Genomic DNA, 55,687 nt, shown 5'->3' on the forward strand with positions numbered 1-55,687 from the left:
TAGTCTCCATGGAGAAACTCCACCCCTGTCATCCAACAGGAAAGGACTCGCAGAACCGGAAAATCACAGGAAGGTGGGGACAGAACACCGTTTACATTCCTCGAAGCGCTTGGGGTTGTCGAGGATGAGCGCGATGCGGCCCGCGCAGAGGCTGAGGCAGCCCAGGCCAAGGTGACCGAACTCGCCCAGGCGCTTGCCGCGTCCGAAAAGGCCCTCCATGAGGCGAATGCCAGGCTGGGCGAGCGCGACGAAATCGTGAAACTCTTGTCGGCTGCATCCAGGACATCCAGCAAGGCCCGCAGCTCGAAAACGACAGGCAGGTCGAAGGGCGACGGCGAGCAGGATGAGGGCAGCGAGGGGAATGAACCCCCGCTGCCGCTGTAGGCTTAACGTGTACGGACCCGATCGCGGACCTTTCGTTTCACCTGGATCGGTTCTGAATCGCTGTCGGTATGGAGCATTGCGCGATCCGGTGCCTTGGCGCGCTCTGTCTGGTGGCGGCCGGTCTCCAGGTCCAGCCCGCGCTGCTCGGCTTCGAACGCACAGACCTGCTCTCCACGCCGGAAACAGGCCCGAAGATCAGGATCATCCTCGCAGAGCAGGGTGGCATCGCGGCTGGCCGCGAAGGTACGCTTAGGGGGCAAGCACTGTGTGAGTTGATTGGACCTTGCACGCTGCTTCAAGCTCTCGAACATAGAATGAGATCGCTGTCACTCCGTTCTGAAACAAGGGTACCCGTGACCGAGGCCGCGGGATAAGTGTGTCCTGAGAAAGGGGGAGCTTGGCCATCAGCTGATTTGTACAACAGGGCCCTGCTCATGTGACAAGGCTGAACAAAAAATTTTTCTATCAGCCTGTTGGGTGTGCCCAATCCTGACGGCTCTTGCACAATGCAAGTGCGATGGAGACCAGCTTTCTGGCGACGGCGGTTACGAACTCAGGCATTTTGACGACCGGTATTCTATTTTCGAGCGGGCCGATCCCCTGATAGAAAAGAGAATTGCGGTGCTCTCTGGCAGGTGACCCGGACAGCGGCGGTGTTTTCCGCGCAAAGGACTGCCAGAGCACCACGGTCGCCCCGAACTCAAGGCATTCGGCCGTATGACGGCACTCTGCTAGATAGATGGCACCGCAAGCCAGCGAGACCCGCTGCTTCGTCTTGGTTGTCTTGGGCGCCCACACCAGACTTTCTACCGGCCACCTTGCGCGGGTGTTCGGGATCGAGACTGTGCTTCACTGGCGACTCGACGTCTCGTTTCAAAAGGACGCCGCCAGCAACCGAATGGATAACGGCCCCGCATCTGGGCGGGGCCGCCGCTTGCCGCGATGGGCAGTCCGACTGATTACGGCTTGACCGCAAAGAACATCGTCTCGCCCGAGTGGTCGTCCACACCATCATTGTCGGTGGAAACCCACATCGTGCCGTCCTCGGCGATGGCCAGGCCCTCGACCTTGTCCAGCACATAGCCGCCGGTGGCGGTCAGGTCGGACAACAGGTCGCGGACCAGTTCCTTGGAGACCACCGGCAGGTCACCGCCCAAGGGCGCGGGCTGCATCTGGGCCAGCGGGATGCGGTAGATCTTCTTGGTCACCGCGCGGAAATCGTGCTGGTTGTCACGTTCCACCACATAGACGTAATCGCCATGGGCGGTGATTTCAGACAGACCGACCCAGCCTTTTTCCGGCTGCGCCTTTTCATAACGCACCGCGCCCCATTCGCCGGTCTCGATATTGTAGGCGACGAGTTTGACGTGGTTCTTCGGGTCGTCCTTCCACTCGCGTTGAACGGCCATCCACAGGGTGTCGCCCACCTTGGTGATGCCCTCGAAGCCAAAGCGCTTTTCCACGGCCATCAGGTCGGCGGGCAGGCCGATCTCTTTCTTTATCTCGCCGCTGGCGTTGACGTGATAGAGCGCATGGGGAACCACACGGTCGGTGCGGCCTTCCGAGGCCACCCAGAACCCGCCCTGGCCGTCCAGCGTGATCCCTTCGAGGTCCAGCTTCTGCGCCGGACGACCGGCACGGGTGATGCGGATCGCATCGACGATCTGCGCGGGCGTCTGGGTGGTGTCGATCTTGAAGATCGTCGGCTGGTAGCCGTAAAAGCTGTCGTTCACGGCCCAGACGATACCGCCCTCATCCGCGACCATCCCAGAAATCGCACCCCAGCCGGTCAGTTCGTCCATCCCGGCGCTGGTCAGGTGCGGGTAGACCGCCGGGGCATCCTGATATTCGAAGATCATCACATGGGCGCGCACGCCGCCATCTTCGATCAGGTCGGCCTCGTTGGCGGAAATCAGCAGGTTGCGTTCGGGGATCACGACATAGCCTTCCGGCCCGACGCCCGAGGGCAGCAACTGGGTCAGTTCGGGGTTGGCCGGGTCGGTCACGTCATAGACGCCCACGACCGACGCACGCTCGGCGCCCACGAAGACCATCGGCGTGCCGCCGAAGGTGCCGAAGGTCACCGATTCCGGCTCCACGCCCTTCGCATCCGAGCGCTTGTCCGGGTAGTGGCCGATCTGCACGATGGCATGTTCGAAGCTGGTGCCGCTTTCATAGACCACGTCACCGTTCTGGCTGAAGATGGTCCAGCCGCGCGAGCCGCCTTCGTAATCGCCTTCGTTGGCGGTGGCGAAATGGCTGTCGTCGATCCAGGTCACGGCGTCGGGCTCGCGCTTGCGGCCCTGCTGGGACTCGGTGAAGATCAGCGCGCCGCGCTCGTCGGTGGCGTCGATGCCCTCCAGGTCGACCGCGCCGGCAGAGAAGTGCGACAGCACCTCGCCGTTCTTCGACACGACCACAAGGTGGTTGTTTTCCTGCAGGGTGACGACAACCTCGCCCTCGGCATTGATCGAGACATATTCGGGCTCCGGATCGCTGGGTGCGACCTCGGCCAGGCCGGTCAGGTCCACGGTCTTGATGCCGCCGCAATCCAGGTTGCCGCGTTTCACCGGCACCAGTTGCAGCGACCCGGCGGGCATCTGCGGGATGATGCCGTCGTTCAGATCCTCGTCGCGTTCGTTCTCGATTGCCACGGCAAGAAAGCTTCCATCGGGGGATTTTGCAACGCTGTCGGGCTGGCCGGCCAGAGCGCATTCGCCGATCACATCGCCGCTGGCGGTGTCGATGGCGACCATCTTGCCCGAGGGATCGGTATAGCTGTCCGAGGTGTTCACCCCGGCAAAGGCGACGGTGCCGATCACGGCCACGCTGGTGGGTTCGCCATCCAGCGCGATGTTGCCCTTGGGGGCGGGGTTGGCCGGGTCGGTGATATCGATCATGCCCAGCACGCCCAGCGGGCTGTCGGTGTAGACCAGCGTCATGCCGTCCGCGGTGGTGTCGATGATCTCGGCCGAGCTTTCGCGGGTAATGTCCTCGCCGGCGGCCATGTTTTCCACCACCGGGAAAGAGGCGATGCGGTTGAAGTTCATTTCGGCGTTCGCAGTACCAGCGGCCAGCGCCAGAACCGATGTCAGGCCCAGAAGGCGTGCGGTCATGGGAATCCTCGTCGATAAATGACTATCCCTGCGTGATGGGGCTTGGGCGTAACAGGTGAGTGTCGGAAACATGTCGCTTTCGCGAAAGCGCAGGGACGGCCGTGTTGCTGGCCGATCTGTCAGCCCACCCGGAGCGGGTGCAGACGCCCCGGCATCGGGGTCCGGTCCGTCATCCCCGCGTTACGCCCGTATGCTCATTTGAGCATGAGAGGTGCGCTTATGGACAGACGATCAGCGATTCTCGCCGCGGCACAGCGGCAAGGGCGGGTCATGGTGGAGAGCCTGGCGATAGAATTGGGCGTGTCCGCCCACACGATCCGTCGCGACTTGAACGCCTTGTGCGAGGAATCGAAGCTGCGCCGCCTGCATGGCGGGGCAGAATTCATAGACGGCAGCGCCAACATGTCCTACGCCGCCCGCGCCGTCCTGCACCTAGAGGCCAAGCAGGCCATCGGGCGGGTGGTGGCAGGGTTGGTGCCGGATGGCGCGACGGTCTTCATCTCTATCGGGACGACACCGGCCATCGTCGCCCAGGCCCTGACTGGCAAAGAGGCGTTGACAGTCGTCACCAACAACCTGAACGCCGCGATGGCGTTGTCTGAGAATACCACGAACCGGATCGTCCTGCCCGGCGGCGAGATGCGGTTGCCCGACCGCGATTTCCTGGATGCAGCGGCGATCGGGGTCTTTTCGGCCTATCGGGCCGATATCGGGATCTACGGGGTGGGCGGCATCGACAGCGACGGCAGCCTGCTGGATTTCCACGAACCCGAGGTGCGCGCGCGCGAACGGATCCGGGCGAACAGCCGGCGCTCTATCCTGGTGGCCGACAGCACCAAGTTCGGCCGCCGCGCCGCCGCCGTGGGCGGGCGGTTGGCCGATCAGGACCTGGTCGTGCTGGACCGCCGTCCGCAGGATGCCTTTGGCGCGCTGGTCGATCCGCTGGGCAACCGGCTGATCGTGGCCGCCGAAGCGGAGGCCCCCGCATGAGTGACCCCGCCTATGTCGCGCTTGACGGCGTCACCCGGCAATGGGGCGGACGGGGCGGCGTTGCCGATGTCTCGCTCGACGTGGCAGAGGGCAGCTTCGTTTCGGTCCTTGGTCCCTCCGGGTGCGGGAAATCCACGCTCTTGCGCCTGATCTCGGGGCTTGAAACGCCAGAGGCCGGCAGCATCCACATAAATGGCCGGGAGGTAACGCATCTTCAGGCCTCAGGGCGGGGACTGTCGATGGTGTTTCAGTCCTATGCACTGTTTCCCCATCTCAGCGTGCGCGAGAATATCCTGTTCGGCATGCGTGTGCGCCGCGTGCCACGCAACGCGCGGGACGAAAAGCTGGCCGAGGCGGTGGCGATGCTGGGGCTCGAAGGGCTTGAGGGGCGCAAGCCCGCCGCCCTGTCGGGCGGCCAGCGCCAGCGCGTGGCACTGGCCCGTGCCGTGGTCTCGGGCCATCCGCTGTGTCTGATGGACGAGCCGCTGTCGAACCTCGACGCCAAGCTGCGCCATTCGGTGCGCCGTGATATCAAGGGGTTGCAACGGCGGCTGGGCCTGACAGTGATCTACGTCACCCACGACCAGACCGAGGCGATGTCGCTGTCCGACCAGGTCGTCCTGATGCGCGACGGCCGGGTCGAGCAGGTGGGCAGCCCGCGTGCGCTTTACGCCGATCCCGTCAGCACTTTCGCGGCTGAATTTATCGGCGACCCGCCGATGGCCATTATCGAGGGCGCAGCGTTGGGCGTGTCCGGCGCGCTGATCGGGTTGCGGCCCGAGCATCTGGCACTGGCGCCCTCTGGACAGGGCGACCTGACCGGGGTTGTGCGCGAGGTCGAGTACATGGGCGCCGAGACGCATCTGATCGTCGACCACCCGGCCGCCCGGGGGCTGATCCTGTCGGTGCCGGGCCATGCCGCGTGGCAGCCGGGCCAGGAGATCAGCCTGACGCTGCCGAAGGAACACCGGGTCCTTTTCGACGCCCAGACGGGCAAAGCCAAAAAGGACCCGCAGCAGGATTACGGGGGCGACCGTCGCCAAACAGCACCCCGTGATAGCCGAAAGGCACTTCAATCCCACCCGTCAACCGACTGAAGAGGAAGACCCATGCTTCGCCATGCACCTGCCGCCCTCATGCTTGCCGCGGGCACCGCGCTTGTCAATCCGGCCCAGGCCCAGACCGAACTGACCATGTATTACCCCATCGCCGTGGGTGGCCCGTTGACCCAGGTGGTCGACGGCATCGTGGCCGAGTTCGAAGAGGCCAACCCGGATATCAAGGTCAATGCGATCTATGCCGGCAACTACGACGACACCCGCATCAAGGCGCTGTCGGCGCTGAATTCGGGCGAACCGGCGCAGCTGGCCGTGATGTTCTCGATCGACGCCTACGATCTGATCGAGCAGGATCTGATCGTGCCCTTCGACGACGTGACCGACGACGCCGCGTGGCTGGACAGCTTTTACCCCGCGCTGATGGCCAACGGCCAGATCGAGGGCAAGACCTGGGGAGTGCCTTTCCAGCGTTCGACCATCGTGGCCTATTACAACAAGGACATGTTCCGCGCGGCGGGTCTGGACCCGGAAAAGGCGCCCACCACCTGGGACGAGATGGTCGAGATGGGCAAGGCGCTGACCACTGACGACCACTATGGCCTGATGATTCCCTCTACCGGCTATCCCTACTGGATGTTCCAGGCCCTTGCGATCCAGAACGGTAAGGAACTGATGTCGAACGACGGGCTGACCACCTATTTCGACGATCCGGCCGTGGTGGAAACGCTGGAGTTCTGGAAATCGCTGTCGGTCGAGCATGGCATCATGCCCGAGGGCACCGTGGAATGGGGCACCCTGCGCCAGGCCTTCCTTGAGGGCAAGACCGCGATGATGTGGCACTCCACCGGCAACCTGACCGCGGTCAAGAACAACGCCAGCTTCGATTTCGGCGTCGCCATGCTGCCCGCGAACGAGCGTCTGGGCTCGCCCACCGGCGGCGGCAATTTCTACCTTTTCAAGGACTCCACCGACGAAGAGAAAGCCGCCGCGCTGAAGCTGATCCAGTTCATGACTTCGCCGGAAAAGGCCGCCGAATGGTCGATCGCCACGGGTTACATGGGCGTCTCGCCTGCGGCCTATGAAACCGACGCGCTGAAAGCCTACACCGCCGAGTTCCCGCCGGCGCTGGTCGCTCGCGACCAGCTGGAACATGCGGTGGCCGAGTTCTCGACCTTTGAAACCGCGCGCGTGCGCGAAGGTCTGAACAACGCGATCCAGGCCGCCCTGACCGGCACCAAGTCGCCGGCCGAGGCCTTGGCCGAGGCGCAGGCCGCCGCCGAGCGTCTGCTGTCGGCCTATCGGTAAGACCCACCTCCGGCGCCGGGTCCGCCCGGCGCCGGTCCTTCAAGGTTGCACATGCCCGATCTTGCCGCCCTTCGCCGCCGCCGTCAGGCCATCCACGGATGGCTGCTCTTGACGCCTACGCTGGTGATGCTGACGACCTTTGCCTTTTACCCTACGGTGGCGACGGTCTGGACCAGCCTGTTTTCGCGGGGCACCCGGCGGCGGCCCACCGAGTTCGTAGGGTTGGAGAATTACCAGCGGCTCATCGACGACCCGACCTTCTGGCTGGTGGCCAAGAACAACCTGATCTACGCCGGCGTCACGATCCCGATTTCCATCGTGCTGGCGCTGGCCATGGCGCTGTGGGCCAATTCGAAGATCCCCGCCCGCAGCTTCGTGCGCACCGCCTATTTCACCCCCACGGTGCTGCCGATGATTGCGGCGGGCAACCTGTGGCTGTTCTTCTACACGCCCGGTTTCGGCGTGCTGGATCAGATCGGCGCGCTGTTCGGTGCGCCCTCCGTCAACTGGCTGGGCCAGCCCGAAACCGCGCTCTGGGCCGTCTGCGCGGTGACGATCTGGAAGGAAGCGGGGTTCTTCATGATCTTCTACCTCGCCGCGCTGCAAACCATCCCGCCCGACCTGAAAGAGGCCGCCCAGATCGAGGGCGCGTCGCGCTGGGCCTATACCCGCCGGATCGTGCTGCCGCTCTTGATGCCGACGACGCTGTTCATCCTGGTCAACGCGATGATCAACTCGGTGAAACTGATCGACCACCTGTTCATCCTGACCAAGGGCGGGCCGTCGGATGCCTCGAAACTGATCCTCTATTACATCTGGGAAAACGCCTTTGCCTTCTTCGACGCGCCCGCCGCGGCGGCGATGACCGTGCTGGTGCTGGGCGTTCTGGGGGCGCTGGCGGCCTTCCAGTTCTTCGTGATCGACCGCAGGACCCATTACCGATGAACGTGCTGCACCGCATCGAGCCCTTTCTGGCGCTGCTGCTGGCGGTGATCTGGATCTCGCCGCTGCTCTTCGCGTTCTGGGCGGCCTTTCACGCCAGCACGGATGCGGTGAACTTCAACCTGGCCGCGCCCTGGACGCTGGAGAATTTCCGCACCGCCTGGGACGGGGCACCCTGGCTGCGGTATTTCCTGAACTCGTTCCTTCTGGTCACCAGTGTTCTGATCGGACAATTCCTGCTGACGACCTTGGCCGGTTTCGGCTTTGCGCAGGTCGATTTCCGGGGCAAGGACGTTCTTTTCGTGCTGGTCCTGTTGCAGCTTTTCATCCTGCCCGAGGTGCTGATCGTCGAGAATTACAAGGTCGCCACACGACTGGGCCTGCTGGATACGATCCTGGGGATCGGGGCGCCTTACATGGCCTCGGCGTTCGGCATCTTCCTGATGCGGCAGGCATTCAAATCGGTGCCCAAGGAGTTGGACGAGGCCGCGCGGATCGAGGGCTGTTCGTTGTTGGGCGTACTCTGGCGCGTCTATGTGCCGGCGGCCCGGCCCACTTACCTAGCCTATGCGCTGGTCTCTATCTCGACCCACTGGAACAATTTTCTCTGGCCGCTGGTGGTCACCAACAACGAATCCAGCCGCCCGCTGACCGTGGGCCTGTCCATCTTCGGTGCGCCGGAAAACGGGGTTGATATCTCGGTGATCTCGGCGGCAACCGTCATGGTGATCGCGCCGCTTCTGGTGCTGTTCCTAGTGTTCCAGCGTCAGTTCGTGCAGGCGTTCCTGCGGGCGGGGATCAAGTAGCCGCCCGCAGGAATGTTCAGCCCCGCCGGATCGGGTTGGACCAGGCCCGCCGTCCGGCCCGGTCGATCAGCGTGACGCGCAGCCACGGGCTGCGGGCCACCCGCCCCAGCGCGATCTCTGCCCGGGTCAGGCTTTCGCCATGCAGCGCCTGCGCGGCGGAACCCGCGCCTTGCACGATCACGCTGGCCACGGCCGAGCTTTCGACCTGGATGGTGTCGCCCACAATCCGCAGGTCGTGGAAGGCCGGTCCCTGGGTGGCGTAGAACGCGCCGTCCTTCAGCGCCGCCAGCAACGCCTCGGGCGTGTTTTCGGCGGCCTTGACCATGACCCAGCCGCCGAAGAAATCCGGCTCGGTGAAATGGGCGTCATCGGTGGCCACCAGCGTCAGGTCGCGCCCCTCGGACAGCAGCAGGTCCAGCGTATGGAACCCGTCCGCGCGGTCCGCTCCGGTGGCGCAGCCGTGGTTGTAGACCTCGACCGCGTGGGCGGCCTGCAGGCTGCGCGCATCGGCCAGCGTCAGGCCGGACCATTGCGGATGGGCGATGGCGACAAAGGCCCCGGCCGCGCGCGCCCGTGCCGCGATCTCGGGGCCGGTTTCCTGCCCCTCGACAGGGTGAAAGCCCGGCGCATTGGCCGGGGCGAAATCGGCGGGCAGACCGACGGCCAGGATGTGCCACAGCTCGCCATTCTCCATCGCGCCGGAATGCAACTCGGCCCCGAGGATCGTGGTGAAGCCGTCACCGCGATAAGGCAGGGTATCGGCAATGGGATAGCCGTATTCGCCGACGAAATGATCCGTCAGCGCGATGAAGTCATAACCTTCCGCGCGATAGCGGCGGCAGACCTCGGCCGGGTCCAGCGCGCCGTCGGACAGGGTGGAATGGGTGTGCAGATTGCCCCGGAAGAACCGGCCGGGGCGGGCAAAGGCGGTGGGCTGCATCTGTTTCTCCGTGAGGTTATTCGGCGTCCAGCCGGTCGATCAGGGCGGGCAGGTCAGCCACCGTGTCGATCACATGGTCGGCGCCCGCGGCGCGCAGGATTTCCGTGGCCTTTGCCCGCAGCGCGTCGACCTCTTCCGCGGACATCGCCGCCAGCTCCTGTGGCGTCTTGCCGACCGCGTTGCCCGACAGCGCAACGCCCACGGTGACGCAGCCCGCCGCCACACCCTCGGCAATGCCGGGCGCGGTGTCGTCGACCTTCAGCACCGCGTGCGGCGGGTAGGCCACCAGATCGACGAAACACTGATACATGCCCAGCGGCCCCGGCCGCCCCTCGGGCAGGTCGTCGGCGCAGACCAGGTTATCGGGCGCATAGCCCTGTTCGGCGGCCCTGGGCAGCACGCGTTCCATGATCGAGCGGGTATAGCCGGTGGTCGAGCCGATCTTCATCCCCCGGGCGCGAAGGTTCTCCACCATCTCGACCGTGCCGGGGACCAGCTTGGCGTAATCGGCCACGACCTCTTCGTTCATCGGCACGAAGACCTTGTAGACCTTGTCGACATCGGCATCGGTAGGCGCGGCGCCGTATTTCGCCGCCCATTGCGCGGCAATCGCGGGCATGTCCATCATCGCCCGAATATGGTCCCATTTCGCGCTGCCCATGGGGGCGCGGGCCTGGGCGATCGTGGCCTCGATCCCGAATTCCGCAAAGGCCTTCACGAACACGCCCATGGGCGCGAAAGAGCCAAAGTCAATCGTCGTGCCTGCCCAGTCAAAGACAGCGGCCTTGAATTTGCTCATTTTCCTGTTCCTCAACTTGCCAGTTTCGAACGTTCGTCCAATGCCGCCTGGGGCGGTGCCGCGCTTGTTACGCCCATTTCCGCCAGAACCTCCCCGGCGGCGGCCACCACGCGGCGCATCACATGCTCGTCCAGCTGGCCGATGCAGCCGATGCGGAAACTGTCCACCACCGTCAGCTTGCCGGGGTAAAGGACGAAGCCCCGCGCCTTCATCGCGTCATAGAAGGTCGGGAAGTCGAAGGCCGGATCGGCAGGGCAAAAGAAGGTGATGATGATCGGCGACAGCCAGCGGTCTGCCAGCAGCGTCTCGAAGCCGAGGTCGCGCATCCCCTGGACCAGCACGTCGCGATTGCGCACGTAGCGCGCGCCGCGCCCCGCGACGCCGCCCTCTTCGGCATGGGCGCGCAGGGCCTCGACAAAGGCGGCGACCACATGGGTGGGCGGCGTGAACCGCCACTGTCCGGTCTTTTCCATGTGCGCCCATTGCGCATGCACATCCAGCGAGAGCGAGGCGCTGTTGCCCCTGGCCGCCGCCAGCGCGGTCTTTTTCGCAAGCACGAAGCCGAAGCCCGGCACGCCCTCGATGCACTTGTTGGCGGAGGACACCATCGCATCGAACTGCAGGCGGGCGGGTTCCAGCGGGACCGCGCCAAAGGCCGACATGGAATCGATCAGCAACACCCGGCCCGCGGCGGCGACAGCGTCGGAAATCTCCTCGATCGGGTTCAGGATGCCCGAGGAAGTTTCGCAATGGACCGCCACCACATGGGTGATCGCGGGGTCGCCCGCCAGGATCTGCGCCACCTCGGCCCCGCGTGGCGGCAGGTAATCGCCCTTGTCCAGAACCACGTGATCGCGCCCCAGATAGCGTAGGGTTTCGGCCGCGCGCAGCCCGTAGGCGCCATTGGCCAGCACCAGCGCCTTGCCATCGCGCGGGATGAAGCTGCCCAGCATCGCCTCGACCGCGAAGCTGCCCGAGCCCTGCATCGGGACGCAGTCATAGGCCTCATGCCCCGCGCCCAGCAGCCCCACCAGCCGGGTGCGCATCTCGGCGGTCAGGGCGCGGAAATCGTCGTCCCAACTGCCCCAGTCGCGCAGCATCGCCTGTTTCACCTCATAGGCGGTGGTCAGCGGGCCGGGGGTCAACAGGTAGGGTTCGCCCAGCCGCGGGCCGGGCAGCGGATCGTGCGGTGCCATCTTTCTTCCTTCTATTCGGCGGCCTTGGCCTGCGCGCGGGTGAAGTCGAACGCTTCGGCGAAATGGCAGGCGACGTAATGGTCCGGCGCGATCTCGCGCCAGTCCGGTTCGCGCGCGGCGCATTCGGGCCGTGCATGGGGGCAGCGGGTGCGGAACCGGCACCCCGAGGGCGCGTCCAGCGGGTTGGGGATTTCCCCCTCCAGCTTGATCGGGTCGAAGGCCGCGTCCGGGTCGGCCTGCGGGATCGCGGATAACAGCGCGTGGGTGTAGGGGTGGCGCGGGGTGAAGAACAGCCGGTCGGTGGGGGCGTATTCCACGAACTTGCCGACATACATCACCGCGACCCGGTGGCTCATCTGCGCGACCACGCTCAGATCATGGGCGATGAACAGGAAGGCCACGCCCATCTCGTCCTGCAGATCCTTCAGCAGGTTCACGATTTCCGCCTGGATCGACACGTCCAGCGCGGAAACGCTTTCGTCGCAGACCACGAAATCGGGGCGCGAGACCAGCGCGCGGGCGATGCAGATCCGCTGCCGCTGGCCACCGGAAAAGGCATGGGGGAACCGGCGCAGATGTTCGAGGTTCAGCTTGCAGCGCGCCGCGATCTCGCGAACCCTGGCGTCGATCTCGGCGCGGTTCTTCATCATGCCCGAGGCCACCAGCGGCTCGGCGATGATGTCGCGCACGGTCATGCGGGGGTTCAGGCTGGAATAGGGGTCCTGGAACACCAGGCTCATGCGCGACCGGAACAGCCGCAGTCGGTCCTGCGCCATGGAAGAAAGCTGCACCGGCCCCTCGGCGAAAATCATGTTCATATGGGTGCGAAAGCGGCGCAAATCCTCGCCCTCGGCATGGGCCACGTCCACGTCGCGGGTATGGGTGTGAAAGATCACCTCGCCGTCCGAGGGGTCGATTGCCCGCAGGATCGCGCGGCCCACTGTTGTCTTGCCCGAGCCGGATTCGCCCACCAGCCCGACGGTCTCGCCGCGCTTGATGTCGAAGCTGACATCGTCCACAGCGGCGAGTTCCCGTACCTCGGTGCGGAACAGCTTGCGGGTCGTCACGGGGAAGCGGACAGAAAGATTCCGGACTTCGATCAGCGTGTCGGTCATGCCGCGCTCCTTCCCGCCTCGTCATGCAGCCAGCAGCGGACCGCGCGGCCCGGTTCAGGTGCGATTTCGCGCGGGGTGCGCGCGCTGCAAAGCCCGGCGATGGCATGCACGCAGCGCGTGTGAAACGGGCAGCCGGTGGGCCGCTCGGTCGGGCTGGGAATGTCGCCCGGCACCGGGGTCATCCGCGCGTTCAGCCGGTCGAGGCTGGGGATCGCAGCCAGCAGCCCCTGGGTATAGGGGTGCTTGGGGTCGCGGATGACCTCGGCCGTGGGGCCGCGTTCGACGATGGTGCCCAGATACATCACGGCCACGTCCTGCGCGATCTGCGCGATCACGCCCAGATCGTGGGTGATGAAGATCATCCCCATCCCCAGGTCACGCTGCAATTCGCGCATCAGGTCCAGCACCTGCGCCTGGATCGTCACGTCCAGCGCGGTGGTGGGTTCGTCCGCGATCAGCAGCGCGGGGCCGGCCGACAGGGCCAGCGCGATCATCGCGCGCTGGCGCATCCCGCCCGACATTTCGTGCGGATACTGGTCGATGCGGGTGGCGGGGTCCGACAGACCCACACGCTCCAGCATCGCGATGGCGATCTCGCGGGCCTGTCGCTTGTTGGGTTCCCGGTGCAGCCGGATCGCCTCGATCATCTGGTTGCCGATCGTGTAGACCGGGCTGAAACTGGCCATCGGTTCCTGGAAGATCATGCCGATCTCGCCCCCGCGCAGGCGGCGGATGGCGCGCGAGCGCGGGTCGAGCTTCTCGACCTCGACCCGCTGGCCGTCCTTGGCGGTGTAGTGCATCCGCGTGTCCGGTGCGATCACCGCGCTGCCGGGCAGAAGCCGCATCACCGCCTTGGTGGACACCGACTTGCCCGAGCCGGATTCGCCCACCAAGCCCAGTGTCCGGCCCTTCTGGACCGAGAAACTGACATCCTGCACCGGGGTGATCAGCCCCTCGTCGGTGCGAAAGGAAATCGTCAGGTTTTCGACGGTCAGCAGATCGCCCATCACCGCGCCTCCGAATAGGGGTCGGCCGCGTCGCGCAGCCCGTCGCCGATCACCGTAAAGGCCAGCACCGCCACCACCACGAAGCCCGCGGGGATGAACAGCCACGGCGTCTGCTCGATCACCCGCACCGATTGCGCCTGTTGCAGCATCACGCCCCAGGAGACCGAGGGCGGGCGCAGGCCCAGCCCGACAAAGGACAGCGCGGTTTCGGACAGGATCATGTAGGGAAATGAGATCACCAGATCGACGATGATGAAGCTGGTAAAGCTGGGCAGCATGTGCTGGCCGATGATCCGCGAGGGCCGCGCCCCGGCCAGGCGGGCGGCGACCACGTAATCCTCGTTCCGGATGGACAACAGCTGGCTGCGGATGCGGCGGGCCAGCGTCGGCCAGCCGAACAGGCCCAGGATCAGGGTCATCGCGAAATAGACCTGCGTGGTGGACCATTCGGGTGGCATCGCGGCCGCGAGCCCCATGTAAAGCGGGATGATCGGCACGACGCGGACAACCTCTGTCACGCGCTGGATACCTCCGTCCACCCGGCCGCCCGCATAGCCCGCCGTGCCCCCGATGATCAGCGCCAGCACGAAAGAGATCAGCACCCCCATCACCCCGATGGAAAGCGAGGTGCGCGTGGCGTAGATCGTGCGCGAGAACACGTCGCGCCCCAGGTCGTCGGTGCCCCAGAGATGCAGCCGCGCCTTGTCGTGGTCGAGGCCGAAGAGGTGGATGTCGGTCGGGATCACGCCGAACAGCCGAACCTGTTCGCCGCGCGCCAGAAAGCTGACATAGACCCGCGTTTCGGGGTCGGGCACGGAAATGGCGCGCAGGGTGATCGGATCGCGTTCCGTCTTGATGCCGTGGACGAAGGGGCGGATCGAACAGCCCTGCCGGTCGCAGAACATCGGCAGTTGCGGCGGCCCGTCAAGATAGGAGGCGTTGCGCGAGGTCGGCCCATAGGGCGCGACGACCTCGGCAAAGACGCCCATCAGGGCCATGATCCCCAGGATGGTGGCCGCGACCATGGCCGCACGGTGACGGCGGAAGCGCCACCAGATCAGCGTCCATTGCGAGGCCGAGTAATAGCGCAGGCGCTGCGCCTCGTCGCGGTCGGGTTTCGCGGTGTCGGTCATCGCGTCAGCCCCCCAGCTTGATGCGCGGGTCCAGCCACGCCAGCAGGATGTCGGAGATGAAATTCATGAAGACGATCATGAAGGTGAGCAGCAGCAGGATCGCGCCGGCCACATACATGTCGAGGTCCAGATAGGCCCGCAGCAGCAGCTCGCCCAGCTCGGTCAGGCCCAGGACCACAGCCACGATGGGCAGTTCGGAAAAGATGCGGTTCACGTCGAACCCGATGGTGGAGACCACCGGGTTGATCGCGAGGCGTGCCGGATACTTGATCAGGAGCTTTGTCTCCGGCACGCCCCGCGCCCGGGCCGCCGTGACCGAGAGCTTGTTCAACTCATCGGACATGGTGGCGCGAACCGTTTGCAACTGGTAGGCGACCGCCGACCACGCCAGGACGATGGCGGGCAGCCAGAGATGCGCGATCAGGTCGCCGGCCTTGGCCAGCGACCAGGGCGCGTCCTTCATCTCGGCCGAGAACAGCCCGCCGATATCGGCGTTGAACCAGCGGTTGGCGAAATAGAGCAGGATCAGCGCCAGCAGGAAGTTGGGCAGCGCAAGGCCGAGATAGGAAAAGGTGGTCAGCCCGTAATCGGCGAAAGAGGCCCGTTTTACGGCCGCGTAGATGCCGATGGGGATCGACACCAGATAGGTGATGATCAGCGTGCCGAACAGGATCGCCGTGGTCAGCAGCGCCTTGTCCCCGATCACCTTGGTCACCGAGGTTTCAAACGCAAACGCCTGTCCGAAATCGCCATGCAGGACGATGTTCCCGATCCAGTCGAAATACCGCAGCAGCATCGGCTTATCGAGGCCCAGCTCGACCCGGATCGCCTGGATGTCGGCCTCTGTCACCGACACGCCGGTGCCGGAATACTTGCGGAAGGCGTAGCGGTCGGCATAGTCGCCGGGTGGCAGTTCCATGATGATGAAGACCATCAGCGACACCAGAAGCATCGTGACGATCATTCCGACGAAGCGTTCGGCGGTGAACCGCAGCATGGGCCTTGTCCTTGCACGATCGCATGGGGTGGGGTGTGGCCCGGGCGCGCGAGCGCCCGGAGCCTTGCGTCAGATACGCGGGGGTGCGCTTACTGCTCCAGCCACCACTGCTGCGGGCGGTAGGGGTAGGTCCAGTAGTAGTCGTAGGCCTTGGCCGTCAGCGCCGGCACGTTCTTCAGCGCGTTGGCATAGACATACGGTTCGGGGATCTCGGACACGACGCCGATCTTGATCATGTTGTCGAGATGGATCTTCATCATCTCGGCACCCAGGGCGTTGCTTTCGTCGGTGCCCAGCGGATGCTTGATGAAAGCGCCCGCCACCTCGAAGAGGCGCTTGATATAGGCCGGGGGTTCCATGCCTTCGGCGCCGTCGGTCTCGATCCAGGTCGCCCAGTCGGCATGGCCCTTGGGGTTGAACGGATCGCCCGGGAACAGCGCGTCGGTCACGTCCTGGCTGATGTTCGGGCCGGACACGCCGTCGTTCTTCCAGGTCAGCACGTCGACCTCGTTGGCATTGGCGGCGGCGCGATACTCGTCCGAGGTGACCTCGCGTACGTCGACCTGAATACCCAGATCCGACCAGTAGCCTGCGGCCAATTCATGCAATTGGGACGCGGTGCCCTGGCTGGCAAAGGTGATGCGGATCGACAGCGGCTTGCCGTCGGGGCGGCGGCGGACGCCGTCACTGCCGCGGGCAAGACCCATCTCGTCCAGCAGGGCGTTGGCCCGCGCAGGATCGTATTCGGTGAAGTCGGTCAAATCCTCGGCCGACAGGAACGGTACCGTGACGTGTTCCGCCGCGGCCGTCTGCATCGGCTTGCCCTGGCCGAGATAGACGATCTCGTTGATCTCGTTACGATCCAGGCCCAGCGACAGCGCCTGGCTGAACCGCACATCCGAGAAGATCTCGCGCAGGACCGGGTCCTTGTGGGTCCGGTTGAAGCTGTAATAGGGCGACTGGCCCAGCGTCGGCGCCAACGCGACGGTGTAATCGCCCTTGCCCTCATTTTCCTTCAACAGGGGGAAGTCGTTCAGCTGCATCGCCTGCTGCTTCCAGGTGACCTCGCCATTCATGATGCGCAGGTTCACGACCTCACGCTCGGGCACGTATTCCTCGTTGATCTCGGAAATGTAGGGCAGCTGGTTGCCGGCCGTGTCCACCATGTGGAAATACGGGTTGGCGACCAGGTGGCGGCCCTCGGTATTCTCTTCGACGACGATATGCGATTCCAGCGTCGGCATGACCGCGGTGCCGATGGCGGCGACCTTGTCGGCATCCTTCATCAGCGGCGAGGGCACGTCCTTCCAGTCGGAATTGCCGTAGAAGAAGTTGACCGCCTCGGCCTCGTCGGCAAAGCCGTGCGCGGCGCGCAGCGCGGCGGCATCGGCGTTGTACTTGTCCAGGTAGCGGCCCAGGAAATGCTTGGGCAGGAAGGTCTGGCCATAGTCGATGGCCCAGCGGTTCAGCAGGTTCGGCTGCGCGACCGGGAGGGTGAAGGTGACGGTGGTCTCGTCGATGGCCTCGACGGTGGCGGGCTGGCCGTCGAACAGCCAGCGGCCCGGCGCCTTTTCGATGACGGCGGGGTTCATCAGCACGTCATTGTACCAGAACGCCACATCCTCGGCGGTGAAGGGTGCACCGTCCGACCACTTGTGCCCCTGGCGCAGGGTGAAGGTCAGCTTGGTGAAATCGTCGTTCCATTCCCACGACCGGGCGACGTTCGGAACGATGGTCTGCAGGTCGTCGGAGTAGCGCACCAGGTTGACGTGGCGCACCGACAGCAGGTCCGAGGTGCCCGACTCGGTGCCGCGTGACAGGCCGGTCAGGGTGCCACCATAGCTGCCGATGGCCGCATAGGGCGCCACGACCAGCGGCTCTTGCGGCAGGCGCTCGGACACGGGCGGCAATGCGCCATTGCCCAGGATCTCGCCGTTCAGCGCCGCGATCTCGGGGTTCTCGGCAAAGCCGAGGTCACAGGCGGCCTTGGCTTCGAACTCGGCCAGTTCGAATTGCTGCGGATAATCGGGGCTGAGACCCTGAAGATCGGCGACGGTCACTGCGGGGCAGTTGGCCAGCGCCGGAAGCGTCAGCGCCAGTACGGCACCGCCGGACAGGAGGAGGGCTTTGGTCATGGGGAAAGTCTCCGGTAAACGAAACGACCCCGGAGCTTTGGCGTGGCCATATGACGAACATGTAAAATGAGTGAGTATATAGCAAAACGCTATGAATTTGCGGGCTTCACAGAGCCGTCATACTGGGCCGACGCCAGCGAGACGAAGGCCTGAACCGCCGCAACATGGGCCATATCCTTTTGACAGATAATGAAATGTTGCGCAGTCAGGCGACCTTCGGAGATACGGACCGGGACCAGCCCGTCGCCCTTGGTCAGTTCCGCCGCCAGCGCCACCCCTAGCCCCAAACCTTCGCGTACCATCGCCACGATCGACCCCCAAGAGCCAAGCGCAAGCACCGTTTTCGGCGCGATTCGGGCAAGCTTCGCCGCCCCTTCGAACAGTTGCCGAGTGCCAGAGCCTTTCTCGCGCTGGATCAGCGAGAGTTCCGCGATCTCGGCCCAATCGGCCCAGCCCTTGTCCGCCAGCGGATGATCCGGCGGGGCGACCAGAACCACCGGCGTTTCGACAAGAGCCCAGCCCTGCATCCCGGCGGGCACTTCCCGCCCGGTGACAAAGCCGATATCGAGCCGCCCGGCCTCCACCCCCGCCAGAACGTCGGCAGAGGCCAGCGCGCGCGCCTCGATCTCGATACCGGGATGGGCCTGCATGAACCGCCCGATCACCGGCATTGCAATCTGGTAGGTGGAATAGCCGATCCGTAGCGCCCCCATCGCCAGATCGCGCGCCGCCACCAGATCCCGCTCCACATCGGCATAAAGCGCCAAGAGCGCGCGGATCCGGGGCAACAGCACCTCGAGCGCGGGGCCGGGCCGGATCGAATGACCCTGCCGGTTGAACAGCAGCGCCCGCGACAGCCTCTCTGCCGCGGCAATGTGGTTCGACACCGAGGGCTGGGAGACGTTCAATTCCTGCGCGGCTGCAGAGAAACTGCCCAGACGCGCCACGGCCTCTACCGCGCGTAGCTGGGCAACGGTCAAACCCTTGAAAGAGGCGGCTGTCATGGTCCGCTGTCCTGAATGTTTGGAATGGCTCGGTGTGGGCAATGCTGGCCGAATATCGCATGTGTCTCCTGGGAATGTCGACGCGGTGTTTCCCTTCCTGCTCTATTCCCACGCGTTGGTTCATGCGCACAGCCCCGTGAGAGACCCCGTAATACCGTGCGCGAGCGGGGCGCTGGTTGTCATGCCAGTGTAACATGCCCGACATCTGGCGTGGTTATGCTGCATCCGCGAAAACCGGGGGTTGCGGCATGGGCGGCATGTTTTCACTACGGGGTCAAACGGCTTTGGTTGTCGGTATTGCCAATGCGCAATCCATCGCCTGGGGCTGTGCGCAGGCATTGCGGGCGCAGGGCGCGAAACTGGCTGTCACCTGGCTAAACGACAAGGCCGAACCCCATGTCCGCCCCCTGGCCGAGGAACTGGAGGCCGACATCATGGCCCCGCTCGACGTGCGCAACGAGGCGCAGATGGACGCGCTTTTCGCCGAGATCACCGAACGCTGGGGCAAGCTTGACACGGTGCTGCACTCGATCGCCTTCTGCCCGCGGGACGATCTGCACGGTCGCGTCGTGGATTGCTCGGCCGAGGGGTTCGGCTTGGCGATGGATATCTCGGTGCATTCCTTCCTGCGGATGATCCGCCGGGCCGAGCCCCTGATGCCCGAGGGAGGAACCTGTATCACCGTGTCGTTCCAAGGCGCGAGCCGGGTGGTGGAGCATTACAACATCATGGGCCCGGTCAAGGCCGCGTTGGAATCGGTGGTGCGCTATGCCGCCGCCGAGCTGGGGCCGCGCGGCATCTCGGTCCATGCCCTCAGCCCCGGCCCGCTTGCCACGCGTGCGGCCTCGGGCATCGCGGAATTCGACGAGTTGCTGGACGCCGCCGCGCGCCGCGCCCCCACCCATCACCTTGCCACGATCCAGAATGTGGGGGCCTATTGCGCCTTTCTCGCTAGCCGCGAGGCGTCGAACGTGACCGGCGGTGTTCATCCCATTGACGGCGGCTATTCCATCACGGCCTGAACGGAGACAGCCTATGCATATCACGACCCCGCGCCCCTCGACCCTGGATGCTGCCGACATGATCGCCGCAACGCTGGGCGGTTTGGGACAGATGCCGCAAGACCGGTTTGCAGCAATGAGCGCCCAGATGGCCGAAGCGCTGGAGGGCACGCAACTGATGCGCGAGGTTGCCACGCGTCATGGCGGCGCGATCCTTGACGGCCATACCGCCCGGGCGCGGGCCACGCTTGGCGCGCTGAGCGGGCTGGCGGCCGATATCGCGCGCCCCGGCACCCAACCTATCGCGGCCTGGGGGGCCTGGCTGCGGGACGCGACCGAACGCTGGGTTCTGACGCTGGACGTGATGCGCGAACGTGGCGACAATTTTCGCGCCCATGAATCCGCGGGTTGCCCGCCGGTGCTGATCTACGATTACGAGGTAATCATGGATGGCGCCGACCTGCCGCACCCGTGCAATTATCAACTTTTGCGTATCCTGCCGCCCAAGGGTGTCACGGTGCATGATTTCAAGCGTCCCTACATTATCATCGACCCGCGCGCGGGCCATGGCGGCGGCATCGGTGGGTTCAAGCCCGACAGCCAGGTCGGCGTTGCGCTGCGCGATGGCCACCCGGTCTATTTCGTGGCCTTCGGGCGTGATCCGGTGCCGGGCCAGACGCTGGCCGATGTCACCCGCGCCGAGGCCGAATTCGTGCGCGAAGTCACCCGCCGCCACCCTGACGCGGCCAAGCCGGTCATCACCGGCAATTGCCAAGGCGGCTGGGCCACGCTCTTGCTGGCCGCGACCAACCCGGACCTGACCGGCCCGATCGTTCTGAACGGTGCGCCGGTCGCCACCTGGTCGGGCGAGGTGGGGCGCCACCCGATGCGTTATAACGGCGGGCTGTTGGGCGGGACGTGGCAGCCGATGATGTGGGCCGACCTGGGCGGCGGCGTGTTCGACGGCGCCAACCTGGTGATGAACTTCGAGATGCTGAACCCCGGCCGGACGTGGTTTCGCAAATATGCCGACATGATGGCGGATGTCGATGACCCGAGGGTCCGCGCGCGATTCCTGGAGTTCGAGCGCTGGTGGGGTGGCTTTTTCATGTTGAACGAGGCGGAAATCCGCTGGATCGTGGAACAATTGTTCATCGGCAACCGCCTGACCAAGAATACCGCGATGCTGGAACCGGGCCGGCTGGTCGATATAAAGCAGATCCGCGCGCCGATCATCGTCTTTGCCAGCCACGGCGACAACATCACCCCGCCGCAGCAGGCGCTGAACTGGATTCTCGACGCCTATGCCGATGTCGACGAAATCCGTATCCGCGGCCAGCGTATCGTCTACATGGTGCACGAAGAGGTCGGCCACCTGGGTATCTTCGTGTCATCCCGGATCGCCCTCAAGGAACATTCCGAGGTGTCCTCGACCCTCAAGACCATCGAGGCGCTTGCGCCCGGCCTTTACGAGATGCAGATCGACAAGATCGAGGGTGCGGGCGCGGACAAGCGGTTTCTCGTCAGTTTCGCCGAGCGCAGCTTTGCCGACCTTGAGGCCCTGGGCGGCAACCGCGAGGAAGAGGTCGCCTTTGCCGCGGTCGCGCGCGCCAGCCAGATGCAGGCCGATGCCTATGACACGCTGATCCGCCCCGCCATCCGCGCCATGGTCAGCCCGCGTGCCGCCGGTGCGGCCCGTGCCCTGCATCCGCTGCGTGCCCAGCGTGTGGCGCTATCTTCGCTCAACCCCGCGATGGCGACGGTGGCGACGGCGGCCGCGAAGATCCGCGAAACGCGCATCCCCGTCGATCCAGCCAACCCCTTCCTGGCGATGGAGCGTTTGGCAGTCGACCTGACCGAGCAATGGATCGATCTTGCGCGCGACATGCGCGACGCGGCCTACGAGATGAGTTTTTTCGCGCTGTGGAACACCCCCTGGGCGCGCGCCTTTGGTCAGCCGATGGCGTTGCGCCGCACCCGCAAGAGCGCCGATGAGTTGCGCGCGCTGCCCATGGTGCAAGGCACGCTGTCGCGCATCGCGCAGGGCGGGTTCATCGAGGCGGTGATCCGCATGCTGGTGCTTCTGGCTGAAAGCCGGGGCGCGGTGCGGCGCGACCGGCTGGAACGCTCGGCCCGGGTGCTGAACCGCGACGCGCCGTTCCGTGACCTGCCGACGGAGGTACGCGCCCATATCATCCACGAACAGACCCTGATCGCCACCTACGATCCCGAAGGCGCCATCGCGGCGCTGCCCAGCCTGTTGCACGAGGGGGCAGAGCGCGAGTTGGCCGCGCGTGTCGTGCAATATGTCCCCGGCCCGATCAACGAGATGGCCCCGCACACGCTTGAGATGCTCAACCGTTTCCGCGCGGTGCTGGGGCTTGGGCCGGTGACGCAGGATGTGCTGGACGATCCGCTGGCACCATCCATGGCGGCACCCGCATCGCCAGACGCGGCGGCCAGTTAAACGCCCCGGCGCAAACCGGCCCGCGCCCCGATCGGGCGGGGTGTGGGGCGCGCCTTATGAATCGCCCTGGAGAATGCCGAAAAGTTCCCGCGTATGCCGTTTCAAAAGCTGGTGCTGACGCAGGCGTTCTGACGTAACCGCCCGATTGCCACCGCCTGCCGTGAGGCGGCCTGATAGCCTAAGACACGTGCATAGCGACGTCGTTTGCGACGTCTCTTATGCGCGGAGGGATCATGCGGGGCGAAATTCTGGGGGTCGAGCGGCGCCGTTATTGGGGTGACGACGAGAAGCTGGCGATCGTGAGCGCGGTGGGTGTGGGCGGCGCTACGGTGACGCAGGTTGCGCAGCGCTACGAGGTGACACGGCAACAGATTTATGCGTGGCGCCATGAGCTGAAGCGAAAAGGCCTCTGTCACCGGATGCAGGGGCGCTGTTCCTGCCAGTTGGCGCGCCGTCCGTTCCGGATCTTCCCGCGGTGACCAATCCTGTGCCTGCTGTCTGGATTGAGCTTCGTCTGGCGAAGGGGCGCGTGCTGCGGTTCGAAAGCGATATTGCGGAGGCGGCGCTGACGCGTCTGATCCGCGCGGTGGATGGGGCATGATCGGGCCTGGCACCGGTGTTCGGGTCTATCTGGCTTGTGGCGCATCAGAACGCGCCGTTCAGCCTCTACGACCTGTGCTTTCTGGCCGGGGAGACATGGCAGGAGCAGGCTGAGCGGGCGTTTTGTCATGGTGCGTAGCACCCAGCGCAGTCTTCTCAATGCCGTGAACAACCTCGTTCTGAGCTGGTGACTGCTGCTGGAGGACAAGTCGCAACTGGATTGCCTTGAGGACACAAATGATGAACAATCAAGGGAGCCGCGTGCGCGGCGTTTGCTTCCTGCGAAATCTTGACGTAAACGCGTGACACGCTTCCAAACGGAAATCCGTCTGAGGGGGCCGTGATCTTCTATACTTTGGGCTGTCTGCTATGGACGATAGAAACATTCGCCTGCATTTTGAAGGCCCAAAGACAATAGGGCACACCGTACCAGCACAGGTTATGGTGCGCGCCTTGGAAAACATTCAGCAAATCGTTTATCTCTTGGCAAAGCAAGAACGTGGAAACGTTATGAAGCAGCGCGCAAGGGTTTCACGGGAGATTGAAAAGACTTTCGCGATAATCTGCCAAGTCCCCGAGAACGGTGGATATGCGCTGCCGCAGGAGATTGGCGATCCTTCCGACGATTTTTTTAACGAAGACGAAATAAAATCAGTCGCGCATAAATTCAGGGCTCTCAGCGAGGCGATTGAGGCAGAAGATTCCGCGAAGGTTAGCCAAATCGTCCCTGACCACATCTATCGGTCTGCAATCCTGAAACGATACAAGGCTGCTCAGCCGCCTAAGAGATCGGGGCTGGTGCTTTCCATTGAGGACTACAGGCACAAACGGCTTTTCGGCGGGAAGAACGCGCTTGATAAGATCGAACGAATTGAGTCATCGGGTAAGGTTCATGAGTTTGGAGAAACCCACGGTTACCTGACCGGGACGCTCGTGAAGATGGATTTTGTCCAAAGGTCACTATCTCTCAAACTATTGAGTGGAAATACGGTCCAAGCGGTTTACCAGGATGATTTCGAGCCGACGCTGCTGGAGAATGCCAGGGGCCTAATCCAGATTCATGGGAACATTCAGTATAATGAAAAGAATGATCCAACGCTGATTTCTGACGTTGACGACGTCACCGAACTCGACCTCTCTCCGATTGCGATCAAGCATTTTGAAGTCGCTGGAAGCGTCATCTCGGTCGTTCCTCCGCTAAACTTCGAGATCGAGCTCGATGAGGATAGCGGCATGCTTTCATCCTCGAGTGATTTCGAGATTTTGGTTTGTGCAGAAACAAGGCCTGCACTTGAAGACGAAATCGACGAAGCGCTTCGGATGCTTTGGCTTGAGTACGCCCAAGAGAATGACGATGCGCTGTCACCTAAGGCTATTGAGCTTGCAAATAATTTACGAGCGCGATTTTCAATGGACAGTGAGTAGTTGCCATGCAGAGAGATGACGTTGAATCGGCACTTCTGCGCAAGGGCTTCCAGAAGAACAATACCGATCACTCGTACTATCAATTCTTTGATAAGAACGGGAAGAAGACGATTGTAAATACCAAGACATCTTTTGGCTCAAAATATAAGATGTTAGGGTCGCCGCTTGTGGCTCAGATGGCGCGACAGTGCAAACTTACAAAGGCGCAGTTTCAGCAGCTGGTCGAATGCACGTTAAGCCACGAGAACTATGAGAAAATTCTAAACGACGGCGGTCACATTTAGAAGTTTGTGTCGATGCGTGGCTATCGATGCACTGGCCAATCCCTGATGTCTCGATCATCCGCTGTGTGCTTCAATGAAAACTCGCCTGAAAGGACGTCGCGGTCAGCGAGACATGCGCGTCCAGCGGCGGGTGCAGCTCGAACGCCTTCGGTTCGCGCGCGAAGTTCCAGAGCCGGAACAGGGACCATTCCGAGCGCCGTTCCTCGGCCACGGCCAGCTCGTTGCGGCTGATGTGGAAAGGGGTGCGTTCCCAGCCATTCGTCGTCTTCACCTCGATCAGGCGCGGACGGCCGTCCGGCGCGAAGCTGGAGATATCGTAGCCGGCACCATCGCCATCCTCCTCCGACACCCACCTGACCTTGCGCGCAAGATCGTCGCGGCCTGCTGATTTCAGGGCGGCACGTTCGTGCGCCAGCACACGTTCCTCACCGGCACGGCCGAGGGCGCGGTTTCGCTCGTCTCTCGCCGCGACATCGAATTTGCGGGCGATGTGCAGCATCTGCTCCAGCTCCTGCGGCGGCGGCTGGTTCGACAGCGTGGGCGGCGGCCCAATCCAGATCGGCCGCGCCTCCGCGAGGCCGGTCGTCGCTCTGGTACCCGAATGGCGGCCGAGCCATGCCGGGTTCAGCGCCAGCCAGCGCGCCACGGCATCCACCAGCGTCATCTGGAAATTGAAGGCGGGCTTGTAGCCGGGGATCCAGTCTTCACCCAGCCCCTTCAGCACGGCGCTGATGTTCTGGTGCTTGAACTCGACCGATCCCTCGGAGCGATCATTCAACAGGGGCAGAAGCCCGCGCCGGTGCTCGGCCTTGTTGTAGGGGCGACCAGAGACGTCGTACGCCAGCATCGCGAAGTAATCCGCGACGATCAGGTCGTTCTCTTGATCGGTCCAGGCCCCGTTTGACATCGCGCCAGGCTAAGGGCGGAAACTGCGTTTGTCATCAGAGACTTCGCGCAAAACTCCCAAGTCATACTAACGACCACGCCGCCCGTGTCGCGTCTCCGCCTGCTTTGAGACAAGCCGGAACCAGCGAAACGCGGGCGCAACGCGCGCCCGTCAGTTCATTGAAATGTATGGGGGTTTTGAATCCGTCTCGCCGGGAGCGAGGGGCGGCTGGAAAGAGACGGTGGGCGTTCGGAGACCGATCTCGCGCAGTCGGCCAGTCTCCGAAGGGCGGATGGTCCGTGCAAACCCCTTTGTCACATAAAGAAAAAGGCCCCGCGAGGGACCTGTTTTCGGGTTTGCAATGTGCAAGTGGCGGAGAGACAGGGATTCGAACCCTGGGAGCCCGTGAAGGCTCAACGGTTTTCGAGACCGCCCCGTTCGACCACTCCGGCACCTCTCCGCACGCCTGTGGCTCGTGGACCGCGGCATAGAGCGAAGAAGAGTCGGGTGCAACCCATTTTTGCGCATTGGGCCGGAGCCATGGTTGGAAAGGGGACATTCTGTTACTAGGTCCTTCGCAATTGCGGAAGGAGGCCGCCATGCGTCGTGTTCTGATTGCGTGTTTGATGGTTTTGGGCCTGGCCATGCCGGGTCCCGCCGGGGTTTCGGATGGGGCGGGCGGGCTTTTGGCGGCGTTGCGATTGGCCGACATGGTCGAGGTCATGCGCGCCGAGGGTTTGGCCCATGGTGCGAGGATGGAACAAGAGTTGTTCGTGGGTCGCGGGGGCGAACGCTGGGCCGTTGCCGTCAGTGACATTTATGACAGTGCCCGCATGCTTGCGACATTGACCGACACGCTGGAGCGCGACCTGGCGCGCGAGGATAAAGGTCCGCTCGCCACATTCCTTGCCTCTGGGCGCGGTTCTCGTGTCGTTGCGCGCGAGATCGAGGCACGGTGGGCACTGCTGGATCCCGATATCGAAGCGGCAAGCCTTGAACGGTTGCGGGACATGCGCGCCAATCGTGATCCGCGTCTTGATCTTCTGGGTCGCGTGATCGGTGTCAACGATCTGGTCGAACAGAATGTCGTGGGCGCAATGAATGCCAATTTCGCCTTCTACGCCGGGCTGGCAGAGGGCGGCGCCTTTGCCAGGCCGCCGACCGAGGATGAGATGTTGCGCGATGTCTGGGAGCAGGAGCCCGAGATTCGCGCCGAAACCGAGCAATGGCTATATTCCTATCTCGCGCTGGCCTATGCGCCGCTGTCTGACGCGGTGCTGGATGAGTACGTCGCGTTGTCGCGAAGCGCCGAAGGGCAGGCACTGAACGGTGCGCTTTTTGCCGGCTTCGACCGGGCCTTTTCTCGAATCTCACACGAGCTGGGGGTAGTGGCGGCCCGTTTCGTGGCGGGCGAGGATATCTGAGGCGGCTGGCTCGGGCGGGGCTTGACTTGCGCGGGAAAATGATCCAGTTAGCGCACTCGGCCCGGGGCTTCCCTCGGGCCATTCATGTTTGAACAATCGTCCCTCGCGGGGCGCGCTGTCCGAGGCGCCACAGGCAAGAACGCCGCCCAGCATGGGGCGGGGCCACAGGATGCGGCAAAGAAAAGGAAATGACCCATGTTCGCGGTCCTCAAGACCGGTGGCAAGCAATACAAGGTGCAGTCGGGTGACCTGCTGCGTGTCGAAAAGCTTGCCGCCTCTGCCGGTGAAACCGTGCAGTTCAACGACATTCTCATGGTTGGTGCCACCGTCGGCGCCCCGTTCGTGCAAGGTGCGGGTGTTCAGGCCCAGGTGATCGACCAGATCAAGGGTGACAAGGTCATCCATTACGTCAAGCGCCGCCGCAAGCACAGCTCGCAGCGCAGAAAAGGGCATCGCCAGCAATTGACCCTGCTGCGCGTGACCGAGATCCTAGAGGCTGGTGCCGAGGCGTCTGGCGTCAAGGCCGCGATCGGCGCAGGCAGTGTTTCGGCCCCGTCCGGCGCCGCGCCTGCCAATGCGGCCAAGGACAAAGTTTCCGCCGGTGGTGATGACCTGAAAAAACTGTCCGGCGTCGGCCCCGCGATGGAAAAGAAGTTCCACGAGGCCGGTATCACCCGATTTGCCCAGATCGCCGCCTGGACGAATGAGCAGGCCGCCGCGATGGACGCGCGGCTGGGCCTCAAGGGCAAGATCGAGAAAGAAGGCTGGATCGCACAGGCTGCGGACCTGGCCAAGGGCTAATCGAGAGGAGAAGACGACATGGCACACAAGAAAGCAGGCGGCTCCTCGCGCAACGGGCGCGACTCTGCCGGTCGCCGCCTCGGGGTTAAACTTTACGGCGGTCAGGCCGTCATTCCCGGCAATATCATCGTGCGTCAGCGCGGCACCAAGTTCTGGCCGGGTGAGGGCGTTGGCATGGGCCGGGATCATACGATCTTTGCCGTCGCCGAGGGCGCAGTGACCTTTCACAAGGGCCTGAAAGGGCGCACGTTCATTTCGGTTCTCCCGACGGCGGAGGCCGCGGAGTAAGCCGAGAGCCCGAGCGTTGACATCAGGGCGGGGGATCGGCGGCAGCCGGTCCCCCGTCTTTTTTCCGGGGGCAAATGCCCGAGGAGGTAAGCCATGAAGCATGACTCAATCGCCGCCCAACCCGTCATAAGGGCAGAGCGTTTCGTTTTGCGGCCGGTGCGTCAGTCGGATGCGGGTCTGCTGAACCTTTACGCCGGTGATCTGCGCGTGGCACGGTTCACCCGATCGTTGCCTCATCCGATGCCACCGGGAGCGACAGAGGCGTTTATCGCGCGGGCGCAAAATGGCGAGCGGTCCGAGGATGTCTGGGTAATGGATGGCGCCGAACGGGGCCTGTCAGAGGTTCTGGGGGTGATCGCTCTCAACCGGATGGATCGCAACCAGTCCGAGATCGGCTATTGGGTGGCCCCTGCCTTTTGGAATACCGGCATCGCCTCCGAGGCGGTCGGTGCGCTGATCGCGGCCAATCCCCAGAAGGCCGACACGATCTTTGCCGAGGTCTTTCAGGATAATCCGGGCTCGGCCCGGGTTCTGACCAATGCTGGGTTCGACTATATTGGCGATGCCGAGGCCTATTCGGTAGCGCGCGAGGCCAAAGTGGCGACCTGGACCTATCTCAAGCGGCTTGTCTGAGCCATGAACGCGGCGGACGATTTTCACATCGAGACGCCGCGCTTGACCCTGCGGCCTTTCGCCGGTGAAGATTTGCGTACGCTTGCCCGGATCGCAACCGATCCGCGCGTGGCGCCGATGATGGGAACGATTCCTGTCCCCTGGCCTGAACGAGAGATGCGGCTTTGGGTTGACAGGGCGCGTTTCCGGGGCACGGTGGGCTTTCGCCTGGCCATCGCCAAGCGGCAGGGTGGGGTGATCGGGACGATCGGGCTTGGCGGTGCACCGGCATCGCTGGCATACTTCCTTGATCCAGCGCACTGGGGGCGCGGCTATGCAACAGAGGCCGCTCGGGTTTTCCTAGCCGGGTGCTTCGCGCGCTTTCCCGGCCTCGACGTGGTCGGGGCGGATCATTACTTTGACAACCCCGCCTCTGGCCGTGTGCTGGAAAAACTGGGCTTTCGCCCAACGGGCCGAGGGATCGGCCATTCTCGCGCGCGGCTTGAGCCTGCGGCCAACATCCACTATCGCCTGTGGCGCTCTTCATTCGAGGCTCGACATGAAATTCCTTGACCTTGCACGGGTCCATATTCGTTCCGGTAGCGGCGGGAATGGCTGCGCCAGTTTCCGTCGTGAGAAATACATAGAATTCGGTGGTCCCGACGGCGGCGATGGCGGACGCGGCGGCGATGTCTGGGCCGAGGCGGTCGACGGGTTGAACACGCTGATCGATTTTCGGTACCAGCAGCACTTTTTTGCCCAGAACGGACGGCCCGGTCAGGGTCGTCAAAAGACCGGTGCCTCGGGCGATGACATCGTGTTGCGCGTGCCAGTGGGCACCGAGATCCTGGACGAGGACGAGGAAACCGTGATCGCCGACCTTACCGAGGTCGGCCAACGCGTCCTGCTGGCCCGCGGCGGCAATGGGGGATTTGGCAACCTGCATTTCAAGACCGCGACCAACCAGGCGCCGCGGCGGGCCAATTCCGGCCAGCCCGGGGTGGAGCGTACGATCTGGCTGCGTCTCAAGGTGATTGCCGATGCCGGGCTTTTGGGATTGCCCAATGCGGGCAAGTCGACTTTCCTGGCCGCGACCTCGAATGCGCGGCCCAAGATCGCGGACTATCCCTTTACCACGCTGCATCCAAACCTGGGCGTGGTGGGGATTGACGGCGTCGAATTCGTGATTGCGGACATTCCCGGCCTTATCGAGGGCGCACATGAGGGGCACGGGCTGGGCGATCGGTTCCTTGGCCATGTCGAACGTTGTGCGGTTCTGTTGCACCTGGTCGACGCGACCTCGGATGATGTCGCGGGCGATTGCCGCACCATCATCCACGAACTTGAGGCCTATGGCGGGCACCTCGCCGACAAGCCGCGCGTGACTGTTCTCAACAAGATCGATGCTTTGGACGAGGACGAGCGCCACGAGAAGAGGGCCGAGCTTGAGGCCGAAACGGGACAGCGCGTCCTGATGATGTCGGGCGTTTCGCGCGAGGGCGTCGCAGAGGTCTTGCGCGCGCTGCGGGCCGAGATTGACGAGGACCGACTGCGCCATGGTGATATGGACGAGGAGGACGCGCCGTGGCGTCCCTGAGTGATGCGAAACGCGTCGTAATCAAGATCGGATCGGCCCTGCTGGTCGATCGGACAAGGGGCAGCCTGCGCGATGACTGGTTGCGCGCGCTGGCCGAGGACGTGGCGATGCTCAAGGCGCGCGGCGTTGACGTGGTCCTGGTCTCGTCAGGCTCGATCGCGCTGGGTCGGGGGGCGCTGGGGCTGGGCTTTGGGGCGCTGGCGCTGGAAGAGTCACAGGCCGCTGCCGCCGTCGGTCAGATCCGTCTGGCGCGTGCCTATGAGGATTGTCTGGCCCCCCACGGCATCACCGCCGCGCAGGTATTGGTGACACTTGAGGATTCGGCCGATCGGCGGCGTTATCTCAACGCGCGGGCGACGCTGGAAACGCTTTTGTCTTATGGCGCTGTGCCGATCGTGAACGAAAACGATACGGTTGCCACCGATGAAATCCGTTTCGGCGATAATGACCGACTGGCGGCGCAGGTCGCCGTGACCGTCGGGGCCGATACAACGGTCCTTTTGTCCGACGTTGACGGATTCTACACCGCCAACCCTGCGCAAGACCCGGCTGCGCGCCGCTTTGACCTGATCGAGGACATCACCCCCGAGATAGAGGCGATGGCGGGCGATGCAGGCTCTGGGCTCAGCAAGGGCGGCATGAAGACCAAGCTCATGGCCGCCAAGACCGCGACCGGGGCGGGCTGTGCGCTGGTCATTACCCAGGGCGCGGCGCTGAACCCGATCCAGGCGCTTGAAAATGGCGCGCCCGCCACCTGGTTCCGCCCCAAGGGGGACCCGCAGGCCGCGCGCAAACGCTGGATCGCCTCGATGAAGCCCCAGGGCTTCGTCTCCATCGACGAGGGCGCGATGTCGGCGCTTCGGCGCGGTAAATCGCTGTTGCCGGCGGGTGTGACCGACGTGACTGGCGATTTCGGGCGAGGGGACCCGGTATCCATTCTTGGGCCGAACGGCGAGGGGCTTGGTTCGGGGCTGGCCCGGTATACGGGGGCCGAGGCTCGGCTGATACGGGGCTGCCGCTCGGGTGATATCGAGACGATCCTGGGCTATCCGGGGCGTGCGGCGCTGATCCACAGGGATGATATGGCAACATGACCGACACCAAAGACATTCCCGCACTGATGGCCGATCTGGGTGCGCGTGCCAAGCGTGCCGCCGCCGAACTGGCCTTTGCCAGCACCGAGGCCAAGGCCGCTGCGTTGAACGCCGCTGCGGAGGCGGTTCTTTCCAGGCAACAAGAGATCCTTTTGGCCAATGAAAAGGATATGGCCTTCGGTCGCGAAAAAGGGCTGAGCCCGGCCATGCTGGACCGGCTGCGGCTGGACGAGGGCCGAATTGCGGAAATCGTGCGGGGCCTGCGCATGGTGGCCGGCCAGCCCGATCCGGTGGGCGAGGTGATCGCCGAATGGGACATGCCCAGCGGGCTGCATATCCGCCGGGTCCGCACTCCCCTTGGCGTGATCGGGGTGATCTATGAAAGCCGCCCCAACGTTACGGCAGATGCGGGTGCGCTGTGCCTCAAGGCTGGGAACGCTGTGATCCTGCGCGGGGGCTCGGAAAGCTTCCATTCCTCAGGCGTTCTGCATGATTGCTTGGTGGGCGGGCTGCGCGCCGCCGGTTTGCCCGAGGATGCCATCCTGCGCGTGCCGACCCGCGATCGCGCGGCGGTCAGCGAGATGCTGGCCATGACCGATACGATCGACGTGATCGTGCCGCGTGGTGGCAAGGGTCTGGTCGGGCTGGTGCAGCGCGAGGCACGGGTGCCGGTCTTTGCCCATCTCGAGGGCATCGTGCATGTCTATGTCGATAAGGGTGCCGATCCGAAAAAGGCGTTGGACGTGGTGCTGAATGCCAAGACCCGCCGCACCGGCATCTGCGGCGCGGCGGAATGCCTGCTCATCCATCGCGACGTGGCGGCCACCCTGGGCGCCGAGCTGGTCGCCGCGCTGGTGGCCGCGGGGGTGCGGGTGCATGCAGATGAGGTGCTGGCCAAGCTGCCCGGCACTGTTCCCGCCACCGATGCGGATTGGGGGCGCGAATACCTGGACATGGATATCGCCGCTAAGGTCGTCGATGACATCGACGCCGCGATCGCCCATATCCGAATCCACGGATCTGGCCATACCGACGCGATCCTGACCGAGGATGATGCCGCCGCCGCGCGGTTCTTCGAACGGCTGGACAGCGCGATCTTGATGCGCAACGCCTCGACCCAGTTCGCCGACGGTGGAGAGTTCGGGATGGGCGCCGAGATCGGGATCGCGACTGGCAAGCTGCACGCGCGCGGGCCGGTAGGGGCGGTGCAGTTGACCAGTTTCAAATATCTGGTCGAGGGGGATGGAACGACCCGGCCCTGAGCGTGTAGAATTCGACCGCGAAACCGTCATCATGCCGCGACAGTTTCAGACCGCATCCCGCCTCGGTCACCGCCACGGGAAGCAAGGCGAATTGCACCTCGGCCGGACGCAGGGCAATCTCTGGCACTGCGGTCCGGGTCAGGGGGTCCCATAGCTCGCTCGGCATCGCGATGCGTGGTCCGTCCCCCGCGATCCGCACTTGGCCCTGTCCAACCGTCACATCAAGCCTGCCGCCGCGGGGCAGGGCGGTTTCGGCGCACATCACCGCAAGGATCAGCGCCTTTGCAATTGGCCGCGATACCGAAACCGGCATCGCGGTCCTGACCGAGACCCGTCCCGCCAAATACAAGCCCGCAAGCCCGCCCTCGATTTCGTCCCGAGCGATATCCGCCCCGCCGGTCGCGGTGCCAAAGGCCAACCGCATCATCCGCAGGCGAGCAGTCGCGCTGGACAGGCTTTCCGCGATCAGTGCGGTTTCCTGGCTGTTGGCCAGCGCGGAGTGGCACATCGACAGAAGTTCCATGCCATTGCCAATCGCGCCAAGCGGGTTAACTAGGTCGTGGCAAATCCTTGAACCGACCAGGGCCGTGACGTCATTCATTCCCCGCCCTCCCGAAACAGGAGCCGTCCGATGCAGCCCCTAAACACCATCCTCGAACCCGGCATGATCGTGCGCCATCCGGGCCAGCCCGATTGGGGGCCGGGGCAGGTGCAATCCGTGATCGGGGCGCGAATCACGGTCAATTTCCGCGAGGCGGGCAAACAGGTGATAGATGGGACGCGTGTGGAACTCATGCCGGTACATAATCCATAGCTCGATATGACCCGAAGCTTTGCGCAAGTGTGTTAACAGTGCCTTAACGCCACTGTCCCCGCGTCAGGGCGTACTGTTGCAACCCGGTTGCTTGCCGCCTAGAAGGCGCGCTGTGGCCTTGAAACCGGCGCGAGCCTCCCTGATGCACCTGCCCGACGATCATTTTCAGCTCAAGCTGGCCGAGAACGAGGCCGACCTGCGTGCTGCACAGCGATTGCGTTACGAAATCTTCGTCGCCGAGCTTGGTGGCGACGGACCGCTTGTCGATCATGCCGCGCGGCTGGAACGCGACGATTACGATCCCTATTACGATCACCTTTTGCTGATCGATACCCGGCGCGAGCCCGATGACCGCGTGGTCGGGGTGTACCGGCTGTTGACCTGTGAAGGGGCCGAGCGACTGGGCCGGTTCTATACAGAGGATGAATACGACCTGACCCCTCTCAAGAACAGCGGTCGCCGGCTTCTGGAACTGGGACGGTCCTGCGTGCATCGCGACTATCGGGGCGGTACGGCGTTGTTCCATCTCTGGAACGGGCTTGCCGATTACGTTCTCGACCGCCGGATCGAGGTTCTTTTCGGCGTTGCCAGCTTTCATGGCACAGACGCCGCCGCGCTGGCTGAACCGTTGTCTTATCTGCACCATCATTTCCTCGCCCCCGTGCCATTGCGTGTGCGGGTGCGTCCGGAACAGTGCCAGGCCATGGACCTGCTGCCCGAGGCCCAGATCGACCGCAAGCGCGCCATGCTGGCGATGCCGCAACTGATAAAGGCTTATCTCAGGTTGGGCGGCTTCGTTGGCGAGGGGGCATTCATCGACCATGCCTTCAACACGACCGATGTCTGCCTTGTCATGGATACCGCGCGGATGAACCAGAAATCCCGCGCCCGTTACACGCGGGGGCGCGGATGACCCCATGGCAGGGTCCGCCACCGCCCGTTGTGCCGCAAAAGGGGGCGGGCGACTGGCTGCGTATCCTGTGGCGCGGCACGGCGCTTGGCATCGTGACCTTCGGCTGCCTGTTGCTGTTGCTGGTCGTGCGATTGATCGAACGTCCGATTTTCGGCTGGCATCGACCGGTGACCCCCTTCATCACGCAATTTGTCTGCCGGATGGCCTTTGTTATCCTTGGCATTCGACACATTGTGCGTGGACGACAGATGCGCGAACGCGGGGCCGTGGTGGCCAATCACGGCTCTTGGTTGGACATATTCACGCTCAACGCGCGTAAGCGGATCTATTTCGTATCCAAGGCAGAGGTGGCCGACTGGCCCGGTATCGGCTGGCTTGCGCGGTCCACCGGCACACTGTTTATCAATCGCGACCGGCGCGACGCGCGCGCCCATAACGGCCTGTTCGAGGAAAGGTTGAAGGCCAATCACAAACTGTTGTTCTTTCCCGAGGGCACCACGACTGACGGTTTGCGTGTCCTGCCTTTCAAAACAACGCTTTTTGCGGCGTTCTTTGCCGATGACCTGCGCTATATCCTGCATATCCAGCCGGTTACTGTGGTCTATACCGCGCCGCGCGGCCAGCATCCTGCGTTTTACGGATGGTGGGGCGATATGGGCTTCGGGGAACACCTGCTCAAGGTGCTTGCGGCCAAGCGGCAAGGCTCTGTCGAGGTGATCTATCACCCCCCCTTGCGGGTGGCAGATTTTGCCGACCGCAAGGCATTGGCGAAAGCCTGCGAAGAGTCGGTGCGCAGCGGCCTGTCCGCCTGAGGCACGGTATCTTGCGGCAACGATGTCCTCAAACTGCCGCGATCAGGCGTCCTAGGGCTGCGACGGCATCCTCTTGTCGCCAGATTTCCTCGCCGAAGGCAAAGAAATCGGTGACCGGGGCCAGCCGCGCGACGCAATCCTCGTCCAGCGCCCCCTCGGCCACCACGGGCAGTTCGATCACCTCGGACCACCAGGCGAACAACTCTTGCGGGGCGAGCGTACCATCGCCCAAACCGCTTTGTCCCACCGGCCCGAAAGAAACGTAATCGGCGCCCGCCTCGCCCGCGTTCAGCCCGTCATGGCGTGAGGCCCCGCAAAACGCCCCGATGATCGCATCACTGCCAAGGGCTTCGCGCGTCTTGCGAACGCGCCGCGCGCCATCGGGCAGGTGAACCCCGTCCAGCCCCAGCCGCTCGACCAGCGCGATATGGCTGTCGATCACCAGCGGGATGTCACGGGCATGGACAATCTCGCGCAAGGTGTCCGCCGCGCGCGCCACGGCATCCTCGTCGGCACTGGCCATGCTCAGGCGCATGCAGGCGATGGGATGTGCGTCCAGCACCGCGGCCAGCCTCTCGGAAAAGGGGGCCAGCGCAAAGGCGGGTGGCGTGACGAGATAGATTTGCGGCAGCTCACGGTCGGCCATGGCGTCTCTCCGGTCTTTCGTGGTTCGCTGCTATAGCCGGACTCGAGGCGCTTGACCATGGCTTGCACCCACGCGTATCACCCCGGCCCATGTCTGATGCGAATGATCCCATGATGCAGCAACCCGCCTTTGTCCTCGTGCGTCCGCAAATGGGCGAGAATATCGGAGCTGCCGCGCGGGCGATGTGGAATTTCGGCCTTGAGAGGATGCGCATGGTCGATCCGCGTGACGGCTGGCCCAATCCACGCGCCGTGGCGCTTGCCAGCGGGGCAGGGCGATTGCTAGACGAGGCGGGGATCTTCGACAGCCTGGCCGACGCGGTGGGCGACTGTGACTATGTCTTCGCGACCACCGCACGGGGGCGCGGCCTGACCAAGCCGGTCGTTACCCCCGAACGCGCGATGGAACAGGCGCGCGCCATGATCGGACAAGGGCGCCGCGTCGCCGTCCTGTTCGGCCCAGAGCGCGCGGGCCTTGAAAACGACGATATCGTGCGGGCTAACGCGATCATATCGGTGCCGGTAAATCCCGGTTTCGCCTCGCTGAATCTTGCCCAATGCGTGTTGCTGACCGCCTATGAGTGGCGTCGTCAATCGTCCGGCATCCTGCCCGAGCGGATGGAGATGGCGGGTGCCGAACCTGCCAGCGCGCTGGAGGTCGAAAAGCTGGCCGAACATTACGAAACCCGCTTGGACGAGGCCGGGTTCTTTTTCCCTCAGACAAAGGCCGAGGGCATGAAGCGCACCCTGCGCAATCTCTGGAGCCGGATGCCGCTGACCCGATCCGACGTACAGGTTTTTCACGGGATGTTGCGGCAGTTGACCCGTCGCCCGGGCGGCGAGCAGTGACTTGCGACTGCGTCGCCGCGGGCCTAGTCTGCGCGCGAAGGACGGAGGGCGGCCGATGAGCAAGACCCGCAATATTTTCGAGGATGTCGGCACCGATGCACCGCGGGAACGCCCCGTGGTTCAGCCCGGTGCGATCGACCGCGCCGCGCGATCGGGGGCGCGTGGGGTCGTGCGACTATGGCTTGGGTCGATTTTCTTTGCGCTGGCCGCCATGCTGATCGGCGCGGCGATTTCCCGGCTCCTGGGCCAGGGCGTTACGCTGCGCGGCGGCCTTCCGCTATATGGCACGCTGCCGCCGATGGATGCCCAGGCCTGGCTTGCGGCCTTCGATCGTTATCTCGCGGGGCTGCCGCCGGAGGCGCCGCCGGCCATCTCCGACCTTGCCGCGTTCCAGCGCGCTTTCTGGTGGGAATGGGGGGTCAGGCAGGCCGGCACCCTTGCCGCCGCGCTCTGGGCTCTCGGGATCATGGGCATGTCGGTGCCGCGCTTCATGCCCAAGGGCTGGGGCCTGCGTCTGGCAGGGATCGGCGCGCTGCTTGCCTTGATCGGGCTGGCCGACTGGGCGCTGGGGCCGGCGGGGCATGTGCCCGCCCTACTCGACGCGCCATCGCTTCGGGTGGCGGCGATGAGCGGGATTGGATTTGTTTCGCTTGGCCTGATCGCGTGGTACATCCTGAAGCTTGGCAGATCCGAGGCGGCGCTGATGCAAGCGCGCCGTGCGCGCGATGCCAGGGCTTTTGGACTGTCAACGGTCGTGATGCACCTGGTGTTCGCGCAAATCCTGTTCGGGGCGCTTCTGGCGGGTCGCGATTCGGGGCGCGGCTTTGTTGACTGGCCGCTCATGGGGGGGCATGTTTTGCCGCCCGGCATTTGGGCGATGACGCCCGGCTGGCACAACCTCTATGACAATCCTGTTTTGGCAGAATTCGTTCACCGCGGGCTCGGCTATCTGTTGGTCCTGGTGGGGACCATTGCCTGGGTCAGGGGGCGCAAGAACGTCCATCGGCGCACCCGCATGGCGTTTCACTGGATGGCGGTTATGCTATTCGGGCAGGTGGTTCTGGGTATCGGCAGCGTTCTTTACGGCGCGCAGTGGCATATCGTGCTGGCGCATAACCTGGGCGCGGTGGCCCTGGTCGTTCTGGTTCTTCGGGCGCGATTTTTGGCGCGATACCCGTTTCAACAATCCATCCGGGGGTAGGGCATGACCGCCTATCACGATCTGATTGCATTCCAGCGCGAGACAGAGGCATTGGCGCTGGTTGCCGGCCGTCTGGGCTGGGACCAGGAGACGATGATGCCCAGGGGCGCGGCGCATCAGCGGGCCGAGGAAATCGGAGCGTTGGAAACGGCCCTTCACCGTCGCCGTACCGATCCGCGGGTGGGCGAGTGGCTGGCCGCGCTGGAGGGCGAAGCCCTTGACGATGTGGCCCGCGCCCAGGTTCGCCACATCCGCCGAGGCCATGAGCGCGCGACTCGGCTGCCGGACACCCTGTCGGCAGAGCTGGCGCGCGTGACCAGCCGCGCCCAGGGCATCTGGGCCGAGGCGCGTGCGGCTGATGACGTGGCCCATTTCATGCCAACCCTGCGCGAGGTGGTCCGTCTCAAACGAGAAGAGGCTGCGGCCTTGGCGCAGGGGGGCGATCCATACGATGCGCTTCTGGACGATTACGAACCCGGCGCGACCGGCGCTGGTCTGGCCGCGATGTTCGACCGGATGCGTCCGCGCCTGGTGGAGTTGCGCGAACGCGTGATGGGAGCGCAACGCGCCCCCGCGCCGTTGATGGGCCGTTTTGAAACCGAGGGCCAGATGGGGCTTGCCCGTGAAATCGCGTCTCATTTCGGCTATGACTGGCGGCATGGCCGGCTGGACCGGTCTGTGCATCCCTTTACCTCGGGCTCTGGCACGGATGTTCGGATCACAACGCGGGTCGATGAATCCGATCCGTTGAACTGTCTCTATTCGACCCTGCACGAGGTTGGGCACGGCACCTATGAGCAGGGCATCGATCCAGCCTACCTGTTGACGCCGCTGGGCAATGGCGTGTCGATGGGCGTGCATGAAAGCCAGAGCCGGATCTACGAGAACCAGCTTGGCCGATCCCGTGCCTTTTGCGGCTGGCTGTTCGGGCGGATGGGTGAGGTTTTCGGCCTGGCGGGCGCAGCGGATGCCGAAGCATTTTACGCCTCGGTGAACCGGGTGCATTCGGGATATATCCGTACCGAGGCGGACGAGGTTCATTACAATCTGCACATCATGCTGCGCTTTGATTTGGAGCGCGAATTGATCGCCGGCCTGCTGGAAGCAGATGACCTCGAAGAGGCATGGAATACGCGGTTCGAGGCCGATTTCGGCGTCGCGGTCGACAAACCCTCGAACGGGGTGTTGCAGGATGTCCACTGGTCGGTGGGGCTTTTCGGATATTTCCCGACCTATAGCTTGGGCAATGTCTATGCGGGCTGTCTTCATACTGCGCTCAGGGCCGCGGTTCCGACGCTGGAGGATGACCTCGCGCGTGGCCATGCCGAATCTGCAACCGCCTGGCTGCGCGAGACCGTTCAACGTCATGGCGGGCTTTACCAGCCGGCCGAGCTGATCGAGAGAGCCTGTGGGTTCGCACCGCATGAGGGGCCGCTGCTTGACTATCTCGATACAAAGTTCGGCGCGCTTTACGGGGTATAGGCGGGCGCAGGCTGGCGCAGTTCCAAGCCGAATGGTAGAACGCGCACCATGACGATGCTTGATAGTTTTCTTCGCGCAATACGCGATAGCGCCCGGCGCGTTGCCTTTTCGGTGCTGGCCGGTATCCTGCGTGACCGCGGCCGCGAACAGATCGAGGCGCGGATCTCTGAGCGTCCTCCCTTCGAACAGACGCTGATCGTCGCCGCGGTGCTGGCCGCCCTGTTCCTGACCAGCCTGATCTTTGCCCAAGGGGGGCTGATCGGGCTGTTGGTCTTTTTCCTATTGGTCATTTTTCTGATCCAATAGCGCGCTCACATTCGTTTGAAGTCACCGTGAAGGCGCGTAATTTATACGTCGGATCAAGGGGTTGCCGATGCGTATGCCCATGTATACTTTTGAAAACAAAGAAATTTCCACCCTCCGGTGATCCAGCCCGAAAAACGGCCCGTATCCCTTGCACAACCACCAAACAGGAAAGGGAACAGACAATGGATATCATCGGCCCCCTGATGCTCGGCACGCTCGGCTTCGTCGTTGCCTTCGCCTACATCAACATGCGCCAGACCGAAGAAAAACTGGCCGAAACTCGTCGCCGCAAGGCGCAGGCCGCCGCAAAGGCGTTTGCGGCCGAGTAACCTTCACAGGATCGGGGCCGGTGCGGATCGCTCGGCCCCGATCAGCAGGTTCAGCGCCGCCAATCCGGGGCGCGCTTTTCCAGGAACGCAGAAATGCCTTCGTTTGTATCGCGCCACATCATGTTTTCGACCATTGCAGCGCCGGCGTGCGCATAGGCCGCGTCAATTCCCATTTCGATCTGGTCATAGAACGTCCGCTTGCCGATCCGCACGGCCGGGTTCAACTTTGCGGCAATCTTTTCGGCTAGCTTGAGCACCTCTTCGTCAAGATTTTCATGCGGTACGGCGTGGTTGATCAGGCCAAGGGCTTCGGCGCGGCCGGTTTCGATGAACTCGCCCGTCGTCAGCATCTCGAACGCGTGCTTGCGCGGGATATTGCGCGACAACGCAACCATGGGGGTCGAACAGAACAGCCCGATATTCACGCCGTTCACGCCGAATCGTGTACCCTCTGCCGCGACGGCCAGATCGCAGGCGGCCACCATCTGGCAGCCCGCCGCGGTGGCGATCCCGTGCGGAGCGGCGATCACGGGTTGGGGCAGGCGCATCAATCCGGTCATGACGCGCGCACAACGCATGAACAGGTCGGCGAAATAGGCCTGTCCACCATCCTCGGTCTGACGCCCGGCTTGCATTTCCTTCAGGTCGTGACCGGCGCAGAACACCTTGCCGTTGCCTTTCAGGATCACCACCCGCGTCTCTTGGTCTCCTGACAAGGCGTCGATCTGGCCTTGCAGCGCGGCCAGCATCGCGTCCGACAGCGCGTTCAGCCGTTCGGGTGCGTTCAGCGTCAGCGTGGCAATGCCGCTTTTGTCGTCGCGTAACAGAATATCGCTCATCTTGTTTCTCCTCCCCGTTTCCCGGCAGACTACGCGCCAAAGGGAGGATGGAAAAGAGCATGGATCTACAGATGGATGCCGCGGCGCTGACCGCGTTCATGGAACGGGAATTCCCGCAGGTGGCCGCCGACTTCGTGATCGAGGGGGTGTCGCCGATGCAACTGTGCATGCGCATGCCCGTGGCCGAGCGGCATTTGCGTCCCGGCGGCACGGTGTCCGGTCCCTCTATGTTTGCATTGGCCGATGTTGGAATCTACCTGGCGGTATTGGCAATGATCGGCCCCAAGGCTCTGGCGGTGACCACGAACTGTTCCATCGACTTCATGCGCAAACCGGCGGCGGGCAAGGATCTGATCTGCGAGGCGCGGCTTCTGAAACTGGGCCGCGTGCTGGCGGTGGGGGACGCTCTGATCCGGTCAGAGGGGATGGACGGTGTCGTCGCGCGCGCCAGCCTGACCTATTCGATTCCGCCGCGCTGAGGGGCGTTGACGTGGGCGGCGCCATGGCCTAGCCCGACGCCATGGCACGCGCACCGCTTTTGCAACTCAACGATATTTCTCTGACCTTCGGGGGGAATCCGGTGTTTGCCGGGTTGGATCTCGTCGTGCAGCCGGGCGACCGGCTGGCGCTGGTGGGCCGCAACGGGTCGGGTAAATCCACCTTGATGAAGGTAATGGCCGGGCTGGTGGAACCAGACGCGGGCGCGCGCATCCTGTCGCCGGGTACCAGCACCGGCTACATGGAACAGGAACCGGATCTCTCGGGCTTTGCCACGCTCGGCGATTTCGCGGCCAGCGACCTGGCCCATGGCGAGGAATACCGCGTCGAGATGGTTGCCGAGGGGCTCAAGCTCGATCCGGCCACGCCGGTTGCGACCGCATCGGGCGGCGAGCGCCGGCGCGCGGCGCTGGCCAAGCTGCTGGCCGAGGCGCCTGAACTGATGCTTTTGGACGAACCCACGAACCACCTCGACATCGAGGCGATTGGCTGGCTTGAGGCCCAGTTGGCCGAAACGCGCTCGGCCTATGTGCTGATATCGCACGACCGGGCTTTCCTGCGCGCCTTGACCCGCGGTACGCTGTGGATCGACCGGGGTGCGGTGCGCCGCCAGGACCGGGGCTTTGCCCATTTCGAAGAGTGGCGCGACAAGGTCTGGGCCGACGAGGATGAGGCCCGTCACAAACTGGACCGCAAGATAAAGGCCGAGGCCCGCTGGGCGGTTGAGGGCATTTCGGCCCGGCGCAAGCGCAACCAGGGTCGGGTGCGTAACCTGGCCGCGCTGCGCGAGGAACGCGCGGGTATGATACGTCGCCAAGGCGCCGCCGCCATGGCCCTGGAGGGCGGGTCGCAATCGGGCAAGCGCGTGATCGAGGCGCGGGGGATTTCCAAGCGCTTTGGCGACCGGACGATCCTGCGCGAGTTCAGTCTGCGCATTCATCGCGGGGAACGGGTTGCCTTCGTGGGGCCAAACGGGGCGGGCAAGACCACCTTGTTGAAAATTCTGACCGGCGATTTGCCCCCCGATACCGGCGAGGTCAAGCTGGGCACCAACCTGCAAATGGCGATTTTCGATCAAAACCGCGCGGCCCTGGACCCCGAGATGAGCCTTTGGGACAGCCTGACCGGCGATCTGGATATGCGCGTTTCGGGCCGTGCCGATCAGGTGATGGTGCGCGGCCAGCCGCGGCATGTCGTAGGATATCTCAAGGACTTCCTGTTTGACGAAGCACAGGCACGCGCGCCTGTGCGTTCCTTGTCGGGCGGCGAACGGGCGCGGCTGTTGCTGGCCCGGATCATGGCGCGGGAAAGCAACCTGTTGGTCTTGGACGAACCGACCAACGACCTGGACGTTGAAACCCTGGACTTGTTGCAGGAATTGCTGTCCGATTACGAGGGTACCGTCCTGCTGGTCAGCCATGACCGCGACTTTCTCGACCGCGTGGCCTCGACCACCATCGCGATGGAAGGTGACGGTCGTGCCGCGGTCTATGCCGGAGGCTGGTCTGACTACCAGGCACAGCGCAAAGCACACCAGATGCCGGAAGTCATAGAAAAACCAAATCGTTCCGGGCCAAAGTCTAGGTCAAGTGAAAGAAATGACCCACAAGGGCTTAGTTTTACACAAAAGCATCGGCTAGAGGTGTTGCCCGCTGAAATTGAACGGCTGGAGGCCGAGATCGCCAAGCTGGAAGAATTCCTTTCCGACCCCGAGTTGTTCACCCGAGAGCCGGCAAAGTTCGAAAAGGCAAGCAGCGCCCTGATTCAGCGTCAGACAGCGCTTGCCGCAGCCGAAGAGGAATGGCTGGATCTTGCGCAAAAGGCTGAGGGCTGAACGCCCTCATTTCATCCTCAACGCACCATCGAGCCGGATCACCTCGCCGTTCAGATAGCAGTTCTGCACGATGTGCATGACAAGGGCCGCGAATTCCGCCGGTTCGCCCAGTCGCGGGGGCGCGGTCACGTCGGCAGCGAGCGCGTCCATTACCTCCTGACCCAGCCCCTCGAGCATCGGGGTTCGGAAGACACCGGGCGCAATGGCCATGACGCGGATTTTCAGGCTGGCAAGGTCGCGCGCCAGCGGTAAGGTCATCGCCGCGATTCCACCCTTCGAGGCCGCATAGGCCGCTTGACCCTTCTGGCCGTCAAAGGCCGCGACGGAGGCCGTGTTTACGATCACGCCCCGGCAACCGTCGCGATCATCGGCATTGCCTGCCATTTCGGCCGCGGCCAGGCGCAGAACGTTGAAACTTCCAATCAGGTTGATTTCCACTGTCTTGCGAAAGCTGTCCAGCGCATGCGGACCCGACCTGCCCAACGTGCGTTCAGCGGTGGCGATGCCTGCGCAGTTGATGCAGGCGGTGATGCCGCCCATTTGCGTGCTGGCCTCGCTGATGGCCTGCGCAACCGATGTGGCATCGGTCACATCAACCGGCAGGAATCCGGCACCGATTTCCGAAGCAAGCGCCGCCCCCCCGGCGACATCGCGATCAAGGATCGTCACCGCCGCCTCTGCATCGCATAACGCGCGTGCCGTCGCGGCACCCAGCCCCGAGGCTCCCCCGGTAACGATCGCCTTTGTTTCACTGATCTGCATGTGCATCCCTCCCGTGAATATCGGCGACCAGAGCTAGCCGCGAGTGGCACGCCTTGTCCAGCCGGTTGCAACGGCGCGGGGGCGCTCATGTCCATGTCAGGTCATGCAGGATGGCCGGTATCATCACCATATCGGCCGACGCTGTGCCCTTGCCCCCCCGTATTCCCATCACGCGCCAGATATGCAAGAACCGCCGCGAAACGCGCGAGAGAGTTGGACGCCATGACCGAGATCAGCCTCTACAATACCCGCACCCGCCGGAAGGAGCGGTTCGATCCCATCAACCCCGACAATGTGCGGATGTATGTCTGTGGTCCCACGGTCTATGACCGGGCGCACCTGGGTAACGCACGCCCGGTGGTGGTGTTCGACGTCCTGTTCCGCCTGTTGCGCCATGTCTATGGACCAGATCATGTCACTTATGTACGCAACTTCACCGATGTGGACGACAAGATCATCGCGCGGGCCGATGAAAACGGGCGACCCATCGAGGAGATCACCGCCGAAACCACGCAATGGTTCCTTGAGGATATGGGCGCGCTGGGCGCGCTGGAACCAACCTACATGCCGCGTGCGACCGCCTATATCGGCCAGATGATCGCCATGATCGAGGTGTTGATCGCAAAGGGTCACGCCTATGCCGCAGATGGCCATGTCTTGTTCGACGTTCGCAGCTATCGCGATTACGGCGCGCTTTCAGGGCGATCGGTGGACGACATGATCGCCGGTGCGCGCGTCGAGGTGGCACCGTATAAACGTGATCCGATGGATTTCGTCCTTTGGAAACCGTCGACGGATCATCAGCCGGGCTGGGACAGTCCCTGGGGGCGCGGGCGTCCGGGCTGGCATATCGAGTGCTCGGCGATGTCGCGAGAGTTGCTAGGAGAAAGTTTCGATATTCACGGCGGCGGCAACGACTTGACATTTCCCCACCATGAAAACGAGATCGCGCAAAGCTGCTGTGCCCATCCGGGTAGCGATTTCGCGCGTTACTGGTTGCATAACGAGATGTTGCAGGTCGAAGGCCGGAAAATGTCCAAGTCTCTGGGCAATTTCTTTACCGTACACGATCTGTTGGAACAGGGTGTGCCGGGCGAGGTGATCCGCTTTGCCTTCTTGTCCACGCATTACCGCAAGCCGATGGACTGGACGGCGGAAAAGGCGCGGGAGGCGGAGGTGGTTCTACGCAAGTGGCGCGCCATTGCCGATGGGGTCGAACCATCAACACCAAGCCAGGCGGTATTGGATCGCTTGGCTGACGATCTGAACACGGCGGGCGCCATGGCCGAACTGCACAGACTCGCCAACCTGCTTCAATCTTGGGAAGGCGGGGCGGCTTTGCCTGATTTCGATGTAGCTTCTGCCCATGGCGAGTTCGTGGCCTCTGCGCGGCTTCTGGGATTGTTGACCGAGGAACTTTCTGGATGGGAACGGGCGTCCTCGGATCTTTCACCATTGACTGAGAAACTATCGTTGGCGCGGGTCAAGGCCATGACCACAAAGGATTTCAGTGAGGTCGATCGCCTAAAGGCCGCGCTTGTTTCAGCCGGCGTCGAGGTACGTATGTCCAGGGATGGCGTCGAACTTGTCCCCGGTCCCGACTTCGACCCCTCGGGGCTGGATAGGCTGGAATGATGTCCCGCGCCCCAAAATCGCGCCAACTCGACCGAGGATGGCAGTGTTCAGGCCGTGATGCACCAGGCATGACGATGTACCGGGCATGACGTTACAAGCCTGCGCCGAGATCGTGCGGCGTGGCGATCCCGACCGCTTTCGCGTCGCGATGGCCGCACCCTTGACGGCGCGCGCGCGGCTCTTGCCGCTTTTCGCTTTCAATGTCGAGGTGGCGCGCGCCCCGTGGGTCAGCAGCGAGCCCATGATCGCCGAGATGCGCCTCCAATGGTGGCGAGATGTTTTGGCAGAGATCGTCGAGGGCGGCAAGACACGCCGCCACGAGGTGGCCGAGCCGCTGGCGGAGGTTCTGTCACCGGCTGATGCGCGGGCGCTTGACGCCTTGGTCCTGGCGCGGCGCTGGGATGCCTATCGTGAACCTTTTGCCGATCAAGCCGCTTTGGAGAGGCATATCGAGGCAAGCGCGGCAACCCTTCTGGTCGTGGCTGCACGCGTGCTGGGTGCGCGCAGCGGCCTCTCGACGCTGCATGAGCTGGGTTATGCGATGGGGCTGGCCAATTGGTTGATCGCTGTTCCCAAGCTTGAGGAACTTGGGCGTATCCCGCTGATCGACGGACGACCAGAGGCGGTATCGGCGCTGGCCCGCGCCGGGGCGGAGCGGCTGGCGCGGGTCCGGGCTGCGCGTGATGTCATTCCTGCCGCCGCGATCCCGGCCGCACGCATGGCATGGCGTGCAGATCCCGTCTTGCGGCGCGCGGCTCAAAGTCCAGAACGGGTTGCTGCCGGCAGGCTGGAGGTTTCGGAATCCGCCCGGCGCGCCGCCTTTCTGTGGCGGGCCATGGCCGGGCGCTGGTAATAGCTTTACGGAACAAACCGTCTCTGCTTTCAAAGCAGTTAGGGGATGATTCTCGTGTATTTCGTTCCCTCGAGCGAGGCGCCGATGATCAGGCCCTGCTGTCCGAAAATCAGCGCGATCACCGGGTCAAGCGCGGTCATCGTGCGCGCAGAGAGGTTTCCGCCCTGGTCGCGGACCGCGTATTCGATATCGCCGCCCGCCGACCAGCCCGCCCCTGCGCGGAACTCGCGCAGTGCCTCGGGTGTCATGAAAAACAGTGCATGGGCATATTGTTGTGCCCCGATCTGAAAGCCAAAGCTGGCCTGCGTGGCAGAGTAATAATCCACCGTCACGTTATCGACCCGCAGCGCCCCGCGCCCATAGGCCCCGCCAACGCCCAGCCCGGCCTTGGTGATCAGTGGCATCCACAGGATACCCTGGGCCTTTTCAGCGAGTGTCTGCGTGTCGGGATAGCGCATGAACAGGTAATCGCGCGTGGCGTCGACCCGGCTGTCTATGGTGTAGCTTCCGGTGCTGCCCACACCGTTGCCGCAGGCCGAGAGAGCCGTCGCAGCGCCCGCTGCCGCGATAAATCTGCGGCGGGATACCCCGCCTGCCATCTTGCCGTCTTGCATTGCTCGTGCCTCTTTGCATTAGGCCTTTGGGACCGATTGCAAGAACTATAATCTGCCCCGCACCCTTTGTCACCGGGGCACGGGGCGGATGGGCAAGTTCACGCCCGGTCTAGACGGCGTTCAGAACACGGGCGGCTTGGGGGGCGAAATAGGTGAGAATGCCATCGCAACCAGCCCGCTTGAAACTCATCAGGCTTTCCATCATCACCTTTTCGCGGTCGAGCCAACCGTTTTGGGCGGCTGCCATCAGCATCGCGTATTCGCCCGAGACCTGGTAGGCATAGGTCGGCACGCCGAACTCGTCCTTCACGCGGCGACAGATGTCGAGATAGGGCATGCCCGGCTTGACCATGATCATGTCGGCGCCCTCCATCAGGTCGCGCTCGACCAGGCGGATTGCCTCGTCGGAATTGGCCGGGTCCATCTGGTAAGTCTTCTTGTCGCCCTTGAGCGCACCGCTGGCCCCCACGGCATCGCGGAACGGCCCGTAAAAGGCCGAGGCGTATTTCGCGGTATAGGACATGATCGTGACGTCCGAATGCCCGGCCTTTTCCAGCGCCGCGCGCATCGCGCCGATCCGGCCGTCCATCATGTCCGAGGGGCCCAAGATGTCGGCGCCGCATTCGGCCTGAGCCAGCGCCATCTTGACCAGCGCCTCGACGGTTTCGTCGTTGACGATGATCCCGTCGCGCACGATGCCATCATGGCCGTTGGCGTTGTAGGGGTCCAGCGCGATATCCGTCATCACGGCGATATCGGGCACCGCGGCCTTGATCGCGCGGATCGTGCGGTTGGACAGGTTGTCGGGGTTCCACGCCTCTTCGCAGGCCTCCGTCTTCAGGGAGGGGTCGGTATAGGGGAACAGGCAGATCGCCGGGATGCCGAGGGACGCCGCCTCCTCGGCGGCCTTGACCGCCAGATCGACCGAGCGGCGCACCACGCCCGGCATCGAGGGCACCGGTTCCTCGATATTCTCGCCGTCGCGAATGAAGATCGGCCAGATCAGGTCGCCCGTGGTCAGCGTGGTTTCGCGCACGAGGTCGCGCAGGGCTGGTGTGCGGCGGGTGCGGCGCAGGCGGGTGGTGGGGAAGGGCGCGACGGTGGGACGCATTGGGCATGTCTCCTTCAACAATTCGACCGACTGGGTTACACGGATCGCGCGCTATCTCAAGTGCGGGATTCGTCCCCCCGCAGCACGATTGGCGCGGGCACAACGGAGCACCTTACCTTGAACTGGTACGAGAATGTCTATGAGCTTATCGACATGCGGTCGTTCTCGAACCTGTGGTACTGGATCGCGCTTGCGGTGACATGGTCGACGGCCAGCCACTGGGTTCTGGGCGTTCCATATGACATGGTGCAGCGTGCCCGCGTGCATGGCGGGCAGGCCGCCGCTGATGTTGCGGCGCTTGTGGCCATCAACACGCGTCGTATCCTGTTCATCGCGCGCGAGGCAGGTATCTGGATCGTGGCGCTTGGCGGGTTCGGGGGGTCACTGTTGCTGACGCTTGGATTTGGCTATGGCTCTGAATTCTGCCAGGCCGTGTTCCTTCTGGGGGCGCCCTTTGCCTTGGTCAGCCTGATCTCGGTGCGCACGGCGCACCTGATAGAACGGCGCGCCCCCGTCGACGAGGCGCTTTACCGGATGCTGCGGATGCACCGGTTGAGCGTTCAATTCGTCGGGATCGTGTCCATTTTCGTCACGGCCATGTGGGGCATGTGGCAGAACATGCAGATCGGCGTTCTGGGCGGTTGACCCGGATCGCCCCCCACCTTAACTGAGCCGCCCATGTCCGAGCCCATGCACATTACCGCCGGAGGCGCGCCCGAAGGTTTCGACGCCCGGCTTCTGGCCCGAGAGGTCGACCGTAGCGGCGCGCCCGTATTGCATATCGCGCGCGACGACAGGCGGTTGGTGGCGATGCGCGCGGCGCTTGCGTTTTTTGCCCCCCAAGTGGTGGTCCTGGAATTCCCAGCCTGGGATTGCCTGCCCTATGACCGTGTCTCGCCCAATCCAGATACCGAGGCCGCGCGGATGGCGACGCTGGCCGCGCTGGCCTCTGGATTGTCGGGCCCGTTCATCGTGTTGACCACGGTCAATGCCGCCACGCAGCGTTTGCCCGCGCGCGCGGTGTTGCGTGAGTCATCCTTTGTTGCGCGTGTCGGGCGGCAGATAGACGAGGAGACGCTCAAGGCCTTCCTCGTGCGCATGGGTTTTTCCCAAGCCCCAACGGTGATGGAGCCAGGCGATTACGCGGTGCGCGGCGGTATCATCGACATCTATCCTCCGGGCGAGGCAGGGCCGGTTCGACTGGACCTGTTCGGCGATGTGCTGGACGGGGCACGGCGGTTCGATCCCGCAACCCAGAGAACGACCGAGCGGCTGGACACTGTCGAACTGGCCCCGGTATCCGAGGTGATCCTGGACGATGCCGCGATCACCCGGTTCCGGCAGAATTACAGGATCGAGTTCGGTGCGGCGGGCACGGATGATCCGCTCTACGAGGCTGTCAGCGCAGGGCGCAAGCATGCCGGGGTCGAACACTGGCTGCCCTTTTTCCACGAGCGGCTTGAAACGCTTTTCGATTACCTGCCGGGGGCCAGCATCTATCTTGACGACCAGGCCACACCGACCCGTCTGACGCGATGGGAAACCATCGCCGATCAATACGAAACACGGCGCGAGGCTATGATGCAGAAGGGGCGGATCGATTCCGTCTACAAGCCCTGCCCACCTGGGCTCATGTATCTCGATGACGATGCCTGGGATGCGGCGCTGGCCGGGCGCCGTGTAGTGCAGATGAACCCTTTGGCGCAGGGAACCGGCCCAGGTGTTGTCGATGCGGGGGGGCGGATTGGTCGCAATTTCGCGCCCGAGCGAAAACTAGAACAAGTAAGCCTTTTCAGTGCATTGCAGCAGCATATTGAAGCACGACGTCAAGAGGGCTCAGTCGTCGTCGCGTCATATTCCGAGGGCGCGCGCGAACGCCTGAACGGCTTGCTGGAAGATGAGGGCATCATCGATACCCGGATGATCGCCGACATCCGAGACGTGTCCGATCCGCGCGGGGTCTACCTGACCGTCTGGGCGCTGGAACACGGGTTCGAGGGGCCCGGACTGACGGTGATCTCGGAACAGGACGTCCTTGGCGACCGCCTTATCCGCGCGCCAAGGAAACGCCGCAAGGCCGAGAACTTCCTGACCGAAGCTCAGACCTTGGCGCCAGGCGATCTGGTGGTCCATGTCGAACATGGGGTGGGCCGTTTCAACGGCCTGGAAACCATCACCGCCGCCGGGGCGCCGCATGAATGCCTGGCGCTGGAATATGCCGGCGGCGACCGGCTGTTCCTGCCGGTGGAAAACATCGAACTCCTGTCGCGCTACGGCCATGACGAGGGGTTGCTGGACAAGCTGGGCGGCGGCGCCTGGCAGGCCAGGAAGGCGCGGCTCAAGGAACGTATCCGCCAGATCGCGGACAAGCTGATCCGTGTGGCAGCCGAGCGAGCGTTGCGCAACGCGCCCATATTGGAACCCAGCCACCACATGTGGGAGGCGTTTTCCGCACGCTTCCCTTATCAGGAAACCGACGATCAGTTGGCCGCCATCGAGGATGTGCTGAACGACATGGCCAGCGGCACGCCGATGGACCGGCTGATCTGCGGCGACGTGGGGTTCGGCAAGACCGAGGTCGCGATGCGCGCGGCCTTCGTGGCGGCCATGTCCGGGGTACAGGTCGCGGTGATCGCGCCCACGACGCTGCTGGCCCGGCAGCACGCGAAAAGCTTCATGGAGCGGTTCCGCGGCTTCCCGATCGAGGTGCGGCAGCTTTCACGCTTCGTCACCGCCAAGGATGCCGCGAAGACGCGGGCGGGGCTGGCGGACGGCACGGTGGATATCGTGATCGGCACCCACGCGGTGCTGGCCAAGGCGGTGAAGTTCCAGAATCTCGGGCTGTTGATCATCGACGAGGAACAGCATTTCGGCGTCACCCACAAGGAACGGCTGAAGCAGATGCGCAGCGACATCCATGTGCTGACGCTGACCGCAACGCCGATCCCGCGCACCCTGCAGATGAGCCTGACCGGCGTGCGCGACCTGTCGATCATCGGCACGCCCCCCGTGGACCGGCTGTCGATCCGCACCTATGTCAGCGAGTTCGACACGGTGACGGTGCGCGAGGCATTGCTGCGCGAGCATTACCGCGGCGGGCAGAGCTTCTTCGTGGTGCCGCGCATCACGGACCTGCCGGAGATGGAGGCGTTCCTGCGCGACCAGGTGCCCGAGGTGAGTTTCATCACCGCTCATGGCCAGATGGCGGCGGGCGAGCTGGATGATCGGATGAACGCCTTCTACGACGGCAAATACGATGTGCTGCTGGCCACCACGATCGTGGAATCCGGTTTGGACATCCCGACCGCCAACACGATGATCGTGCATCGGGCGGACATGTTCGGTCTGGCGCAGCTCTACCAGATCCGGGGGCGGGTGGGCCGGTCCAAGGCGCGGGCCTATGCCTATCTGACCACCAAGCCGCGCGCGCCGCTGACGCCGCAGGCGCAGAAGCGGCTGCGCGTCCTGGGCAGCCTGGACACGCTGGGGGCCGGGTTCACCCTGGCCAGCCAGGATCTGGACATTCGCGGCGCCGGCAACCTGGTGGGCGAGGAACAGTCGGGCCACGTCCGCGAGGTGGGCTTCGAGTTGTACCAGTCGATGCTGGAAGAGGCGATTGCCAAGATCAAGGCGGGCGAGATGGAGGGGCTGTCCGAGGCTGATGGCGATTGGTCGCCGCAGATCAACCTGGGCGTGCCGGTGCTGATCCCCGAGGATTACGTGCCGGATCTGGACGTGCGCCTGGGTCTTTACCGGCGGTTGTCGGGGCTCTCGACCAAGGTGGAACTGGAGGGCTTTGCCGCCGAGCTGATCGACCGGTTCGGCAAGCTTCCCAAGGAGGTCAACACGCTGCTGCTGGTGGTGCGGATCAAGGCGATGTGCAAGCGGGCGGGGATTGCGCGGATGGATGGCGGACCCAAGGGCGCGACGATCCAGTTCTGGGGCGACAAGTTCGCCAATCCCGCCGGTCTGGTCGAATTCATCCAGGCGCAGCAGGGGCTGGCCAAGGTCAAGGACAACAAGATCATCCTGCGCCGCGACTGGAAGAAGGACAGCGACAAGATCAAGGGCGCCTTTGCCATCGCCCGCGACCTGGCGGAGAAGGTCAAGGCCGTCTGAAGCGCCCTTGGCGGGCGATCCACGCGTGGCGAGGGCGGAATCTGGGTATTTTTTCCAAGAAGAAGATCAGGATACCCAGATTTCCGGGCCGCCACATATCGCGGGATCGGGCAGACCGACCGCCGCATCGTCCTTGCCGGCGTAATCCAGCCTCGACAAAACCGCCCTGATCGACGCGAGCCGCGCGCGGCGCTTGTCATCGGAGCGGATCACCGTCCAGGGCGCGCAGCAGGAGTGGCTGTGGACGAAAGTTTCGAGGATCGCCTCGGTATAGGAATCCCAACGCTTCAAACCCTCGACGTCGATCCAACTGAGTTTCCACTGTTTGAGTGGATCGCGCTCGCGATCCAGGAAGCGTCGCAGTTGCTCGGCGCGGCCGACATTGAGCCAGAGCTTGAAGAGGTGAATCCCCTCTTCGACCAGCATCGCCTCGAAATCGGGAACCTGCGCGAAGAAATGGGTGCGCTGGGCGGGCGTACAGAAGTCGAAGACATGCTCGACCACGGCGCGGTTATACCAGGAGCGGTCAAAGAATACGATCTCGCCCCCCGAGGGAAGATGAGGAATGTAGCGCTGGAAATACCATTGGCTGGCTTCGCGGTCGGAGGGCGTGCCCAAGGCCACGACGCGCGCAACCCGAGGGTTAAGATTCTCGCGAAAGCGCTTGATCGTACCGCCCTTTCCGGCCGCGTCTCGACCCTCGAAGACGATTGCGACACGGCTGCCTTCTGCCTTGACATGGGCTTGCAGCTTGACCAGTTCGATTTGCAGCGCCGCGAGTTGTCGTTTGTAGGCATCGCTGTCCATTTCGCGATCATAGGGATAGCTGTCGGAAAGGATGTCCGATTTCTTTGCGTTCCGAATGGCGCGGCGGATGCTTTCGGGGGCCCGGGTGTCGTGGAATTCGCTGATCGCACCATCGAAAGGCAGTTTCATGGCCGTTCCTTTCTGTCGGGGATGACTGCGGGCCGATCAGCCTTGCGGTCGCAATCGCGCCCGCGCGACGGCACGGTCGATCGCGGCACGCGTTGTGCGCGGTGCGGCGTGATGGATCATGTGACCGATGCCCGATAATTCGGTCAGGCGGGCATTGGGCAAGACAGCGGCCATGGGACGTGCATGAAGGTCGATCCCTACGATGGAATCGGCCGTGCCGTGGAGGATTTCCACCGGAATGTGAAGTCTCCGGTAGCGGGCCGACATGGACACCAGCGAAGGGCGCAGGCGATCGACCTGCCGGGCGCTGGCGCGCAGAATCGCGGGGTTGAGCGCGAGGTCGAGGCCCACATAATCGGCATAGCCACGCGGGACGGGCTGGGGGGTGAAGAACCGGGGCAGGGCGCGGCGCGCGGCCCTTTCGGTAACGAAGGCGGTGACGAGCGTGCTGCCGAGTCCAGAGGCGGCGAACCCGTACCAAGGGTCAAGGGTCCCCTCGGGCCAGGGCATTGTCACGCCGGCCAGCGTGACCAGCCCCGCGACGCGGGCCTGGTGGTCAAGCGCCCAGGCCATTGCAACCGCGGCGCCATAGGAATGTCCAACAACCACCGCACGGCGGATACCGAGTTCGGCCGCGGCTCTTTCGAGTTGGGCGGCCTGGTCTTCGGGGCTGTCGCCGGTTTCGCGCAAAGGCTGGGAATAACCCAGGCCTGGGCGATCGAATGCGGTGACGCGATAGCTGTTTGCGAGGCGCGCTGTCAGATCGAACGTAAAATCACGCAGGTTGCCCGAGGCTCCGTGGATCAGGATCACGTCCGGCCCGCGCCCTTGTTGAACGTAATGCAGCCTGCGCCCGCGCAGGGTCAGAAATTGGCCCAGCGGCGGGGTCCGGGCCGGCGCGTGTTCGGTAGGCGCGGGCGCGCAGGCGCTAAGTCCGGACGCGGCGGCCAAGGCCAGGATCGTGCGGCGGGGATATCGCTCTGCCGATGACATGTGGATCTACCTAGCAGTCCGCCGCGCCTTTGCCAGCCCGGCCGGACGAGAGGCCCGCGCGGGCCGCGGCACGCCGGATGGCCGCCACCGCCGCATCGGGGCGGGCATGGTGGGGCATGTGACCCACGCCCGAGAGTTCGACCAAATGGGCCGTGGGAACCAGCGCCGCGAAGGGGCGGGAATGGATTTTGAGAGGAACAGTCCTGTCAGCCGTGCCGTGCAGGATCTCGATCGGCATGGACAACTCGCCGTAGCGGGCGGCCATGGCGCGGATATGCGGTTTCAACCCGTTCACTTGCCGAGTATTTGCACGCAGGCTGTCCGGGCGCAGGGTGAGAGCGATTCCGATATGCTCGGCGTAGCCGGGTGGGGGCGGGTCGGGGGCGAAGATGCCCGCGATGGCCCGACGCGCCAAAGCGCCCGGAACGAGTGCCGAAATGAGTGGCGCTAGCAGCGCGCCGCCGATCCGCGACGAAAGCAGCGTGTAATACGGACCTAGGCCCCCAGGCCACGGCATTGCCGCCCCAGCAAGCGACACTATGGCCCCGACACGATCCGGGTGGTCCAGCCCCCAGGCCAGCGCGACCGCGCCGCCATAGGAATGGCCGATCAGAACGGCCCGCCCCAGACCCAGGCGGCGGGCGGCCTTTTCCAGTATCGCGGCCTGTTCGCCCGGACTTTCACCATGGGTGTGCAACCGATCAGTATGGCCCAGCCCCGGTCGGTCGAACGCCGTCACGCGGAAGCGGTCGGTCAGCCGCCCCATAAGGTCAAATGTGAAATCTCGGGTATTGCCGCCCGCGCCGTGCAGAAGAACCAGGTCCGTTCCGGCCCCCTCCTGGTGGGCATGAACGCGAGCGCCGTCGATACACAATACCCGGCCTGTCGGGGAAAACCGCTCCGGCATCAACCGGTTCCGATTTCTCGGATGTCGTAAGGCGTGGTCTGGTAAATCTGGTTGATCCAGTTGCCGTAAAGCAGGTGCGCGTGGCTGCGCCAGCGGTTGCGCGGCGGTCGGGCCGGGTCGTTTGCGGGAAAGTAATTCTCGGGGACGGCGGTCGGCGTGCCATTGGCACGGTCACGATCGTATTCCTGTTTCAGCGTGTCACTGTCATATTCGAAATGGTTGAAAATGTAGAGCGCACGATGCGCCGGGTCCTCGACCAGGCAGGGGCCGACCTCGTCGCTGCCCAACAGTGTTTTCAACCCCGGCGCGGCATCTATCTCGTCCTGGCGCATTTCGGTCCAGCGGCTTACGGGGATGACGAAATCGTCCGAGAATCCGCGCAAGTAAGGCGATGCAGGTTCCAGGTTGTCATGGCGGAAGCACCCGAAGGCCTTGGCCTTCAGCATGTGTTTCTGCACGCCGTGGAAGTGGTAGATCATCGCCATGCCACCCCAGCACACCCCGAATGTCGACAGCACATTGGTCTGCGTCCAGTCCATAACGCGCGTCAGTTCATCCCAATAGGTC

Annotated in this window: 55 protein-coding genes and 1 tRNA gene (1 of these 56 cut by a window edge); 34 read left to right on the forward strand and 22 right to left on the reverse strand. The window is 63.9% G+C overall.

Going from position 1 to position 55,687, the window contains the following annotated elements; genetic code table 11:
- The first annotated feature begins 171 nt into the window (after nt 1-171).
- Entirely contained in the window at nt 172-384 is a 213-nt protein-coding gene (locus tag EV663_RS09945) for a hypothetical protein (RefSeq protein ID WP_132951651.1), read from the forward strand.
- 959 nt (nt 385-1,343) lie between these two features.
- On the opposite strand, the gene EV663_RS09950 is transcribed toward EV663_RS09945, so the two are convergent.
- Nucleotides 1,344-3,500, reverse strand: coding sequence for an esterase-like activity of phytase family protein (locus tag EV663_RS09950; RefSeq protein WP_132951652.1), 2,157 nt, complete (start codon nt 3,498-3,500; stop codon nt 1,344-1,346).
- A gap of 219 nt (nt 3,501-3,719) precedes the next feature.
- Here EV663_RS09950 and EV663_RS09955 point away from each other — a divergent pair, with 219 nt between their 5' ends.
- Genes EV663_RS09955 through EV663_RS09975 form a run of 5 tightly spaced genes read left to right on the forward strand, consistent with a single transcriptional unit; the run spans nt 3,720 to nt 8,601 of the window.
- A complete protein-coding gene (locus EV663_RS09955) occupies nt 3,720-4,490 on the forward strand; it encodes a DeoR/GlpR family DNA-binding transcription regulator (RefSeq protein ID WP_243697930.1) in 771 nt (256 codons plus the stop codon).
- Nucleotides 4,487-5,587: an ABC transporter ATP-binding protein gene (locus EV663_RS09960; RefSeq protein WP_132951654.1), complete on the forward strand. Its 1,101-nt coding sequence runs from the start codon at nt 4,487-4,489 to the stop codon at nt 5,585-5,587. Before EV663_RS09955 ends, EV663_RS09960 begins: the two co-directional genes overlap by 4 nt.
- Nucleotides 5,588-5,599: 12 nt before the next feature.
- The gene (locus EV663_RS09965; protein WP_132951655.1) at nt 5,600-6,853 is read left to right on the forward strand and encodes an ABC transporter substrate-binding protein; all 1,254 of its coding nucleotides are present in this window, start codon (nt 5,600-5,602) and stop codon (nt 6,851-6,853) included.
- A 51-nt stretch (nt 6,854-6,904) separates the two neighbouring features.
- The gene (locus tag EV663_RS09970; protein WP_132951656.1) at nt 6,905-7,798 is read left to right on the forward strand and encodes a carbohydrate ABC transporter permease; all 894 of its coding nucleotides are present in this window, start codon (nt 6,905-6,907) and stop codon (nt 7,796-7,798) included.
- Nucleotides 7,795-8,601: a carbohydrate ABC transporter permease gene (locus tag EV663_RS09975; protein WP_132951657.1), complete on the forward strand. Its 807-nt coding sequence runs from the start codon at nt 7,795-7,797 to the stop codon at nt 8,599-8,601. The genes EV663_RS09970 and EV663_RS09975 overlap by 4 nt, the downstream gene beginning before the upstream one ends.
- Nucleotides 8,602-8,617: 16 nt before the next feature.
- On the opposite strand, the gene EV663_RS09980 is transcribed toward EV663_RS09975, so the two are convergent.
- The 9 genes from EV663_RS09980 to EV663_RS10020 all read right to left on the reverse strand — a co-directional run bounded on the left by EV663_RS09980 (nt 8,618) and on the right by EV663_RS10020 (nt 18,927).
- Complete coding sequence (locus tag EV663_RS09980; RefSeq protein ID WP_132951658.1) at nt 8,618-9,541, reverse strand: PHP domain-containing protein; 924 nt, start codon at nt 9,539-9,541, stop codon at nt 8,618-8,620.
- Nucleotides 9,542-9,557: 16 nt separating this feature from the next.
- The gene (gene phnX, locus EV663_RS09985; RefSeq protein WP_132951659.1) at nt 9,558-10,340 is read right to left on the reverse strand and encodes a phosphonoacetaldehyde hydrolase; all 783 of its coding nucleotides are present in this window, start codon (nt 10,338-10,340) and stop codon (nt 9,558-9,560) included.
- A gap of 11 nt (nt 10,341-10,351) precedes the next feature.
- Entirely contained in the window at nt 10,352-11,536 is a 1,185-nt protein-coding gene (locus EV663_RS09990; RefSeq protein WP_132951660.1) for a 2-aminoethylphosphonate--pyruvate transaminase, read from the reverse strand.
- 11 nt (nt 11,537-11,547) lie between these two features.
- On the reverse strand, nt 11,548-12,651 hold the full coding sequence (locus EV663_RS09995; protein WP_132951661.1) for an ABC transporter ATP-binding protein: 1,104 nt from the start codon (nt 12,649-12,651) through the stop codon (nt 11,548-11,550).
- Complete coding sequence (locus tag EV663_RS10000) at nt 12,648-13,658, reverse strand: ABC transporter ATP-binding protein (RefSeq protein WP_243697931.1); 1,011 nt, start codon at nt 13,656-13,658, stop codon at nt 12,648-12,650. The genes EV663_RS09995 and EV663_RS10000 overlap by 4 nt, the downstream gene beginning before the upstream one ends.
- Entirely contained in the window at nt 13,658-14,791 is a 1,134-nt protein-coding gene (locus tag EV663_RS10005; protein ID WP_132951662.1) for an ABC transporter permease, read from the reverse strand. The genes EV663_RS10000 and EV663_RS10005 overlap by 1 nt, the downstream gene beginning before the upstream one ends.
- 4 nt (nt 14,792-14,795) lie before the next feature.
- A complete protein-coding gene (locus tag EV663_RS10010) occupies nt 14,796-15,788 on the reverse strand; it encodes an ABC transporter permease (protein ID WP_243697932.1) in 993 nt (330 codons plus the stop codon).
- An 89-nt stretch (nt 15,789-15,877) separates the two neighbouring features.
- Nucleotides 15,878-17,923 (reverse strand): ABC transporter substrate-binding protein, encoded by a 2,046-nt coding sequence (locus EV663_RS10015; protein ID WP_132951663.1) that lies wholly within the window; start codon nt 17,921-17,923, stop codon nt 15,878-15,880.
- Between the two features lie 89 nt (nt 17,924-18,012).
- On the reverse strand, nt 18,013-18,927 hold the full coding sequence (locus EV663_RS10020) for a LysR substrate-binding domain-containing protein (RefSeq protein WP_132951664.1): 915 nt from the start codon (nt 18,925-18,927) through the stop codon (nt 18,013-18,015).
- Between the two features lie 257 nt (nt 18,928-19,184).
- On the opposite strand from EV663_RS10020, the gene fabI reads away from it, so the two are divergent.
- From fabI to EV663_RS10045, 6 genes are all read left to right on the forward strand, one after another.
- Nucleotides 19,185-19,949, forward strand: coding sequence for an enoyl-ACP reductase FabI (gene fabI, locus EV663_RS10025; protein ID WP_132951745.1), 765 nt, complete (start codon nt 19,185-19,187; stop codon nt 19,947-19,949).
- Nucleotides 19,950-19,962: 13 nt separating this feature from the next.
- The gene (locus tag EV663_RS10030; protein ID WP_243697933.1) at nt 19,963-22,395 is read left to right on the forward strand and encodes a DUF3141 domain-containing protein; all 2,433 of its coding nucleotides are present in this window, start codon (nt 19,963-19,965) and stop codon (nt 22,393-22,395) included.
- Nucleotides 22,396-22,628: 233 nt separating this feature from the next.
- Nucleotides 22,629-22,874: a transposase gene (locus EV663_RS10035; protein WP_132951665.1), complete on the forward strand. Its 246-nt coding sequence runs from the start codon at nt 22,629-22,631 to the stop codon at nt 22,872-22,874.
- Nucleotides 22,871-22,996, forward strand: coding sequence for a hypothetical protein (locus EV663_RS15970; protein ID WP_279432541.1), 126 nt, complete (start codon nt 22,871-22,873; stop codon nt 22,994-22,996). Before EV663_RS10035 ends, EV663_RS15970 begins: the two co-directional genes overlap by 4 nt.
- Nucleotides 22,997-23,364: 368 nt before the next feature.
- Nucleotides 23,365-24,420, forward strand: a complete 1,056-nt coding sequence (locus tag EV663_RS10040; RefSeq protein WP_132951666.1) for a hypothetical protein — start codon at nt 23,365-23,367, stop codon at nt 24,418-24,420.
- A gap of 5 nt (nt 24,421-24,425) precedes the next feature.
- A complete protein-coding gene (locus tag EV663_RS10045) occupies nt 24,426-24,704 on the forward strand; it encodes a hypothetical protein (protein WP_132951667.1) in 279 nt (92 codons plus the stop codon).
- A 70-nt stretch (nt 24,705-24,774) separates the two neighbouring features.
- On the opposite strand, the gene EV663_RS10050 is transcribed toward EV663_RS10045, so the two are convergent.
- On the reverse strand, nt 24,775-25,611 hold the full coding sequence (locus EV663_RS10050) for a protein NO VEIN domain-containing protein (RefSeq protein WP_132951668.1): 837 nt from the start codon (nt 25,609-25,611) through the stop codon (nt 24,775-24,777).
- Between the two features lie 349 nt (nt 25,612-25,960).
- Nucleotides 25,961-26,050 (reverse strand) — tRNA-Ser (locus EV663_RS10055).
- 139 nt (nt 26,051-26,189) lie between these two features.
- On the opposite strand from EV663_RS10055, the gene EV663_RS10060 reads away from it, so the two are divergent.
- The 8 genes from EV663_RS10060 to EV663_RS10095 all read left to right on the forward strand — a co-directional run bounded on the left by EV663_RS10060 (nt 26,190) and on the right by EV663_RS10095 (nt 32,668).
- Entirely contained in the window at nt 26,190-27,014 is an 825-nt protein-coding gene (locus EV663_RS10060) for a hypothetical protein (RefSeq protein ID WP_132951669.1), read from the forward strand.
- Between the two features lie 195 nt (nt 27,015-27,209).
- Nucleotides 27,210-27,815 (forward strand): 50S ribosomal protein L21, encoded by a 606-nt coding sequence (locus EV663_RS10065; protein ID WP_132951670.1) that lies wholly within the window; start codon nt 27,210-27,212, stop codon nt 27,813-27,815.
- Nucleotides 27,816-27,833: 18 nt separating this feature from the next.
- Nucleotides 27,834-28,103, forward strand: coding sequence for a 50S ribosomal protein L27 (rpmA, locus tag EV663_RS10070; protein WP_132951671.1), 270 nt, complete (start codon nt 27,834-27,836; stop codon nt 28,101-28,103).
- Between the two features lie 93 nt (nt 28,104-28,196).
- Nucleotides 28,197-28,736, forward strand: a complete 540-nt coding sequence (locus EV663_RS10075) for a GNAT family N-acetyltransferase (RefSeq protein WP_132951672.1) — start codon at nt 28,197-28,199, stop codon at nt 28,734-28,736.
- A gap of 3 nt (nt 28,737-28,739) precedes the next feature.
- Nucleotides 28,740-29,288, forward strand: coding sequence for a GNAT family N-acetyltransferase (locus EV663_RS10080; protein ID WP_132951673.1), 549 nt, complete (start codon nt 28,740-28,742; stop codon nt 29,286-29,288).
- Complete coding sequence (gene obgE / locus EV663_RS10085) at nt 29,275-30,312, forward strand: GTPase ObgE (RefSeq protein WP_132951674.1); 1,038 nt, start codon at nt 29,275-29,277, stop codon at nt 30,310-30,312. Before EV663_RS10080 ends, obgE begins: the two co-directional genes overlap by 14 nt.
- Nucleotides 30,300-31,406, forward strand: coding sequence for a glutamate 5-kinase (proB, locus tag EV663_RS10090; RefSeq protein WP_132951675.1), 1,107 nt, complete (start codon nt 30,300-30,302; stop codon nt 31,404-31,406). The genes obgE and proB overlap by 13 nt, the downstream gene beginning before the upstream one ends.
- Nucleotides 31,403-32,668, forward strand: a complete 1,266-nt coding sequence (locus EV663_RS10095) for a glutamate-5-semialdehyde dehydrogenase (protein ID WP_132951676.1) — start codon at nt 31,403-31,405, stop codon at nt 32,666-32,668. The genes proB and EV663_RS10095 overlap by 4 nt, the downstream gene beginning before the upstream one ends.
- Here EV663_RS10095 and EV663_RS10100 read toward each other — a convergent pair.
- Nucleotides 32,628-33,269 (reverse strand): histidine phosphotransferase family protein, encoded by a 642-nt coding sequence (locus EV663_RS10100; RefSeq protein ID WP_132951677.1) that lies wholly within the window; start codon nt 33,267-33,269, stop codon nt 32,628-32,630. The genes EV663_RS10095 and EV663_RS10100 overlap by 41 nt on opposite strands.
- Nucleotides 33,270-33,299: 30 nt before the next feature.
- On the opposite strand from EV663_RS10100, the gene EV663_RS10105 reads away from it, so the two are divergent.
- The 3 genes from EV663_RS10105 to olsA all read left to right on the forward strand — a co-directional run bounded on the left by EV663_RS10105 (nt 33,300) and on the right by olsA (nt 35,207).
- The gene (locus tag EV663_RS10105) at nt 33,300-33,482 is read left to right on the forward strand and encodes a DUF3553 domain-containing protein (protein ID WP_132951678.1); all 183 of its coding nucleotides are present in this window, start codon (nt 33,300-33,302) and stop codon (nt 33,480-33,482) included.
- 142 nt (nt 33,483-33,624) lie between these two features.
- Nucleotides 33,625-34,395, forward strand: coding sequence for an L-ornithine N(alpha)-acyltransferase (gene olsB / locus EV663_RS10110; protein WP_132951679.1), 771 nt, complete (start codon nt 33,625-33,627; stop codon nt 34,393-34,395).
- Nucleotides 34,392-35,207 (forward strand): lyso-ornithine lipid O-acyltransferase, encoded by an 816-nt coding sequence (olsA, locus tag EV663_RS10115; protein WP_132951680.1) that lies wholly within the window; start codon nt 34,392-34,394, stop codon nt 35,205-35,207. The genes olsB and olsA overlap by 4 nt, the downstream gene beginning before the upstream one ends.
- A gap of 28 nt (nt 35,208-35,235) precedes the next feature.
- On the opposite strand, the gene EV663_RS10120 is transcribed toward olsA, so the two are convergent.
- Nucleotides 35,236-35,853 carry a thiamine phosphate synthase gene (locus EV663_RS10120; RefSeq protein ID WP_132951681.1) on the reverse strand — a complete coding sequence of 206 codons (618 nt, stop codon included), beginning with the start codon at nt 35,851-35,853 and terminating at the stop codon, nt 35,236-35,238.
- A 113-nt stretch (nt 35,854-35,966) separates the two neighbouring features.
- Between EV663_RS10120 and EV663_RS10125 the strand changes: the two genes are divergently transcribed.
- From EV663_RS10125 to EV663_RS15630, 5 genes are all read left to right on the forward strand, one after another.
- Nucleotides 35,967-36,701 carry an RNA methyltransferase gene (locus EV663_RS10125; protein WP_132951682.1) on the forward strand — a complete coding sequence of 245 codons (735 nt, stop codon included), beginning with the start codon at nt 35,967-35,969 and terminating at the stop codon, nt 36,699-36,701.
- 55 nt (nt 36,702-36,756) lie between these two features.
- The gene (locus EV663_RS10130) at nt 36,757-37,902 is read left to right on the forward strand and encodes a COX15/CtaA family protein (protein ID WP_132951683.1); all 1,146 of its coding nucleotides are present in this window, start codon (nt 36,757-36,759) and stop codon (nt 37,900-37,902) included.
- A 3-nt stretch (nt 37,903-37,905) separates the two neighbouring features.
- Entirely contained in the window at nt 37,906-39,384 is a 1,479-nt protein-coding gene (locus EV663_RS10135; RefSeq protein WP_132951684.1) for a carboxypeptidase M32, read from the forward strand.
- A gap of 48 nt (nt 39,385-39,432) precedes the next feature.
- Nucleotides 39,433-39,690, forward strand: coding sequence for a hypothetical protein (locus tag EV663_RS10140; RefSeq protein WP_243697934.1), 258 nt, complete (start codon nt 39,433-39,435; stop codon nt 39,688-39,690).
- 182 nt (nt 39,691-39,872) lie between these two features.
- On the forward strand, nt 39,873-40,019 hold the full coding sequence (locus tag EV663_RS15630; protein ID WP_165910173.1) for a hypothetical protein: 147 nt from the start codon (nt 39,873-39,875) through the stop codon (nt 40,017-40,019).
- A 50-nt stretch (nt 40,020-40,069) separates the two neighbouring features.
- On the opposite strand, the gene EV663_RS10145 is transcribed toward EV663_RS15630, so the two are convergent.
- Entirely contained in the window at nt 40,070-40,858 is a 789-nt protein-coding gene (locus EV663_RS10145) for an enoyl-CoA hydratase (RefSeq protein ID WP_132951685.1), read from the reverse strand.
- Between the two features lie 59 nt (nt 40,859-40,917).
- On the opposite strand from EV663_RS10145, the gene EV663_RS10150 reads away from it, so the two are divergent.
- Both EV663_RS10150 and EV663_RS10155 read left to right on the forward strand, forming a co-directional pair.
- Nucleotides 40,918-41,337: a PaaI family thioesterase gene (locus tag EV663_RS10150; RefSeq protein ID WP_132951686.1), complete on the forward strand. Its 420-nt coding sequence runs from the start codon at nt 40,918-40,920 to the stop codon at nt 41,335-41,337.
- A 41-nt stretch (nt 41,338-41,378) separates the two neighbouring features.
- Nucleotides 41,379-43,190, forward strand: a complete 1,812-nt coding sequence (locus EV663_RS10155) for an ABC-F family ATP-binding cassette domain-containing protein (protein ID WP_132951687.1) — start codon at nt 41,379-41,381, stop codon at nt 43,188-43,190.
- Nucleotides 43,191-43,196: 6 nt separating this feature from the next.
- Here EV663_RS10155 and EV663_RS10160 read toward each other — a convergent pair whose 3' ends face one another.
- The gene (locus EV663_RS10160; protein WP_132951688.1) at nt 43,197-43,952 is read right to left on the reverse strand and encodes an SDR family NAD(P)-dependent oxidoreductase; all 756 of its coding nucleotides are present in this window, start codon (nt 43,950-43,952) and stop codon (nt 43,197-43,199) included.
- A 222-nt stretch (nt 43,953-44,174) separates the two neighbouring features.
- On the opposite strand from EV663_RS10160, the gene cysS reads away from it, so the two are divergent.
- Both cysS and EV663_RS10170 read left to right on the forward strand, forming a co-directional pair.
- Nucleotides 44,175-45,587, forward strand: a complete 1,413-nt coding sequence (cysS, locus tag EV663_RS10165) for a cysteine--tRNA ligase (RefSeq protein WP_132951689.1) — start codon at nt 44,175-44,177, stop codon at nt 45,585-45,587.
- An 85-nt stretch (nt 45,588-45,672) separates the two neighbouring features.
- Nucleotides 45,673-46,440 (forward strand): squalene/phytoene synthase family protein, encoded by a 768-nt coding sequence (locus EV663_RS10170; RefSeq protein ID WP_132951690.1) that lies wholly within the window; start codon nt 45,673-45,675, stop codon nt 46,438-46,440.
- Between the two features lie 38 nt (nt 46,441-46,478).
- Here the strand turns inward: EV663_RS10170 and EV663_RS10175 are convergent, their stop codons facing one another.
- Entirely contained in the window at nt 46,479-47,054 is a 576-nt protein-coding gene (locus EV663_RS10175) for a lipid-binding SYLF domain-containing protein (protein ID WP_243697935.1), read from the reverse strand.
- A gap of 109 nt (nt 47,055-47,163) precedes the next feature.
- Complete coding sequence (gene hemB / locus EV663_RS10180; protein ID WP_132951691.1) at nt 47,164-48,165, reverse strand: porphobilinogen synthase; 1,002 nt, start codon at nt 48,163-48,165, stop codon at nt 47,164-47,166.
- A 117-nt stretch (nt 48,166-48,282) separates the two neighbouring features.
- Here hemB and EV663_RS10185 point away from each other — a divergent pair, with 117 nt between their 5' ends.
- On the forward strand, nt 48,283-48,810 hold the full coding sequence (locus EV663_RS10185) for a component of SufBCD complex (protein ID WP_132951692.1): 528 nt from the start codon (nt 48,283-48,285) through the stop codon (nt 48,808-48,810).
- Nucleotides 48,811-48,843: 33 nt separating this feature from the next.
- Nucleotides 48,844-52,284, forward strand: coding sequence for a transcription-repair coupling factor (gene mfd, locus EV663_RS10190; protein ID WP_132951693.1), 3,441 nt, complete (start codon nt 48,844-48,846; stop codon nt 52,282-52,284).
- 66 nt (nt 52,285-52,350) lie between these two features.
- On the opposite strand, the gene ppk2 is transcribed toward mfd, so the two are convergent.
- The 4 genes in view from ppk2 to metA are tightly spaced (at most 36 nt apart) and all read right to left on the reverse strand, a layout consistent with a single transcriptional unit that may run on beyond the window.
- Complete coding sequence (gene ppk2, locus EV663_RS10195; RefSeq protein WP_132951694.1) at nt 52,351-53,220, reverse strand: polyphosphate kinase 2; 870 nt, start codon at nt 53,218-53,220, stop codon at nt 52,351-52,353.
- Nucleotides 53,221-53,256: 36 nt separating this feature from the next.
- On the reverse strand, nt 53,257-54,213 hold the full coding sequence (locus EV663_RS10200; RefSeq protein ID WP_132951695.1) for an alpha/beta fold hydrolase: 957 nt from the start codon (nt 54,211-54,213) through the stop codon (nt 53,257-53,259).
- A 10-nt stretch (nt 54,214-54,223) separates the two neighbouring features.
- Nucleotides 54,224-55,120: an alpha/beta fold hydrolase gene (locus EV663_RS10205; protein ID WP_132951696.1), complete on the reverse strand. Its 897-nt coding sequence runs from the start codon at nt 55,118-55,120 to the stop codon at nt 54,224-54,226.
- Nucleotides 55,120-55,687, reverse strand: the 3' portion of a protein-coding gene (metA, locus tag EV663_RS10210) for a homoserine O-acetyltransferase MetA (protein WP_132951697.1). Its footprint extends 359 nt past the window's final position; only the last 568 of its 927 coding nucleotides appear in the window; its start codon lies off the right edge, out of view — the gene reads right to left on this strand; it ends in the stop codon at nt 55,120-55,122. Before metA ends, EV663_RS10205 begins: the two co-directional genes overlap by 1 nt.

The organism is Rhodovulum bhavnagarense, from assembly GCF_004343505.1.
GTDB classification, from domain to species: Bacteria; Pseudomonadota; Alphaproteobacteria; order Rhodobacterales; family Rhodobacteraceae; genus Rhodovulum; species Rhodovulum bhavnagarense.

Excerpts from the sequence above, each read along its gene's own strand:
- EV663_RS09950 (WP_132951652.1), bottom strand. The coding sequence starts at position 3,500 with ATGACCGCACGCCTTCTGGGCCTGACATCGGTTCTGGCGCTGGCCGCT.
- EV663_RS09955 (WP_243697930.1), top strand. The coding sequence starts at position 3,720 with ATGGACAGACGATCAGCGATTCTCGCCGCGGCACAGCGGCAAGGGCGG.
- EV663_RS09960 (WP_132951654.1), top strand. The coding sequence starts at position 4,487 with ATGAGTGACCCCGCCTATGTCGCGCTTGACGGCGTCACCCGGCAATGG.
- EV663_RS09965 (WP_132951655.1), top strand. The coding sequence starts at position 5,600 with ATGCTTCGCCATGCACCTGCCGCCCTCATGCTTGCCGCGGGCACCGCG.
- EV663_RS09970 (WP_132951656.1), top strand. The coding sequence starts at position 6,905 with ATGCCCGATCTTGCCGCCCTTCGCCGCCGCCGTCAGGCCATCCACGGA.
- EV663_RS09975 (WP_132951657.1), top strand. The coding sequence starts at position 7,795 with ATGAACGTGCTGCACCGCATCGAGCCCTTTCTGGCGCTGCTGCTGGCG.
- EV663_RS09980 (WP_132951658.1), bottom strand. The coding sequence starts at position 9,541 with ATGCAGCCCACCGCCTTTGCCCGCCCCGGCCGGTTCTTCCGGGGCAAT.
- phnX (WP_132951659.1), bottom strand. The coding sequence starts at position 10,340 with ATGAGCAAATTCAAGGCCGCTGTCTTTGACTGGGCAGGCACGACGATT.
- EV663_RS09990 (WP_132951660.1), bottom strand. The coding sequence starts at position 11,536 with ATGGCACCGCACGATCCGCTGCCCGGCCCGCGGCTGGGCGAACCCTAC.
- EV663_RS09995 (WP_132951661.1), bottom strand. The coding sequence starts at position 12,651 with ATGACCGACACGCTGATCGAAGTCCGGAATCTTTCTGTCCGCTTCCCC.
- EV663_RS10000 (WP_243697931.1), bottom strand. The coding sequence starts at position 13,658 with ATGGGCGATCTGCTGACCGTCGAAAACCTGACGATTTCCTTTCGCACC.
- EV663_RS10005 (WP_132951662.1), bottom strand. The coding sequence starts at position 14,791 with ATGACCGACACCGCGAAACCCGACCGCGACGAGGCGCAGCGCCTGCGC.
- EV663_RS10010 (WP_243697932.1), bottom strand. The coding sequence starts at position 15,788 with ATGCTGCGGTTCACCGCCGAACGCTTCGTCGGAATGATCGTCACGATG.
- EV663_RS10015 (WP_132951663.1), bottom strand. The coding sequence starts at position 17,923 with ATGACCAAAGCCCTCCTCCTGTCCGGCGGTGCCGTACTGGCGCTGACG.
- EV663_RS10020 (WP_132951664.1), bottom strand. The coding sequence starts at position 18,927 with ATGACAGCCGCCTCTTTCAAGGGTTTGACCGTTGCCCAGCTACGCGCG.
- fabI (WP_132951745.1), top strand. The coding sequence starts at position 19,185 with ATGTTTTCACTACGGGGTCAAACGGCTTTGGTTGTCGGTATTGCCAAT.
- EV663_RS10030 (WP_243697933.1), top strand. The coding sequence starts at position 19,963 with ATGCATATCACGACCCCGCGCCCCTCGACCCTGGATGCTGCCGACATG.
- EV663_RS10035 (WP_132951665.1), top strand. The coding sequence starts at position 22,629 with ATGCGGGGCGAAATTCTGGGGGTCGAGCGGCGCCGTTATTGGGGTGAC.
- EV663_RS10040 (WP_132951666.1), top strand. The coding sequence starts at position 23,365 with ATGGACGATAGAAACATTCGCCTGCATTTTGAAGGCCCAAAGACAATA.
- EV663_RS10045 (WP_132951667.1), top strand. The coding sequence starts at position 24,426 with ATGCAGAGAGATGACGTTGAATCGGCACTTCTGCGCAAGGGCTTCCAG.
- EV663_RS10050 (WP_132951668.1), bottom strand. The coding sequence starts at position 25,611 with ATGTCAAACGGGGCCTGGACCGATCAAGAGAACGACCTGATCGTCGCG.
- EV663_RS10060 (WP_132951669.1), top strand. The coding sequence starts at position 26,190 with ATGCGTCGTGTTCTGATTGCGTGTTTGATGGTTTTGGGCCTGGCCATG.
- EV663_RS10065 (WP_132951670.1), top strand. The coding sequence starts at position 27,210 with ATGTTCGCGGTCCTCAAGACCGGTGGCAAGCAATACAAGGTGCAGTCG.
- rpmA (WP_132951671.1), top strand. The coding sequence starts at position 27,834 with ATGGCACACAAGAAAGCAGGCGGCTCCTCGCGCAACGGGCGCGACTCT.
- EV663_RS10075 (WP_132951672.1), top strand. The coding sequence starts at position 28,197 with ATGAAGCATGACTCAATCGCCGCCCAACCCGTCATAAGGGCAGAGCGT.
- EV663_RS10080 (WP_132951673.1), top strand. The coding sequence starts at position 28,740 with ATGAACGCGGCGGACGATTTTCACATCGAGACGCCGCGCTTGACCCTG.
- obgE (WP_132951674.1), top strand. The coding sequence starts at position 29,275 with ATGAAATTCCTTGACCTTGCACGGGTCCATATTCGTTCCGGTAGCGGC.
- EV663_RS10095 (WP_132951676.1), top strand. The coding sequence starts at position 31,403 with ATGACCGACACCAAAGACATTCCCGCACTGATGGCCGATCTGGGTGCG.
- EV663_RS10100 (WP_132951677.1), bottom strand. The coding sequence starts at position 33,269 with ATGAATGACGTCACGGCCCTGGTCGGTTCAAGGATTTGCCACGACCTA.
- EV663_RS10105 (WP_132951678.1), top strand. The coding sequence starts at position 33,300 with ATGCAGCCCCTAAACACCATCCTCGAACCCGGCATGATCGTGCGCCAT.
- olsB (WP_132951679.1), top strand. The coding sequence starts at position 33,625 with ATGCACCTGCCCGACGATCATTTTCAGCTCAAGCTGGCCGAGAACGAG.
- olsA (WP_132951680.1), top strand. The coding sequence starts at position 34,392 with ATGACCCCATGGCAGGGTCCGCCACCGCCCGTTGTGCCGCAAAAGGGG.
- EV663_RS10120 (WP_132951681.1), bottom strand. The coding sequence starts at position 35,853 with ATGGCCGACCGTGAGCTGCCGCAAATCTATCTCGTCACGCCACCCGCC.
- EV663_RS10125 (WP_132951682.1), top strand. The coding sequence starts at position 35,967 with ATGCAGCAACCCGCCTTTGTCCTCGTGCGTCCGCAAATGGGCGAGAAT.
- EV663_RS10130 (WP_132951683.1), top strand. The coding sequence starts at position 36,757 with ATGAGCAAGACCCGCAATATTTTCGAGGATGTCGGCACCGATGCACCG.
- EV663_RS10135 (WP_132951684.1), top strand. The coding sequence starts at position 37,906 with ATGACCGCCTATCACGATCTGATTGCATTCCAGCGCGAGACAGAGGCA.
- EV663_RS10140 (WP_243697934.1), top strand. The coding sequence starts at position 39,433 with ATGACGATGCTTGATAGTTTTCTTCGCGCAATACGCGATAGCGCCCGG.
- EV663_RS15630 (WP_165910173.1), top strand. The coding sequence starts at position 39,873 with ATGGATATCATCGGCCCCCTGATGCTCGGCACGCTCGGCTTCGTCGTT.
- EV663_RS10145 (WP_132951685.1), bottom strand. The coding sequence starts at position 40,858 with ATGAGCGATATTCTGTTACGCGACGACAAAAGCGGCATTGCCACGCTG.
- EV663_RS10150 (WP_132951686.1), top strand. The coding sequence starts at position 40,918 with ATGGATCTACAGATGGATGCCGCGGCGCTGACCGCGTTCATGGAACGG.
- EV663_RS10155 (WP_132951687.1), top strand. The coding sequence starts at position 41,379 with ATGGCACGCGCACCGCTTTTGCAACTCAACGATATTTCTCTGACCTTC.
- EV663_RS10160 (WP_132951688.1), bottom strand. The coding sequence starts at position 43,952 with ATGCAGATCAGTGAAACAAAGGCGATCGTTACCGGGGGAGCCTCGGGG.
- cysS (WP_132951689.1), top strand. The coding sequence starts at position 44,175 with ATGACCGAGATCAGCCTCTACAATACCCGCACCCGCCGGAAGGAGCGG.
- EV663_RS10170 (WP_132951690.1), top strand. The coding sequence starts at position 45,673 with ATGACGTTACAAGCCTGCGCCGAGATCGTGCGGCGTGGCGATCCCGAC.
- EV663_RS10175 (WP_243697935.1), bottom strand. The coding sequence starts at position 47,054 with ATGCAAGACGGCAAGATGGCAGGCGGGGTATCCCGCCGCAGATTTATC.
- hemB (WP_132951691.1), bottom strand. The coding sequence starts at position 48,165 with ATGCGTCCCACCGTCGCGCCCTTCCCCACCACCCGCCTGCGCCGCACC.
- mfd (WP_132951693.1), top strand. The coding sequence starts at position 48,844 with ATGTCCGAGCCCATGCACATTACCGCCGGAGGCGCGCCCGAAGGTTTC.
- ppk2 (WP_132951694.1), bottom strand. The coding sequence starts at position 53,220 with ATGAAACTGCCTTTCGATGGTGCGATCAGCGAATTCCACGACACCCGG.
- EV663_RS10200 (WP_132951695.1), bottom strand. The coding sequence starts at position 54,213 with ATGTCATCGGCAGAGCGATATCCCCGCCGCACGATCCTGGCCTTGGCC.
- EV663_RS10205 (WP_132951696.1), bottom strand. The coding sequence starts at position 55,120 with ATGCCGGAGCGGTTTTCCCCGACAGGCCGGGTATTGTGTATCGACGGC.